The 54,807-nt window shown below is 66.7% G+C and carries 53 protein-coding genes and 1 pseudogene (2 of these 54 only partly in view); 28 read left to right on the forward strand and 26 right to left on the reverse strand.

Features of this window, described 5'->3' with window-relative positions:
* Together ACYVKZ_RS14410 and ACYVKZ_RS14415 are read left to right on the forward strand one after the other, a co-directional pair.
* Positions 1-166: the end of a Pls/PosA family non-ribosomal peptide synthetase gene (locus tag ACYVKZ_RS14410; protein ID WP_460992927.1), read on the forward strand. It extends 3,968 nt beyond the left edge of the window; 166 of the gene's 4,134 nt are visible here — the last part of the coding sequence; the start codon falls outside the window, past its left edge; its stop codon occupies positions 164-166.
* Positions 166-813 (forward strand): 4'-phosphopantetheinyl transferase family protein, encoded by a 648-nt coding sequence (locus ACYVKZ_RS14415; RefSeq protein ID WP_460992928.1) that lies wholly within the window; start codon positions 166-168, stop codon positions 811-813. Before ACYVKZ_RS14410 ends, ACYVKZ_RS14415 begins: the two co-directional genes overlap by 1 nt.
* Positions 814-816: 3 nt before the next feature.
* On the opposite strand, the gene ACYVKZ_RS14420 is transcribed toward ACYVKZ_RS14415, so the two are convergent.
* Positions 817-945: a hypothetical protein gene (locus ACYVKZ_RS14420; protein WP_460992929.1), complete on the reverse strand. Its 129-nt coding sequence runs from the start codon at positions 943-945 to the stop codon at positions 817-819.
* A gap of 113 nt (positions 946-1,058) precedes the next feature.
* Here ACYVKZ_RS14420 and ACYVKZ_RS14425 point away from each other — a divergent pair, with 113 nt between their 5' ends.
* From ACYVKZ_RS14425 to ACYVKZ_RS14435, 3 genes are all read left to right on the forward strand, one after another.
* A complete protein-coding gene (locus tag ACYVKZ_RS14425) occupies positions 1,059-1,694 on the forward strand; it encodes a nucleoside/nucleotide kinase family protein (RefSeq protein ID WP_460992930.1) in 636 nt (211 codons plus the stop codon).
* 228 nt (positions 1,695-1,922) lie between these two features.
* Complete coding sequence (locus tag ACYVKZ_RS14430) at positions 1,923-3,395, forward strand: NCS1 family nucleobase:cation symporter-1 (RefSeq protein ID WP_460993185.1); 1,473 nt, start codon at positions 1,923-1,925, stop codon at positions 3,393-3,395.
* 113 nt (positions 3,396-3,508) lie between these two features.
* Positions 3,509-4,234 (forward strand): aspartate/glutamate racemase family protein, encoded by a 726-nt coding sequence (locus tag ACYVKZ_RS14435; protein WP_460992932.1) that lies wholly within the window; start codon positions 3,509-3,511, stop codon positions 4,232-4,234.
* A gap of 5 nt (positions 4,235-4,239) precedes the next feature.
* On the opposite strand, the gene ACYVKZ_RS14440 is transcribed toward ACYVKZ_RS14435, so the two are convergent.
* A complete protein-coding gene (locus tag ACYVKZ_RS14440) occupies positions 4,240-5,322 on the reverse strand; it encodes a YeiH family protein (protein WP_460992933.1) in 1,083 nt (360 codons plus the stop codon).
* Positions 5,323-5,429: 107 nt separating this feature from the next.
* Positions 5,430-6,368 carry a 5'-3' exonuclease gene (locus ACYVKZ_RS14445; RefSeq protein ID WP_460992934.1) on the reverse strand — a complete coding sequence of 313 codons (939 nt, stop codon included), beginning with the start codon at positions 6,366-6,368 and terminating at the stop codon, positions 5,430-5,432.
* Positions 6,369-6,389: 21 nt separating this feature from the next.
* Between ACYVKZ_RS14445 and ACYVKZ_RS14450 the strand changes: the two are divergent.
* Positions 6,390-7,386 (forward strand): annotated as a pseudogene (locus tag ACYVKZ_RS14450) (type IV secretory system conjugative DNA transfer family protein); the annotation flags it as partial.
* On the forward strand, positions 7,379-7,801 hold the full coding sequence (locus ACYVKZ_RS14455) for a DUF4913 domain-containing protein (protein WP_460992935.1): 423 nt from the start codon (positions 7,379-7,381) through the stop codon (positions 7,799-7,801). The pseudogene ACYVKZ_RS14450 and the gene ACYVKZ_RS14455, both read left to right, overlap by 8 nt.
* Before the next feature lie 204 nt (positions 7,802-8,005).
* Here the strand turns inward: ACYVKZ_RS14455 and ACYVKZ_RS14460 are convergent, their stop codons facing one another.
* Complete coding sequence (locus tag ACYVKZ_RS14460) at positions 8,006-8,875, reverse strand: dioxygenase family protein (RefSeq protein WP_460992936.1); 870 nt, start codon at positions 8,873-8,875, stop codon at positions 8,006-8,008.
* Positions 8,876-9,083: 208 nt separating this feature from the next.
* The gene (locus tag ACYVKZ_RS14465; protein WP_460993186.1) at positions 9,084-10,109 is read right to left on the reverse strand and encodes a ketopantoate reductase family protein; all 1,026 of its coding nucleotides are present in this window, start codon (positions 10,107-10,109) and stop codon (positions 9,084-9,086) included.
* Between the two features lie 153 nt (positions 10,110-10,262).
* Between ACYVKZ_RS14465 and ACYVKZ_RS14470 the strand changes: the two genes are divergently transcribed.
* A complete protein-coding gene (locus tag ACYVKZ_RS14470; protein WP_460992937.1) occupies positions 10,263-10,574 on the forward strand; it encodes a Dabb family protein in 312 nt (103 codons plus the stop codon).
* A gap of 191 nt (positions 10,575-10,765) precedes the next feature.
* Here the strand turns inward: ACYVKZ_RS14470 and ACYVKZ_RS14475 are convergent, their stop codons facing one another.
* From ACYVKZ_RS14475 to ACYVKZ_RS14485, 3 genes are read right to left on the reverse strand one after another with little or no spacing between them, the layout of a single operon-like run.
* Positions 10,766-12,328, reverse strand: coding sequence for a sugar ABC transporter ATP-binding protein (locus ACYVKZ_RS14475; RefSeq protein ID WP_460992938.1), 1,563 nt, complete (start codon positions 12,326-12,328; stop codon positions 10,766-10,768).
* A 2-nt stretch (positions 12,329-12,330) separates the two neighbouring features.
* Entirely contained in the window at positions 12,331-13,341 is a 1,011-nt protein-coding gene (locus ACYVKZ_RS14480) for an ABC transporter permease (protein WP_460992939.1), read from the reverse strand.
* Positions 13,342-13,370: 29 nt separating this feature from the next.
* Positions 13,371-14,630: a sugar ABC transporter substrate-binding protein gene (locus ACYVKZ_RS14485; protein ID WP_460992940.1), complete on the reverse strand. Its 1,260-nt coding sequence runs from the start codon at positions 14,628-14,630 to the stop codon at positions 13,371-13,373.
* Positions 14,631-14,828: 198 nt separating this feature from the next.
* Here ACYVKZ_RS14485 and ACYVKZ_RS14490 point away from each other — a divergent pair, with 198 nt between their 5' ends.
* Positions 14,829-14,996 (forward strand): hypothetical protein, encoded by a 168-nt coding sequence (locus tag ACYVKZ_RS14490; RefSeq protein WP_460992941.1) that lies wholly within the window; start codon positions 14,829-14,831, stop codon positions 14,994-14,996.
* A gap of 164 nt (positions 14,997-15,160) precedes the next feature.
* Here ACYVKZ_RS14490 and ACYVKZ_RS14495 read toward each other — a convergent pair whose 3' ends face one another.
* The 4 genes from ACYVKZ_RS14495 to ACYVKZ_RS14510 all read right to left on the reverse strand — a co-directional run bounded on the left by ACYVKZ_RS14495 (position 15,161) and on the right by ACYVKZ_RS14510 (position 21,173).
* The gene (locus ACYVKZ_RS14495; protein WP_460992942.1) at positions 15,161-17,713 is read right to left on the reverse strand and encodes an ATP-binding cassette domain-containing protein; all 2,553 of its coding nucleotides are present in this window, start codon (positions 17,711-17,713) and stop codon (positions 15,161-15,163) included.
* Between the two features lie 90 nt (positions 17,714-17,803).
* On the reverse strand, positions 17,804-18,913 hold the full coding sequence (locus tag ACYVKZ_RS14500; RefSeq protein WP_460992943.1) for a substrate-binding domain-containing protein: 1,110 nt from the start codon (positions 18,911-18,913) through the stop codon (positions 17,804-17,806).
* A 79-nt stretch (positions 18,914-18,992) separates the two neighbouring features.
* The gene (locus ACYVKZ_RS14505; RefSeq protein WP_460992944.1) at positions 18,993-20,021 is read right to left on the reverse strand and encodes an ABC transporter permease; all 1,029 of its coding nucleotides are present in this window, start codon (positions 20,019-20,021) and stop codon (positions 18,993-18,995) included.
* 267 nt (positions 20,022-20,288) lie between these two features.
* Entirely contained in the window at positions 20,289-21,173 is an 885-nt protein-coding gene (locus ACYVKZ_RS14510) for an NAD(P)-dependent oxidoreductase (RefSeq protein ID WP_460992945.1), read from the reverse strand.
* Positions 21,174-21,532: 359 nt separating this feature from the next.
* Here ACYVKZ_RS14510 and ACYVKZ_RS14515 point away from each other — a divergent pair, with 359 nt between their 5' ends.
* From ACYVKZ_RS14515 to ACYVKZ_RS14535, 5 genes are all read left to right on the forward strand, one after another.
* Positions 21,533-22,312: an SDR family NAD(P)-dependent oxidoreductase gene (locus tag ACYVKZ_RS14515; protein WP_460992946.1), complete on the forward strand. Its 780-nt coding sequence runs from the start codon at positions 21,533-21,535 to the stop codon at positions 22,310-22,312.
* Between the two features lie 64 nt (positions 22,313-22,376).
* Positions 22,377-23,810, forward strand: a complete 1,434-nt coding sequence (locus ACYVKZ_RS14520) for a M24 family metallopeptidase (protein WP_460992947.1) — start codon at positions 22,377-22,379, stop codon at positions 23,808-23,810.
* A gap of 18 nt (positions 23,811-23,828) precedes the next feature.
* Entirely contained in the window at positions 23,829-24,932 is a 1,104-nt protein-coding gene (locus ACYVKZ_RS14525; protein ID WP_460992948.1) for a zinc-dependent alcohol dehydrogenase, read from the forward strand.
* Positions 24,933-24,938: 6 nt separating this feature from the next.
* Positions 24,939-26,003, forward strand: a complete 1,065-nt coding sequence (locus ACYVKZ_RS14530) for a 2,3-butanediol dehydrogenase (protein WP_460992949.1) — start codon at positions 24,939-24,941, stop codon at positions 26,001-26,003.
* Between the two features lie 62 nt (positions 26,004-26,065).
* Positions 26,066-27,046 carry a zinc-dependent alcohol dehydrogenase gene (locus ACYVKZ_RS14535; RefSeq protein WP_460992950.1) on the forward strand — a complete coding sequence of 327 codons (981 nt, stop codon included), beginning with the start codon at positions 26,066-26,068 and terminating at the stop codon, positions 27,044-27,046.
* A gap of 125 nt (positions 27,047-27,171) precedes the next feature.
* Here ACYVKZ_RS14535 and ACYVKZ_RS14540 read toward each other — a convergent pair whose 3' ends face one another.
* Positions 27,172-28,248 carry an SDR family oxidoreductase gene (locus tag ACYVKZ_RS14540; protein WP_460992951.1) on the reverse strand — a complete coding sequence of 359 codons (1,077 nt, stop codon included), beginning with the start codon at positions 28,246-28,248 and terminating at the stop codon, positions 27,172-27,174.
* Between the two features lie 26 nt (positions 28,249-28,274).
* Positions 28,275-28,796: a VOC family protein gene (locus ACYVKZ_RS14545; RefSeq protein WP_460992952.1), complete on the reverse strand. Its 522-nt coding sequence runs from the start codon at positions 28,794-28,796 to the stop codon at positions 28,275-28,277.
* A 278-nt stretch (positions 28,797-29,074) separates the two neighbouring features.
* On the opposite strand from ACYVKZ_RS14545, the gene ACYVKZ_RS14550 reads away from it, so the two are divergent.
* From ACYVKZ_RS14550 to ACYVKZ_RS14560, 3 genes are all read left to right on the forward strand, one after another.
* Positions 29,075-29,692 carry a helix-turn-helix domain-containing protein gene (locus tag ACYVKZ_RS14550; RefSeq protein WP_460992953.1) on the forward strand — a complete coding sequence of 206 codons (618 nt, stop codon included), beginning with the start codon at positions 29,075-29,077 and terminating at the stop codon, positions 29,690-29,692.
* Positions 29,693-29,913: 221 nt separating this feature from the next.
* Positions 29,914-31,119 carry a metabolite traffic protein EboE gene (gene eboE, locus ACYVKZ_RS14555; protein WP_460992954.1) on the forward strand — a complete coding sequence of 402 codons (1,206 nt, stop codon included), beginning with the start codon at positions 29,914-29,916 and terminating at the stop codon, positions 31,117-31,119.
* 11 nt (positions 31,120-31,130) lie between these two features.
* Positions 31,131-32,171, forward strand: coding sequence for a ketopantoate reductase family protein (locus ACYVKZ_RS14560; protein ID WP_460992955.1), 1,041 nt, complete (start codon positions 31,131-31,133; stop codon positions 32,169-32,171).
* Between the two features lie 7 nt (positions 32,172-32,178).
* Here the strand turns inward: ACYVKZ_RS14560 and ACYVKZ_RS14565 are convergent, their stop codons facing one another.
* Both ACYVKZ_RS14565 and ACYVKZ_RS14570 read right to left on the reverse strand, forming a co-directional pair.
* Entirely contained in the window at positions 32,179-32,865 is a 687-nt protein-coding gene (locus tag ACYVKZ_RS14565) for a GntR family transcriptional regulator (protein WP_460992956.1), read from the reverse strand.
* A 38-nt stretch (positions 32,866-32,903) separates the two neighbouring features.
* The gene (locus tag ACYVKZ_RS14570) at positions 32,904-33,443 is read right to left on the reverse strand and encodes a VOC family protein (protein ID WP_460992957.1); all 540 of its coding nucleotides are present in this window, start codon (positions 33,441-33,443) and stop codon (positions 32,904-32,906) included.
* A 164-nt stretch (positions 33,444-33,607) separates the two neighbouring features.
* On the opposite strand from ACYVKZ_RS14570, the gene ACYVKZ_RS14575 reads away from it, so the two are divergent.
* Positions 33,608-35,794 carry an alpha-ketoacid dehydrogenase subunit alpha/beta gene (locus ACYVKZ_RS14575; RefSeq protein ID WP_460992958.1) on the forward strand — a complete coding sequence of 729 codons (2,187 nt, stop codon included), beginning with the start codon at positions 33,608-33,610 and terminating at the stop codon, positions 35,792-35,794.
* Between the two features lie 20 nt (positions 35,795-35,814).
* Complete coding sequence (locus tag ACYVKZ_RS14580) at positions 35,815-37,152, forward strand: dihydrolipoamide acetyltransferase family protein (RefSeq protein ID WP_460992959.1); 1,338 nt, start codon at positions 35,815-35,817, stop codon at positions 37,150-37,152.
* Between the two features lie 249 nt (positions 37,153-37,401).
* Here ACYVKZ_RS14580 and ACYVKZ_RS14585 read toward each other — a convergent pair whose 3' ends face one another.
* The 6 genes from ACYVKZ_RS14585 to ACYVKZ_RS14610 all read right to left on the reverse strand — a co-directional run bounded on the left by ACYVKZ_RS14585 (position 37,402) and on the right by ACYVKZ_RS14610 (position 42,286).
* Positions 37,402-38,106, reverse strand: coding sequence for an SDR family NAD(P)-dependent oxidoreductase (locus ACYVKZ_RS14585; RefSeq protein WP_460992960.1), 705 nt, complete (start codon positions 38,104-38,106; stop codon positions 37,402-37,404).
* 1 nt (position 38,107) lies between these two features.
* Positions 38,108-38,497 (reverse strand): hypothetical protein, encoded by a 390-nt coding sequence (locus tag ACYVKZ_RS14590; protein WP_460992961.1) that lies wholly within the window; start codon positions 38,495-38,497, stop codon positions 38,108-38,110.
* A gap of 44 nt (positions 38,498-38,541) precedes the next feature.
* Positions 38,542-39,753, reverse strand: a complete 1,212-nt coding sequence (locus ACYVKZ_RS14595) for a sugar ABC transporter permease (protein ID WP_460992962.1) — start codon at positions 39,751-39,753, stop codon at positions 38,542-38,544.
* On the reverse strand, positions 39,750-40,532 hold the full coding sequence (locus tag ACYVKZ_RS14600) for an ATP-binding cassette domain-containing protein (protein ID WP_460992963.1): 783 nt from the start codon (positions 40,530-40,532) through the stop codon (positions 39,750-39,752). Before ACYVKZ_RS14600 ends, ACYVKZ_RS14595 begins: the two co-directional genes overlap by 4 nt.
* A gap of 80 nt (positions 40,533-40,612) precedes the next feature.
* On the reverse strand, positions 40,613-41,710 hold the full coding sequence (locus tag ACYVKZ_RS14605) for a substrate-binding domain-containing protein (RefSeq protein ID WP_460992964.1): 1,098 nt from the start codon (positions 41,708-41,710) through the stop codon (positions 40,613-40,615).
* A gap of 414 nt (positions 41,711-42,124) precedes the next feature.
* Positions 42,125-42,286: a hypothetical protein gene (locus tag ACYVKZ_RS14610; protein ID WP_460992965.1), complete on the reverse strand. Its 162-nt coding sequence runs from the start codon at positions 42,284-42,286 to the stop codon at positions 42,125-42,127.
* 468 nt (positions 42,287-42,754) lie between these two features.
* Between ACYVKZ_RS14610 and ACYVKZ_RS14615 the strand changes: the two genes are divergently transcribed.
* Positions 42,755-43,486: a helix-turn-helix domain-containing protein gene (locus ACYVKZ_RS14615; RefSeq protein ID WP_460993187.1), complete on the forward strand. Its 732-nt coding sequence runs from the start codon at positions 42,755-42,757 to the stop codon at positions 43,484-43,486.
* Between the two features lie 54 nt (positions 43,487-43,540).
* Here the strand turns inward: ACYVKZ_RS14615 and lhgO are convergent, their stop codons facing one another.
* Positions 43,541-44,758, reverse strand: coding sequence for an L-2-hydroxyglutarate oxidase (lhgO, locus tag ACYVKZ_RS14620; protein ID WP_460992966.1), 1,218 nt, complete (start codon positions 44,756-44,758; stop codon positions 43,541-43,543).
* A 328-nt stretch (positions 44,759-45,086) separates the two neighbouring features.
* On the opposite strand from lhgO, the gene ACYVKZ_RS14625 reads away from it, so the two are divergent.
* Together ACYVKZ_RS14625 and ACYVKZ_RS14630 are read left to right on the forward strand one after the other, a co-directional pair.
* A complete protein-coding gene (locus tag ACYVKZ_RS14625; RefSeq protein ID WP_460992967.1) occupies positions 45,087-45,872 on the forward strand; it encodes an SDR family NAD(P)-dependent oxidoreductase in 786 nt (261 codons plus the stop codon).
* A gap of 704 nt (positions 45,873-46,576) precedes the next feature.
* Complete coding sequence (locus ACYVKZ_RS14630; RefSeq protein WP_460992968.1) at positions 46,577-46,849, forward strand: PDDEXK nuclease domain-containing protein; 273 nt, start codon at positions 46,577-46,579, stop codon at positions 46,847-46,849.
* Between the two features lie 130 nt (positions 46,850-46,979).
* Here the strand turns inward: ACYVKZ_RS14630 and ACYVKZ_RS14635 are convergent, their stop codons facing one another.
* Positions 46,980-47,120, reverse strand: a complete 141-nt coding sequence (locus ACYVKZ_RS14635; RefSeq protein ID WP_460992969.1) for a hypothetical protein — start codon at positions 47,118-47,120, stop codon at positions 46,980-46,982.
* A 1,170-nt stretch (positions 47,121-48,290) separates the two neighbouring features.
* Here ACYVKZ_RS14635 and ACYVKZ_RS14640 point away from each other — a divergent pair.
* The 4 genes from ACYVKZ_RS14640 to ACYVKZ_RS14655 are packed head-to-tail and all read left to right on the forward strand — an operon-like array spanning position 48,291 to position 51,879.
* A complete protein-coding gene (locus ACYVKZ_RS14640) occupies positions 48,291-49,397 on the forward strand; it encodes a tyrosine-type recombinase/integrase (RefSeq protein ID WP_460993188.1) in 1,107 nt (368 codons plus the stop codon).
* Complete coding sequence (locus ACYVKZ_RS14645; protein WP_460992970.1) at positions 49,394-49,735, forward strand: helix-turn-helix domain-containing protein; 342 nt, start codon at positions 49,394-49,396, stop codon at positions 49,733-49,735. Before ACYVKZ_RS14640 ends, ACYVKZ_RS14645 begins: the two co-directional genes overlap by 4 nt.
* The gene (locus ACYVKZ_RS14650; protein WP_460992971.1) at positions 49,728-51,242 is read left to right on the forward strand and encodes a recombinase XerD; all 1,515 of its coding nucleotides are present in this window, start codon (positions 49,728-49,730) and stop codon (positions 51,240-51,242) included. The genes ACYVKZ_RS14645 and ACYVKZ_RS14650 overlap by 8 nt, the downstream gene beginning before the upstream one ends.
* A 40-nt stretch (positions 51,243-51,282) precedes the next feature.
* Positions 51,283-51,879, forward strand: a complete 597-nt coding sequence (locus ACYVKZ_RS14655; protein WP_460992972.1) for a HEAT repeat domain-containing protein — start codon at positions 51,283-51,285, stop codon at positions 51,877-51,879.
* A gap of 210 nt (positions 51,880-52,089) precedes the next feature.
* On the opposite strand, the gene ACYVKZ_RS14660 is transcribed toward ACYVKZ_RS14655, so the two are convergent.
* Positions 52,090-52,626 (reverse strand): barstar family protein, encoded by a 537-nt coding sequence (locus tag ACYVKZ_RS14660; protein ID WP_460992973.1) that lies wholly within the window; start codon positions 52,624-52,626, stop codon positions 52,090-52,092.
* 263 nt (positions 52,627-52,889) lie between these two features.
* A complete protein-coding gene (locus tag ACYVKZ_RS14665; protein ID WP_460992974.1) occupies positions 52,890-53,576 on the reverse strand; it encodes an HAD family hydrolase in 687 nt (228 codons plus the stop codon).
* 52 nt (positions 53,577-53,628) lie between these two features.
* Here ACYVKZ_RS14665 and ACYVKZ_RS14670 point away from each other — a divergent pair, with 52 nt between their 5' ends.
* On the forward strand, positions 53,629-54,354 hold the full coding sequence (locus ACYVKZ_RS14670; RefSeq protein ID WP_460992975.1) for a DUF72 domain-containing protein: 726 nt from the start codon (positions 53,629-53,631) through the stop codon (positions 54,352-54,354).
* Between the two features lie 102 nt (positions 54,355-54,456).
* Positions 54,457-54,807: the 5' end (the start) of a fasciclin domain-containing protein gene (locus ACYVKZ_RS14675; RefSeq protein ID WP_460992976.1), read on the forward strand. Its footprint extends 360 nt past the window's final position; 351 of the gene's 711 nt are visible here — the first part of the coding sequence; the start codon lies at positions 54,457-54,459; the stop codon falls past the right edge of the window.

Raw genomic sequence — 54,807 nt, forward strand, 5'->3', positions numbered from 1 at the left:
CGGCGTGAGCCTCGGCGATGGGACGGTCGTCGAGCCGGATTCCTTCGTCATGAAGGGCGAGGACGTGCCGCCCGCCGCGAGGTTCGGCGGCAATCCGGCCCAGCTGCTCCCTGCCCAGCTGCTCTCGGGGCTGCAGACCCCCTCGGCGGAGAAGCTGCGGCCCTGATGCTCCGGGCCATCCTGCCACCGGCGGTCCGGGCCCAAGAACGCTTCGGCGACCGGGCCGGCGTCGTGCTCTTCGCCGAGGAGGTCGCGGCGGTGGCCGGCTGCACGGCGGTGCGGAGGGCCGACTTCGCGGCCGTGCGCGCGTGTGCCCGCGAGGCCCTCGCTGAGCTCGGCATGGCCCCGGCGCCCCTCGTCCCGGGAGCCGACGGCGCTCCGGTGTGGCCGGCCGGGATCGTCGGGAGCATGACCCACTGCCCGCGCTACGGGGCCGCGGCGGTGGCCCCGGCCCGGGCGGTTGCGAGCCTCGGCATCGACGCCGAACCGAACGCGCCGCTGCCCGCCGGGGTCCTGGACCTCGTTGCGTGCGCGGGGGAGCGGGCGGCCACGGCCCCGGGTGCCTGGAGGGGCGTGGCGGCAGACAGGCTCCTGTTCAGCGCGAAGGAGGCCGTGTACAAGGCGTGGTATCCCCTGACAGGGAGGTGGCTGGGATTCGAGGAGGTCCTCGTCGAGTTCCGTCCGGGCGGCCGGTTCCGCGCCCGGCTCCTCGTGGCGGGGCCCATCGTCGCAGGAGTCGAGCTGACGGGCTTCGCCGGGCGGTGGACGGCCGCGCACGGGCTGGTCGCCACGTCCGTGGTCGTCCCGGCCTAGCGCTCAGAAGAGGGTGGGCTCGCCCGACTCAGAGTCCGGGTCCGCGTCCGTCGGCGCAGTCCAGGGCTCGCCGAGGTCCGCCAGCGCCTCCTCGATGGACGTCTGGCCCTCGAGTTCCTCATCCGTGGCCACTCCAAGACCGTAGAGGTCTGCGGGCCCGTTTGGGGCGAGGCACGCGGTCGAGGAGGCTAGGGTTGGCGCATGGACCAGTTCGAGTCCGATCCCGTCGCGGCGCCGAACGGCCTGTGAACCTCGACGCGCTCGCCCGCCGCGCCGCCGCCCTCGTCCCGGACGGCGGCGGACGGGCCATCCTCGGCATCTGCGGCGAGCCCGGAGCCGGCAAGACGACGCTCGCCGAGCGGCTCCTCGACAGGCTGCGCTCTTCACACGGCGAAGACTGGGCAGCGCACGTGCCGATGGACGGGTTCCACCTCGCCGACGTCCAGCTGTCCCGGCTCGGACTGCTCGATCGCAAGGGCGCACCCGAGACGTTCGACCCCGACGGCTACGCCGCCCTCCTCGGCAGGATCGCCGTCGGTGCGGGCTCGGTGATCTACGCGCCGGCGTTCGAGCGCCGGCTCGAGCAGCCCCTCGCCGCCGCCATCGAGGTCCCGCCGGAGGCGCGCCTCGTCATCACGGAGGGCAACTACCTCCTCCTCGAGGACGCCTCCTGGGCCGCCGCCCGGGCCTGGCTGCGCGAGGTCTGGTACCTCGAGGCAGACCCCGCCGTGCGCGTGGACCGGCTCATCCGCCGTCACATCGAGTTCGGGAAGGACCCCGACCAGGCCCGGGAGTGGGTGCTCGCCTCGGACGAGGCCAACGCCCGCCTCGTCAGGGCGGCCCGGCACCGCGCGGACGTCGTTGTCCGCGAAGAGGACTGACTCTCCCAGAATTCCGCAATGCGAAAATAAAAAACCCTCTTGTGGAACATCTTCCGGGGATCTATCTTTGGTATACCAAAGAGATCGGGATCACATCCCGTCGAGGACAAGCGATCGCACCCTTCGAGCGCAGACCCCCCATCCCAGACCAGAGAGTTCCCCCCCATGACCAGCATCCCGGACACCGCCGTCCAGCAGCTGAACATCGAAGGCGAAGCGGAGGCACCCATGAGCCACACCACCGCCACCCTTCCGGCGGGCCTCAGCCCGCGGCTCTACAACACCGACCTCGCCCCCACGCAGCGCAGGGGACGCAGCTGGACCGCCTACAGCATCTTCACCCTGTGGGCCAACGACGTCCACAGCCTCGGCAACTATGCCTTCGCGATCGGGCTCTTCGCCCTCGGCCTCGGCGGCTGGCAGGTGCTCGCGGCCCTCGGCGTCGGCGCAGTCCTCCTCTTCGCCCTCCTGAACCTCTCGGGGTTCATGGGCCAGAAGACCGGGGTACCGTTCCCGGTCATGAGCCGGATCGCGTTCGGCATCCACGGAGCCCAGATCGCCGCCCTCACCCGCGGCGGGGTGGCGGTCGCCTGGTTCGGCATCCAGACGTACCTCGCCTCGGTGGTGCTGCGCGTCCTCGTGATCGCCGTCTTCCCCGGCCTCAAGCCGCTCGACGGCGGCTCCATCCTCGGCCTGTCCCCGCTCGGCTGGATGGCCTTCGTGTTCCTGTGGATCGTCCAAGTCGTCATCGTCTCCTACGGCATGGAGATGATCCGCAAGTACGAGGCCTTCGCGGGCCCCATCATCCTCGCGACCATGCTCGCGCTCGCGGTCTGGATGTTCGCCAAGGCCGGCTTCTCCATCGCCTGGAGCACCGGCAAGGACCTCTCGGGCGGCGACATGTGGCTGCACATCCTCGGCGGCGGCGCCCTGTGGGTCTCGATCTACGGCACGTTCGTGCTCAACTTCTGCGACTTCACGCGCTCGGCCCGGACCAAGAAGTCGATCGTCAAGGGCAACTTCTGGGGCATCCCGATCAACATGCTCCTCTTCGGCGCCATCAGCGTGGTCCTCGCCGGCGCCCAGTTCAAGATCGACGGCCACCTCATCGAGAGCCCATCGGACGTGGTCGCCTCGATCCCGAACACCTTCCTCCTCGCCGCGGCCAGCACGGCCCTGCTCGTCCTGACCGTCGCCGTGAACCTCATGGCCAACTTCGTGGCACCCACCTACGCGCTCACCAACCTCTTCCCCCGCCGGCTCAACTTCCGCAGGGCGGCCTTCGTCTCGGCGGTCATCGGCCTGCTGATCCTGCCCTGGAACCTGTACAACAACCCGGTGGTGATCGTGTACTTCCTCGGGGGCCTCGGTGCCCTGCTGGGCCCGCTGTTCGGCGTCATCATGGCCGACTACTGGCTCGTCCGGCGCGGCAAGGTCTCCGTCCCCGCCCTCTACTCCGAGGACGCCGACGGCGTCTACCACTACCGCAGAGGCGTCAACCCCCGGGCCGTGGCCGCCCTCGTGCCCGCCGCCGCGGTGGCCCTCGCGATCGCGTTCATCCCGGCCCTGGGCGCCCTGAGCTCCTTCTCCTGGTTCTTCGGCGCGGGCATCGCGGCCGTGAACTTCTACGCGCTGGCCGACCGGAAGCAGGCCTTCGAGGACGTCGACGGCGAGGCCATCGCCGTCCCCAGCGTCCACTGAGACTCCCCGGTCCGTCCGCCTCCACGAGCACGACGGCGGTGGGCCGGCCCCCAGAGCCTGCCCACCGCCGTCGTGCCCCGCCTCCCCAGCCAGCACCACCCCAAGGACCCCCGATGCGCATCCTCGTCGCCAACGTCAACACGACCCAGTCCATGACCGACTCGATCACCGCGGCAGCCCGCGCCGCCTCCTCGCCCGGCACCGAGATCGTGGGCATCACGCCCCGGTTCGGCGCCGACTCGTGCGAGGGCAACTTCGAGTCCTACCTCGCCGCGGTCGCCGTCATGGACGCCGTGACGCGCTACGAGGGCGAGTTCGATGCGGTGGTCCAGGCCGGGTACGGCGAGCACGGCCGCGAGGGCCTCCAGGAGCTCCTCGACGTGCCGGTCGTGGACATCACCGAGGCGGCCGCCGCGACGGCGATGTACCTCGGCCACAAGTACTCCGTGGTCACCACCCTCGACCGGGCCGTGCCGCTGATCGAGGACCGGCTCAAGCTCGCGGGGCTCGACGCCCGCTGCGCCTCGGTCCGCGCCTCGGGCCTGGGCGTGCTCGAGCTCGAGGAGGACCCCGAGCGTGCGGTCAAGGAGATCGTCGCCCAGGCCGAGGCCGCCGTCCACGACGACAGGGCCGAGGTGATCGTGCTCGGCTGCGGCGGCATGAGCGGCCTCGACGCCCAGATCCGCGAACACTGCGGGGTACCGGTGGTCGACGGCGTCGCGGCGGCGGTGGCGGTCGCGGAGGGCCTGGTCCGGCTCGGGCTGACCACCTCGAAGGTCCGCACCTACGCGGCGCCCCGGCCCAAGTCCGTGACGGGCTGGCCGCTCTCGGCCCGCTGAGGGCCTCAGATGGTCCCTGTCGCCGCCTGCAGGCCCAGGCTCGTCAGCGCCACCGCGGCCCACAGCATCCCCCCGAGCAGGAGCGGGCGCGGGCCCGCCTTGCGCATCTCGGCGAAGCGGAGGCTGAGGCCGATTCCGGCGAGGGCCACCGTGATGAGGAAGGCGGCGAGTCCCGAGAGGACGGGGTGCCAGGCCGCGGGGATGACGCCGAGGGTGTCCAGGCCTGCGGCGAGGACGAAGCCCACGAGGAACGCCGGGACCATGCGCCGCCACGGAATGCGCGCACCGCTGCCCGACCCGTCCGTGCGCTCCCTCCGGGCACGCAGGGCCGCGAGGACCATGACAATGGGGATGATCATGAGCGAGCGCGTCAGCTTGACCACGACAGCGTAGGACTCCGCGCCGCCCCCATAGCTCGCGGCCGCGGCCACCACCGAGGATGTGTCGTTCACCGCCGTCCCGCTCCACAGGCCGAACGAGTGGGGGCTGAGGCCGAGGAGGTGGCCGACCGCCGGGAAGAGGAGGACAGCCGCGATGTTGAAGGTGAAGATGGTGCCGATCGCGTAGGCGACGTCCGCCTGCTTCGGCTTGATCACCGCCGTGGTCGCGGCGATCGCGGAGGCGCCGCAGATCCCCGTGCCCACGCCGATGAGGGTCCGGGTGTCCGCATCGAGCCGGAGCGCGCGGCCCAGGAGCGCCGCGCCCCCGAGCGCGACGGCGAGCGTCCCCAGCATCACCGGCAGCGAGCCCGCCCCCACCTGGGCCACCTGCTGGAGGGACAGCCCCGTGCCGAGGACCACGATCGAGCTCTGCAGGACGAGGGTGCTGGCCGAGCGGTAGCCGGCCGTCCACAGCTGGCCCCGCAGGGGCCGGATGGCCGCCGCCGCGAGCAGCCCCAGGAGGATGCCGAACACCGGGCCCCCGATGACCGGGACGAGCTGGCCCAGCACGCTCGCGACGGCCGCGACCACGACCGCGACGCCGAGTCCGGGGAGGGTCCGCAGGAGTGTGACGCGCCGCGACGGCGGCCTGCCGCCGGAGGCTGCGGTGGCCGTATCGTCGTCAGGGAGTGCGTGCGTCGGCTTCATTCCATCGACTCTCCCGCGCCCGGGGCGAGACCGGTAGCCCGCTTTCGGATATGGGACCCATGCGCCGGTGATATGGGCGGCGGTGTCCCCGCTCTTCTGCAGCCTTCTCACCCGTGCCGGTCGAGCGCCGCGAGCAGGCGCTTGACCGAGCCGCCGAGGTTCCACGCGGAGGCGAGCCCTTCGAGCTCGAGGCGCGGGTCGCCGTCCACCGCTCGGAGCCGCGCCCCGGCGGCGTCGAGCGTGGGGAGCTCGAGGTCGCGGACCACGTTCACCACGGCGGGGGCCACCTCGAGGTAGTCGGCGGCCGCGGCGAGCTTGGCCCGCATCGGGGCCGGGAGCCCGCTGTCGGGGTCCTGGGCAGCCTCGAGGAGTCCCTCGAGCGTGCCGAAGCGGCCCAGCAGGGTCGCGGCGGACTTCTCGCCGATGCCGGCCACACCGGGCAGCCCGTCCGAGGCGTCGCCGCGGAGCACGGCGTAGTCGGCGTACTGCTCGGGCAGCACGCTGTACTTGCCCACCACGACGGCGTCGGTGACGGTCTCGAGGTTCTTCATGCCGCGGGCGGTGTAGACCACCCGGACGCGGCGGGCGTCGTCGACCACCTGGAAGAGGTCGCGGTCGCCGGTCACCACGTCCACAGGCACCCCGGCGCGCGCCGCGTAGGTGCCGATGACGTCGTCCGCCTCGTGCTCCGGGGCGCCGACGACGGCGATGCCGGCGAGGCCCAGCACGTGCCGGATGAGCGGGACCTGCGCCACGAGCCCGGCGGGGACGGTCTCGACGTCGGGGCCGTCCGCGGCGTGCCGCTCGACCCGGTGGGCCTTGTACGAGGGGATGAGGTCGACACGCCAGCGCGGGCGCCAGTCGTCGTCCCAGCAGGCGACGAGGTGGGTCGCGCCGAACTCGGTGGTGAGCCTGGCGATCATGTCCAGCAGGCCGCGGACGGCATTGACCGGCGTCCCGTCCTCCCGCCTGATCGTCTCGGGCACGCCGTGGAAGGCGCGGAAGTACAGCGAGGCGGTGTCGAGGAGCATCAGGCGCTCGGTCATAGCCCATCCTGACACGGCTCCGCCGGCCGGGACGCCTACTTCGACCCGGCCGAGCAGGACCTCCTTGCCGCCGCACTCGACACCCGCCCGATCACCCAGGTCCACAGCTGGCTCACCCGCCCGGCCGACGATACGGCCGTCGACATCCTCCGCGCCCACGGGTACACCCAGACCGCCAACGCCGTCGGGGGTGTTGTCAACGCCCCCCGAGAAGCAGCGCGGCGGCGTGTACGGGACGGCGGTGCAGATGGCCTCCTGCCTCACCAACCGCCAGGTCGCCCAATGGGTCACCCCCCAAGGCAGCGACGACAGCCGGCCGCAGTTCGACCCCGCCCGCTTCGTCCGCTCCAAAGGCACCCTGTACAGCCTCTCCAAGGAGGGCAAGGGCACCGCCGGCCCCCTCGTCACCGCCCTGACCGTCGCCACGGTGGAGGCCGCCGAAGAGCTCGCCGTCCACTCGCCCGGCGGCCGCCTCGCAACCCCCATGGTCGGCGTCCTCGACGAGGCCGCGAACGTCTGCCGCTGGCGAGAGCTGCCGAACCTCTACAGCCACTACGGCTCCCGCGGCATCGTCCTGATGACCATCCTCCAGTCCTGGTCCCAGGGCGTAGAAGGCTGGGGACGCGACGGGATGCGCAAGCTCTGGTCCGCAGCCAACATCAAGGTCTACGGCGGCGGCGTCGCCGAAGCCGAATTCCTGAACGAGCTCGCCCAGCTCATCGGCGAGTACCGCTACACCAACACCACACGGTCCAGCTCCAGACATGGCACCTCCACCAGCCACGACCACGACCGCAAGGAACGCACGCTCGACGTCTCAGACCTCGCCGCCCTCCCCAGAGGAAGAGCAGTCATGTTCGCCTCCGGCGCCCCCGCAGCCCTGCTCGAGACCGTGCCCTGGATGAACGGTCCCCACGCCGACGCCGTCCGGGCATCCATCGCCGCCCATGACCCCGCCAACCGACCCGTGGCCCCCGCAGGCAATCGGTGGACAGCGGCAGGGGCCTCCGATGAGTGAGGGCCTGGGAGAGTGGGACGACGAGCCCGAGCACACGGCCATCGCCGCGGAGCCGGCCGGGGAGGGTACGGACGCGCCCGCGCTGTTCTACCCCAACGTCGCCGAATTCGTCCGCGACAAGCTGGCCGTGACCTACCGCCGCCAGCTCAACACCCAGGGCAGCACCACCTGGTGCCCGCAGTGGTGGAAGCACGCCGAAGCCATCAGCCGCCCCGAAGCCCTCTGGTGCTCCTGGGAGTTCCTGCGTCTGGACGGCAGCACCGGCATGAGCGTCTGGTGGCGCGACCACGCAGACCACCACATGCCCGTCCTCCTCTCCGCAGACGGGCCCTTCAAAGGCTGCACCCCCGACGACGGCCACCGCACCAAACTCACACCCCTGCCCTGCGACGAACCACCGGCAGGACTGGTTTAGGACACTCTCCACCCGGACTACGCATTCCCAGCCCCGCTGTCCTCAGTCCGCCAGAGTGAACTGTCGGGCGGGAAGAAAGCATGCACACGGCGTCCGCCCCAGGTGCTGGGCCTCGTCGGCGGGGTTGGATGGGAAGCCATGGCCGAAGCTGGCACGCATGGGAAGGGCTTCGTAGGTGAAGGACGCGGGCATCGGGTCGTCCTCCTAGGACTCGGGCTTCAGGACGATGTCGAACTGGGCGTGGGGGAATGGGCTCTGCACCCCATAGTGTCCTGCGGCGGCCGGATCGGTGTTATCGGCGAAGTCCTTGACCAGGGATTTCTTGACCGCGAAGACGGCGTCGGAATCGATGTACTCGCTGCCGGCGACGAAGACGTGGGTGGTCAGCTCCCGGTATCCGGGAGCGGAGACGAGGAAGTGGATGTGCGCTGGCCTGAAGGGGTGGCGCCGCGTTGCGGCGAGGAGGTCCCCTACGGGGCCGTCGGTGGGGATCGGGTAGTGGCGTGGGACGACGCTCCTGAAGGCGAATGACCCGTCCGGGCCTGAACTCAGGAGTGCCCGTCCGTTGCCGACCGTCTGGATGCCGGGCTGCTGGACGTCGTAGAAGCCATCGTTGTTGGCCTGCCAGATGTCGATCTGCGCGCCGGGGATGGGCGTGCCGTCGACCGAGACGATTCGGCCGCTGACTACGCAGCGCGGGCCCGGGGTTTCCGGGGAGATGTCAGCGCCGGAGCCGCGCCGGGGCGATTCGACCATGTGGAACGGGCCTAGGACGGTGGAGTCGGTGGCATCAGGAACTTCGGTGTGGTTGATGGTCTCGACGAGCATGGACACTCCGAGGATGTCGGAGAGGAGGATGAACTCCTGCCGGACCTCGGTGCAGGTCTTGCCTGTGCGGGTGAGGAAGTCGATCGCCTGTTCCCATTCTTGGACTGAGGGGGCGACGTCCTGGATGAAGGCGTGCAGGTGCTTGGTCAGGCTGGAAAGGACGCTGCGGAGCCGGGGGTCAGGCGTTGCGGCGAAGCTGCGGATAACTTCTGCGGTCAGGGTTTCGGTGGCGCGCTCATTTGCCATCGCGTTTCTCCTCCGTTGGTCAGGTCATGGTCGGTTGCCCGCTTGGACTAAGTGGTCGGAGTCGTAGGCGGTGCCACCGATCGAAGAGACGCCTTCGCCGCGTAGCCAGGCAGTCCCAAGGCGACATCAACTCCGCGTAAATCGGCGTTTGCTCCTTCGCGAGCACATGGGAGAAGCATTCACGGCTTGGAGGGGACAACCCAAGTATTCAGAAGCGAGTCGATCCGCATCCTTCGGGAGCCACGAGGGTCTGGAGGTTTCCTAGGCCTGGCCGGGCGTCGCCCGCCTCGATGCGGTGGGCCAGCTCCACGATCGCGTAGTTGGCCGGTGCGGCCACGCCGGATCGGCGGAGCACATCGACGACGAGCCCGTTGATGTCGTCTACCTCGCTGTGGCGGCCCTTGCCCCAGTCCTGCAGGACGGTGCTGGTCGACTGCGGCAGCACGAAGCCGGCGGTAAGAGTATCGAGAAGGGTTTCGACCAGATGGTCCCGTGGCTCCAGCGCCTCTGGGGGCAGGCCGAAGATCGGGCACGGCGGGAGGCCGAGACGCGAGGCCGCCTCGAGTGCTTCGCGGCCGCTCCGGAGCATGAGTTCGCGCATCTCCGGCATTGCCGCGGCCTGAGCTATCGGAAGTCCAAGGATGGCAGACGTCACGAGCGTCGTCGCGTTGCTGACAAGCTTCATCCACTTTGCCGCCCGTATGTCGTCCACGATCTCCACGGTCCCGGAGCGGCGAAGGAGAGGGGCCACATCTTCTTCTCGGCCAGCGGTGGACTCGTGGAAGCTCCCGAGGGCAAACCACGACCGGTCGGCTGGGGAGTGCCGTTCGACAACCCCTGGCTTCTTCATCGCCGAGGTGATCTCGATGACGCACCCCAAGGTCCTGTTGTCACCGACGGCTTCTGCGATCACGTCCAACGACATCCCGTTCTGGACGCCGACAAGAAGGCCGTCCTCCGCCAGATGCGGAGCGATGAGACGCGAGGCCCAGTCTGAGTCGTAGGCTTTGACCAGCATGAGGACGACGTCGAACTTGCACGGGAGCGTTGCGAGCTCGCAAAGGTGCATCGTCTCCACAGGCACGCGGAAAGTCTCATTGGGAAGGTCGATAGTGAGCCCGCGCTCTCGAATCGTCTCCACGTTCGCCGGCCACTGGTCGATGAGGACCACATCGTCTCCGGCCATGGTGAGGTCTGCCCCGATGGACGCCCCGTTCGCTCCCGCGCCAAGCACCGCAACCCGCTGTGATGCCAAAACCGCCTCCAATATCGATCCGCCAAGAGCCGCACTTGAATTTGCTTGCAGCCTCGGAATTATTGATTAAACTCAATCTCTGTAATAGCCGCCCTTCCCCGAAAATGGGACGGGGACTTGAAAGGACAGCAGATGATTAAGCACCTTGTAATGTTCCAGCTTGCCGCATCCGATGCTGATCAGCGGCAACAGGATGCCGCCCGGATTACCGAGGTCCTCGAGGGCCTCGCGGACCTAAGTGGGGTCCTGGACCTGGCCGTGCATCAGGACGTCGGGCTGGACAAGCACTGGGATTTGGTGCTCGTTGGCTCCTATTCCTCAGCGGAGGCCTTGGACGCCTACCAAGTGAATCCGCGACACGTCCGAGCGGTGGAGGAGATCGGCCCGTTCGTTTCCGCGCGCGCTATTGTCGATTACGAGGAAACTGCGGGCGCGGCCAGATAGCATAAATAGCCCGGACTTGGCGCCCCTGGGCCAGGCGGCCCGGGGGCATCTTCGTGCCGGGCTTCCGCATCCATGCTTTCGGTTGAGGTCCCCAGGGTATTTTTCATGTGCGCCTCTCGTCGTTAGAGGACGATGTTTTCCGGAAAACTGTTCAGCGTTGAAAAGTGCCTTATCCTCTTCCCGCCCCGGGATCAGACCATGTGTGCGACGAGTTCAGCCTCTGAGGGCTTCTTTGCCGGCGGGGTCTGCAGGATCTGGGCCAGGCGCCCGTCACGCATCACGGCGATGCGGTCGCTGAGGCCGATGAGTTCGGGCAAGTCGTCGCTGATGAGGATGATGCTCACTCCGTCCGCGGAGAGCTTGCGGATGAGTTTGTAGATCTCGGCCTTCGCACCGACGTCGATGCCGTTGGTCGGGTTGTCTAGGATCATCACGCGGGAGCCGACTGCGGTCCAACGGCCGAAGATGACCTTCTGCTGGTTGCCTCCGCTGAGGTCGCCAATGAGGGTCTTTCCGGTGGGGGTCTTGATCCGCAGCTGGCGGATCTGCACTTGGGCCGACGCTCGCTCTGCCTTCAGATCGATGAAGGGGTTGCGGCCCAGGGACCCGACGCGCGGAAGCGAGAGGTTGTGCGAGACCGAGAGCTGCTCGACGATTCCCTCGGCGTGACGTTCCGGGGGAATGTAGCCCATTCGGCTGCGGATGGCTTCGCGGGGCCCTCCACGCCGCATCTGGCGACCGTTCAGGGTCAGGGTCCCCGTTGTCCCCCGCCCGGCTTCGAAGAGGGCACGGCCGAGAGAAGACTTCCCCGATCCAACGACCCCGGCGATCCCGAGCACTTCTCCTTGATGCAGGCTGAAGGACACGTCTGTGAAGTTATCGGCCTGAGTCAGCGAATCCACGGTGAGGACCTCAGGGCCGTCGCTTCCGAGTTGGTCGGTTTCGTTGTACAGCACGTCTTCAGGCACCCGGCCCACCATCAGGGCATGAAGCTGGGTCTTCGACAGGGAATCCACATCGTCCAGCTCTGCTACCGTCACGCCGTCCTTGAGCACGTATACGCGATCACTGAGAGCCAGCAGCTCCTCGAGTCGATGTGACACGAAGACCTGGGCCGCCCGATGCCGGATGCTCCGAACGAAGGCGAAGAAAAAATCGACCTGCTCTCGGGACAGCGCGCTGGTGGGCTCGTCGAGAAGGATTACCGGGTGCTCGATCTCGAGAAGGTCGGCTTGGGCGAGCGAGCGCACGATCTCGATCACCTGCCGTTCAGCGAAGCTGTACTTCCCGAGCGGCGCGGCAGGATCTATGTCTTCGAGACCGAGGCTGTCGAACATGCGGCGCGCCCTGCGGACCATTGCGCGCCGGCTGAGCCAGCTCCCGCCTCGCACGAACTTCCGTTCCTGGCCGAGGAAGATATTCTCGGCCACGCTCAGATTCGATACGAGTGCCTGGTGCTGGTAGATCCTGAAGATCCCGTTGCGGGCGGCGTCGGCGTAGGTGTGCATGGTGAGCCGCTTGCCCGAGAGTTCGACCGTGCCATCATCGGGCACCACCGTTCCGCTCGTGATGCCTAGCAGCGTGGACTTGCCGGCTCCGTTCTCGCCAATGAGTCCGACGACTTCTCCGACTCTGGCCTCGAGGGAGACGTTGTTGAGCGCCTGCACGACCCCGTACCTCTTCGAGGCGCCGCGGACTGCCAGGAGCGGCGGTTTGGCCTCGGGGACGTCCTTGGTCACCGCTTCGTCGAACACCCTCATTTCAGGATCGCCAGCTTGGATCGGTCGAGCGTGAGCGCAACCGCCAGCACTACGACGGCGCCCTGGACGATCTGCTGCATGTACGGCGGCACAACGAGGGCGTTCAGTCCAACCGAGAGCACGGTGATCACCAGAACGCCGAGAACCGTGCGGTGGGCACCGCCGACGCCTCCGGTGAGCGCCGTGCCCCCCATGACGACGGCGGCGATTGCCGTCAGGGTGAGGCTGTCGCCCATCCCTGGCGTTGCCGCGCCGATACGCGCGGTCAGGAGGACCCCGGCAACCCCGGCCAAGGTGCCGGAGAGCACGAGAGCAAGGAACTTGTATCGCCTCACGGGAATGCCGGCGAGCTGGCTGACCGCCTCGCCACCTCCGATCGCATAGGTGTAGCGCCCGAAGCGCGTGTTCAGGCCGACGACGGAGAAGAGCGCCCATAGCAGGAATGACCACAGGGCGATGTTCGGGATGCTGCCGATCCAGGCGTCCTGCGAGATCGCTAGAACGGCCGGATCACTGACCTGGACCGGCCTTCCGCCGACATACCAGAGCGCCAGCCCGTTGATCGCCAGGCTCGTGCCCAGTGTCGTCAGGAAGCTCGGAACCTTAGCAAAGGCGAAGATCAGGCCGTTCACAATGCCGATTACACAGCCGGCGAGGACGCCGGCGAGCATCGCGGTCCCCCACTCGAAGGTCTGCGCGGCTGTCGCGGCCACGAGGCCTGAGAGGGTGACAGTGGCGCCGACCGAGAGGTCGATGCTCCCCATCAGGACGACGAAGGTGATGCCGATGGAGACGACCAGGACCGGGGATGCCTCTCGAAGCACCGTGAAGACCGTGCTCGCGGACAGGAAATTCTGGGCTGTGATGCTGAAGAGGATGATCAGTAGCACGAGGCCGGATATGGGCAGGATCGCGGCGCGCAGATCCTGGCGGATACGCAGCCTCCCCCGGGTATCAGTCTCCGTGGCGGTCTCTTTCGCCGCAGGAGCTTCGGTGTTGGCGGTCATTGCCAAACCTTTCGTTCTTCGTTGGGGCGTTAGATGATGTGGCGCTTCCAGTGGCTCTTGTAGTCGTCGGCGAGCGACTGCGCATGGGGCTTCGCCTGCTCGTACGCTGCAGGGGCCGTCCAGCCCGAAGGCTTGGGCGCGAAGGACCACATCGCCTCGACGTCCAGGGGCCAAACCTGGTTCTGCGGGTCCCAGTCGTTCGGGTGTGCCGCGCGGCTCATGAGTTGCCAGTCGAAGGGGTCGTCTTTGCCGAAGAAGGTGTTCAGATAGGCATCGACGTTGTCTTTGGTGACGAACACGCCGCCGGTGAACATCTGCCGCTCGAGGGGGTCGAACTTCACTCCCAAGGAAGCATCGATGGCCCTGACGGCGCTGAAGCCGGCAGACCAGAACGGAAGTGTGCTGTAGGCGCCGTAGATCGCACCTGACTTGACGAAGTCCATGGTGCCCTTGTTCCCGTCGACACCGGTGATCGGCACCCCCTTGATTCCCTGTTCGTTGAGAGCGTTCATTGCCCCGATCGCGACGTCGTCGTTCTGCCCGAACACCCCGGCAATATCGCTGCCATACTTCGTGATGATGCCGGCCATCGCCTTCCGCGCGTCGTCACGGTTCCACTCGCCGGGCTGCCGCGCAACCAGCTTGATGCCCGGGTACTCCTTGAGAGCCTTGTCCACGCCGAGGGTCCGCTGCGAATCCGGCGTGCTGCCCGGGTGTCCGGTCAGGTGCACCAGGTTGCCCTTGCCGCCCATCTTGTCGAAGAGGGACTTCGCGACCCCGTACGCGAGATTGACGGTGTCGGTCGTGAAGTAGCTGACGTAGCTGTCGCCGTAGTCGAACGGGGTCGCCCACGGGACCTGCTCCCAGGTGTTGGTGAGGAAGACCTTATGCTCGTTGGCCGTCTTCGCGATGGCGGGGACGCTGGACGGGTCCGGCGCGGTCATGAAGAAGATCTTTGCCCCGGCCTGGACCTGCTGCTCGAACTGCGAGATCTGCCGCTCCGCGTCGCCTTCATTGGTGAAGGCCCGGTACTGGCCACCGAACGCCTCGACTGCGCGGCGAGCCCCCATGTCCCAAGACGCGTAGTAGTCGTTGTTGAGACTCGTGAAGAGGGCCACGACCGGGGCACCTTTGAGGTCGATGATCTTCGGCGACTTCGGAGCGAGAGACGGTGCAGAGCTGGCGGCAGAGCCGCTTCCGCTCGTGGCCTTGACGCCGCAAGCTGCCAGCGCCAGCGCAGTGCCGGAGAGACCGGTCATCTTCAAGAAGTCCCTGCGGTCGAATCCCATGAATGTTCTCCTTTGAACCAAGTGGGTGTTCACACATACTGAACTAAGAAACTGCACAGAGTCAATCCCTTGTGAACACTACGAGGTTGCGGGTTAACTGAGGCGCAACGTTGCTGTTGGGAACGGGCCGTCGCGGCGGCCCGTTCCGGGATGAGCAGTGCTCCCGTCGTCGGGAGCGAAGGAGAGGCTAGGGAGCGCATGGGACGCAAACTCATCCAGAACTTGGCACGCCTTGCCGCAGCCGTCCTCGAGGCATCCGTCTCCTCTGGCGAGCTTCTGCATGCTGCCCTCACAAGCGGGGTCGAGCTGACGGAGGCCGATCTCCTCGGTCCGCTCCAGGGCACGACCAATCAGCAGGCAGACTGACCACAGCAGGGCGAGGGCTCGGTCGCTACTCGGAATGCGGGGAAGGCTGTCCGCCCCGGCCGCAGCGAAAGCCGGCCGCGGAGCCAGGTGGTCTGGTTCCGCGGCCGGCTTTCGCTGGCACCCATCGGCCGCTGCCGTCGGGTGCCAGGTGAGTGCAGCCCCGGCTAGTGAGCCGTCTGCTTCCGCTTCCGCCGCACTACCGAGTAGAGCACCGCTGCGGCGACGATCAGGATCCCCTGGAAGACGTACTGGAATGTCTGCGACAGGCCCAGGAACGAGGTTGCATTGAGGACCTGTGTCAGCAGGACGGCACCGAGGAGGGTCCCGATGAAGGTCCCGCGCCCACCAAGAAGGCTGGTGCCCCCCAGGACGACCGCAGTTATGCTCGCGAGCGTGTACGTCACACCCTGAGACGGATCGCCCACGCCGATCTGGGCCATCAGCATGAAGGCGCCGACCGCGGTGAACAGGGACGTCGCGACGTATCCGAGGATAGTCGTGCGGTCAATCTTGATGCCGATCCGGCGGGCAGACTCCTCGTCTGATCCGGTGGCTCGCAGCCGCCAGCCCCAACGGCGCCGTCGGAGGCAGAATTCTGCCGCGACCGCGGCAGCTACGAGCACGAGGAACGCAACGGGGAAGGGTCCGACCGCTCCGGTGATGGCGGCGACGACGCCCTGGTTGATGTACCCGCCAGGTCCGTCGCGGAGGACGAAGCTCAGTCCCTGGATTCCGATGTAGAGGGTGAGCGTGGCCGCGATAGGCGTGAACCTGCCGAATCTGATGAGGCCGCCGTTGATCAAGCCGACGGCGCCGGCGATGACGATCATCAGTGCGAAGCCCAAGGCGATTGTGCCAATCGACTGGTTGTCGTTGATGAAGAATGACCCTGCGACTACGAGGAAGCCTGCCAGCGGGCCAACCGAGAGGTCGATGCCCCCGAGCAGCAGGGCGATGGTCTGGCCCAGCCCAATGAAGCCCAGGGCAGTGGCGAGCAGGAGGATGTTTCCGATGTTGAATGGGGACAGGTACCGGGCGTTCTGGCCGGAGATCAGCACGGTGAGGACGGCGATCACCACCACGAGGAGGGCCGAGGGGGCATAGTCTCCTTGGAGGAAGCGGCGGATGCCGCTGGCGGAGGCCTTCGCGTCTGTCGTCCCCAGATCTTCGGCGTGGACCGCCTTGGTCGTGGCGCTGACCGCTGCGCCGATGATCTTCTCTTCGATGACATCATCGCCGCTGAGGGTGCGGACGACGCGTCCGCGCGACATCACGATCACGTCGTCGCACAGTCCCTCCAGTTCCTTGGCATCGGAGGAGTTGACGATGACGGGGATGCCGCTGGCGGAGACTTCGCGGAGGATCCGGTAGATCTCGGCGCGTGCTCCGACGTCGACTCCCTGGGTGGGCTCGTCGGCGACGAGCATCGACGGCTCTGACAGCAGGGCCCGGGCCATCACGACTTTCTGCTGGTTCCCGCCCGAGAGGGCTGATACGGGGGCGTCAAGAGAGGGAGCCTTGACCGCGAGCTCCTCGAGGCTCGTTCCGACCCTTCCCAGTTCCTGCTTGCGGTTCAGGATCCGTGCGCTGCGGAACTTGTGGAGAGCGGCGAGTGCGGCGTTCTCGCGGACGCTCAGGGTCATCGCCAGGCCCTCCACGTGCCGGTCCCCGGGCATGAAGGCCGCATCCCGGAGGAGGTCCCGTGAACTGAAGGCACGGCCATCGATCGAGACGCCGCCGGTGATGGGCACCAGGCCGGCAAGAGCGTGCATGAGTTCGGCCTGCCCGTTGCCTACGACGCCCGCGACGCCGATGATCCGGCCGCGGCGTCCGACGATGCTGACGTCCTCGAATCCTTCTCCCGATATCGAGTCGAGAACGAGGTTCACTGGTGAGTCGGGCTCATGAGCCTTGGCAGGGAAGGTGGATTCGAGCTTGCGGCCGACGATGAGACCTAGCAGCTGCTCATCGGTGATGTCCGCGACATCGGCGTGGCCTCGGAGCCGGCCGTCCCTCAGGACGGTCACGCGCTTGGCGATCTCGCGCACTTCGGCAAGGCGGTGCGTGATGTAGGCCACGGATGTGCCCTCGGCGACGACCGAGCGCACTTTCTCGAAGAGCATGTCGGTTGCGTCCTGGCTCAGCGGCGCAGTGGGCTCATCCAGGATGAGCAGCTTGGGGCGCGTTGCGAGCGCCTTGGCGATCTCGAGCAGGTGCTTCTGCGCCACGGTGAGGGATTCGACCCGGTCGCGCAGATGCACGTGGAGGTTGACGCTGTCCAGCAGGCGTTCGGCCACCTCGACGTCGGTGCTGCCGGCGAAGACGCTCCGTGGGAGCGAGACCTGCAGGTTCTCGAGTACGGTCATGTCGGGCAGGACGGCAGGGTGCTGGTGCACGATGGCGATCCCGAGCTGCGCCGCGAGGGCAGGAGTCAGCCGTTGGATCAGCTCGGTCTCGAACTCGATTGTTCCCCCGTCCGGTTGCACTGTTCCGGAGGAGACATTCATGAGGGTGGACTTGCCCGCGCCGTTCTCCCCGAGGATGGCATGAACCTCCCCCGGACGGAACTCGACCGAAACGTCCGAGAGCGCTGCGACTCCCGAGTACAGCTTGGAGATCGAGGTGAGCCGGAGGGTCGGGGGAGCGTCGGAGGACGCTTGTGAAACATCCTGCCCCGGCTCGTTCTTGAGGGCGGGGGAGTCGTCCTGAGTTGTCATCACGTTCACAGGCCTTTGCTTTCTTCGGCTGGGGGTCGGCGCCTGGCCCGGGCCCGGTCTTCCGCGCCCGGGCCAGGCACCGAGGCGCCATTACTTCTTGTTGATGACCGATGCCTGGGTGGCCTTCGGCAGCTGCGCCGAGAGATAGATGTCGCCGGGCAGGCTCGAGTCGCATTGCACGGAGTTCGGCTTCCCGGTGACGGAGTCCTCGAACTTGGGGGCTGCGAAGGTGGTCGTATCGGGGGCCTGGCCACCGGTGGCCTTCGCGATAGCCCACTGGACAGCCAGACGCACGTTGTCGTTCCCGGTGGCTACGGTCATCAGCTTGAAGTCCGGGTTGGCTTGGTGGTTCTGCTGCCAGAAGCAGCCCAGGGCGTTCCCGTCCGAGGTCGCGATGGCGGGGATCGATCGGCCGCTCTTCTGGAACACGGGCAGAGCGCCGACGAGCGAGGGCCCGAAGTCGGAGACGATAACATCGATCTTCGGGTTCTTGGCGATCTCAGCTGAGAGCACCTGCTGTGTGAGTGCCGGATCCCAGTTGGTCACGTCGTAGGGCTGGTCCTGATTGACGAACTTGTACTTGTCGTCCAAGACCTGCTTGAGGCCGGTGAGCTCGTCGTTGCCCTGGCTGTTGCCTTTGGGACCGCTGAGGAACAGCACATTGCCGCCGTTCGGCAGGATCGACTTGATCCATTCGCCCCAGCTCTTGCCGTCGTTGGTGAAGGAGGCTCCGACGAACTGGGTGTAGTCCGTGCCAGCCTTCCCCCCGACGTCCACGCGGTAGGGGACCACAGTGACGCCAGCCTTGAACGCACTGCGGATGGCCGGCAGGACCGCGGGTCCCGCGTCTCCGAAGACGACCATGGAGTCAACCCCCTTGGCAACCATGCTGTTGATGTCGGAGATTGCCTTCTGGGTGTTGCCCTGGCCGTCGGCGTAGTCGTAGCTCGTGACGCTTGGGCACTTCTTCACCTCGTCCGCACCGGAGGCGGTCGTAACCTGGCGCCAGCTGTTGCCGCCGAAGCCGTCGAGCTGGGCGAACTTCACCTGCTTGGTGCCGCACCACGAGGGGGCACCTGCGAGGTGGGTTCCGCTGGGCGCCGCGGAGGACGTGGAGCCAAGGCTGCTGCAGCCGGCCATGGCAAGGGTCGAAGCCACGGCCGCCGCGAGCAGGGCCGAGGATTTGGTCGTGCTCTTCATCTCTGGTTGATTCCTCCTGGTTCAGGTGCGACATCCGTGTCGCGGGACGTTCGGACGAAGGATGGGCGTGCCGGCGGGCTCAGGCGCCAGCGGGCTGCGGCGTGGTCTGACGTCTCTGCTGGAGCCAGACCCGCACGTGGCTCCAGTTCACCGCGTACAGGGCCACCCCGACCGCAAGAGCAGCCGCCTGGACGAGGGTCTGTGCGGAATAGGTGACGCCCAAGGCCAGGGCGAACTGGTCGAGCTGGGTCAGGAACAGCGCGGCAACGACGGTGGAGACTGGGAAGCCCCGGCCGCCGAGCAAGGACGTCCCCCCGAGGACGACCACTGCCACGGAGGGCAGCAGCAGGGAGTCCCCTTGGAAGGCGGTGGGCTGGTTGGTGATGCCGGCCAGGAGGATCCCCGCAAGGCTGTAGGCCAGCTGGGCCCACACGTAGGCGAGGAGACGGTGGGAGCGCACATGCAGGCCCACGGCGCGGGCTGCGATGTCATTGGCCCCCACGGCCTCGAAGCGCCGGCCGGCAGCCGTCTTCTTCAGCACTGTCGCGACCACGCCGAGTGCGATGAGGGCGAACAGTGCGGAGTTGGGGACTCCAAGGACGGATCCCCCTGCAATGGATGCCAGGAGCGGCGTCGTGCTACGGGGAGTCCCCCCGGAGATGGCGAAGACGGCCCCGTAGAGCAGCGCGTTCATACCGAGCGTTGTGATGATCGCGTTGAGCTTCAGGAAGCTGACCAGCGCGCCGTTGATCGCCCCGGCGACTGCCGCCAGCAACAGGGCCATGATCACGGCAGGAAGCAGTTTCGAATTGTCGCCGTCTGGCTGATGGGTCACGGTGACGACCGCGAGCGATACCCCGCCCGCGACCGAGAGGTCGACACCTCCCTGCTGCACGACCAGTAGCTGGCCCAGGCCGGCGACCGCGAGCACCGCGGCAAAGGGGATGCTCCCGACCAAGGCGGTCTGGGAAATGCTCGAGGGTGCGAAGATGCCGCAGAGGATGAAGAGAATGAGCGTCGAGGCGGCGATGGTAACGAAGCCTTTGGAGTTGGCGAATCGCGAAGTGGCGAGTCGGGCCGTGCGCCGCATTGGTGCGTCTGTCGTCATGTCTGTCTCACGCCTTTCACTAGAGAAACCGCACTGTTCTCTGGGTGTTTAGTGAGACTGTACATAAATGTGGCCTCGTTCACAAGAGCTTTCGTCCCTTCCCGTGAAGCCGGGAAATTCCACCGTTCCCCGGGCCCGTCGAAGGCTTGGGTACCCCGTGGGCGGCGCAGCGCGTGAAGTGCCGCTGAAGGGCGCGTCCGCCCCGGCTGAGCCCTGCGAGCGGGAGCTCCACCGGGACGCAGTGGCGGCCCCTTCGGCCGCGCTTCCCTAGCCGCCCGATGGACCGGCCATAGCCCTCGTGACTTCCGCGACTGCAGCCCAGTCCAGACCCGCAAGCGAGGGGTCTGCGACGGCTGCCTCGAACATCCGCCGCAGCACAGGCGCGGTGGGCAGGACTACGCCTTCGGCCTGGGCCGCCTGCTCAGCCAGAGACAGGTCCTTGAGACCGAGGGGGAGAGTGAAGCCCGGGGGCGAGTAGCGCTTGTGAGCGATGATCGGCCCGTACCCGGAATACGCCGAACCCGTGTAGGCGGAGTCGGTGAGGATGTCCACGAAGGCCTGGCCGGCGACACCGGCTCGCTCTACGAGGGTGAGGGACTCGGCGAGGGCCTGCAACGTGTGGATCAGGTTGTAGTTGACCGCGATCTTCACCAAGTTGGCCGTCTCCGGGCGGTCGCCCACGACCCAAGTCCGCTTGCCGACCACGTCCAGGAACGGCTGGGCCAGATCGACCAGCTCCCGCGTGCCCGCGGCGACGATATTGAGCTTCCCGAGCTCTGCGACGCTAGACCGGCCGAGCACCGGAGCTGCCACGTAGCCGACACCGGCGTTCTCATGCATCGACGCGAACCGCGCCGCGCCCTCGACGCTCACAGTGGCATGGTTGACGTGGACGGTGCCCGGAGGCGCCGACCGGATAACCTCGTCAGTGAACACGGAGCCGAAGGCGTCGTCGTTGGCTAGCATGGAGAAGACTGTCCCTGTTCCTACAGCCTCCCTTACGTCGCGGGCGAGGACAGCGCCGTCGGCGACCAGCTCCGCGGCGGCGCTCTCGGTGCGGTTCCACACGTGGACGGTGTGCCCCGCGCTGAGAAGGCGGCGGACCATCGGCGTCCCCATCTCACCGAGGCCCACGAAACCGACGACGCTCATGAGCGGACCTCCCGATACCGTCCGAATCCGCCCCACATCTGGGGCGCTGGCGGCTCGTTCACGGGGGTGCAAGGCATGATGCTCCTTTGGATCGCCGGGGTTCCTAAAACGCTGCCCCAGTCTGCTCAGATCTCCGCGCGGTGGGCGCGGATCGTGCGTGATGTGCAGCGTACGTGAACAGTAGCGCGCCCGGCCTTGCTGGCCAACCCTTCCTCGCTGTCCCGTCGACTCCTTGACATCACTGGGATCGCTGGCTTCAATAGCAGAACTGGTGTTTAGTGACAGTGCACACATTGCCAGCAGTTTCTCCAAGGCATGTACGGCTGCCGTACCTCATCTCTACTGCGAAGGAGCAGACCATGGGCGAGCGCGTCAAAGGCCGCACCATCATCGTGACCGGAGGGGCGTCGGGGATCGGCGCGGCGATCGCCAAGGGATGCGCGCGGGAAGGGGCCAGCGTCGTCATCGCCGACCTCAACCTGGAAGCCGGCCAGAAGGCCGCCGAGGAGATCACGTCCTCCGGCGGCAGGGCCATGGCAGTCCGAGTCGACGTCACGGACCGCGAGTCCGTCGCCGCAGGAATCCGGGCCGCCGTCAACGAATTCGGGGCGCTGCACGTCTACTTCAACAACGCGGGGATGAATGCGCCCCTGAAGTTCCTGGACATTACCGAGGACAACTTCGAACGGGTCATGCGAGTCAACGCCCTCGGGGTGCTGGTCGGGACGCAGGAGGCTGTGCGCCAGTTCATGGCGCAGGGGACCGGCGGCAAGGTCATCAACACCGCGAGCATCGCAGGACGGCAGGGATTCCCCAACTTCGCGCCGTACAGCGCAGCGAAGGCTGCGGTCATCTCCCTCACCCAGGCCGCCGCCCGGTCTTTCGCGGACTCGGGCATCACGGTCAATGCCTTCGCCCCCGGTGTGGTCGCCACACCGCTGTGGAAGAAGCTCGACGAGGACCTGGCCAAGATCGGTGCCGCAGACGCAGGCTTCGACTCCATGTCCGAGGACATCCTCTTGGGTCGCCCGGCGCAGCCGGAGGACATCGTTCCCACAGCGCTGTTCCTCGCCGCAGAAGACTCCGACTACATCACCGGGCAGGTCATCCCGATCGAAGGCGGAATGATCCTCGTCTGACCAGTGTCCGCAAACCGTCCGTTGGGGAGGGACCCTCGGCGGTGCCAGAAAGGCAGCAACCAGCATGAGCACAGCAACCTTTGGAACGAATGCCGTCGACTGGGAGGAGCGTATCCGCTTCGACCGGCTCCGCGAAGAGCGCCTCGCACGGCTCAAGGCCGAATTGGAGGCCTCGGACCTCGGCGCCCTCCTTGCCTTTGACTTCGCCAACATCCGATACATGTCGGGCACCCATATCGGGACTTGGGCGATCGACAAGGCGATCCGGTTCGCGCTGATCACTCGCAACACCGACCCCATCGTCTGGGACTTCGGCTCGGCCGCGAAGCACCATGCCCTCTACAACCCGTGGCTGAGCACGACGACAGCGGAACTCGACGCCGATCCGCACGCGCCTCACCACGGGGCAGTCCGTCCTCGTCTGGAGTCGGGGGCCCGCGCGGGCATCTCAACGCTTCGCGGGGCCTTCCACCCCGAGGCCGGCATCGCCGAAGAGGTCGCCCGCAAAGTGAAGCGGGAGCTGGAGAAGTTCGGGGTCGCGAACGAGCCCGTCGGCGTAGACATCATCGAGCTCCCCGTGCTCTTCGCCCTCAAGCAGGCCGGAGTGGATGTCGTGGACGGCCAGCAGGTGTTCCTCCAGGCCCGCGCGATCAAGACGCCCGACGAGATCTCGCTCCTGACCCAGGCGGCCTCCATGGTGGACGCCGCCTATGACGAGCTGTACCGTTTCCTGCGCCCGGGCGTCAGGGAGAACGAGACCGTCGGACTGGTCTCGAAGGTCCTCTACGACCTGGGGTCCGAGTACGTCGAGGGAGTGAACGCCATCTCGGGCGAGCGGTGCTCGCCGCACCCGCATGTCTACTCGGACCGACTCATCCGGCCGGGGGATCCTGCATTCTTCGACATCCTCCACAGCTACAACGGGTACCGGACCTGTTACTACCGCACCTTCGCGGTGGGGTCGGCCAGCCCCGCCCAGAGGGATGCCTACAAGAGGGCACGCGAGTACATGGACCGTGCGATCGCGCTGGTGCGGCCGGGCGCCACGACGGCGGACATCGTGGCACAGTGGCCGAAGGCCCAGGAGTTCGGATTCCCGGACGAGGAAGCCGCCTTCGCCCTCCAGTACGGCCATGGCGTCGGGCTCTCTATCTGGGAGAAGCCGATCTTCTCCCGCTTGGTCTCGTTCGACCACCCGGAGGAGCTCAAGGAGGGGATGGTCTTCGCCCTCGAGACCTACTGGCCTTCTGCCGATGGGATCGGCGCGGCACGCATCGAAGAGGAGATCGTCGTCACGGCGACTGGCTGCGAGGTCATCACGAAGTTCCCGGCCGAGGATCTCCTCGTCGCGGGACAGCGCTACTACTCGGTCAACGGCACCCTGCCGCTCCTGCGCAGCGCGCAGTCCCACCTGAACACCTCAGCCGGACGGGGCCAGCTGGATGGGTCCGGGACATCGGAGCGGACCGCCTCCAGCTCTCAGGTGCTCGCGCAGTAGCCAGAGGAGGACCCGAGAATGAAAGCTGCAGTGATCTACGGTGATCACGACGTCCGGATCGAGGACAGGCCGGTGCCCGAGCGGGCGAAGGGCGAGGTTCTCCTGCGGGTGCTGCGCACCGGCATGTGCGGAACCGACGCTACTGAGTGGAAAGCGGGCCCGCTCGCCTTCCCGCTCTCACGCCCCCACCGGGTCACCGGCCACCAGGGTCCCATGATCTTCGGGCACGAATTCGTCGGTGAAGTCGTCGAAGCAGACCCAAGCAGCCCCTGGGTTCCCGGGGACGTGGTGGCCTGCGGCGCCGGCGTGTCCTGCGGGGAGTGCGACAGGTGCCTGGAAGGACGGACCAATCTGTGCCGTCGCTACTACACCCTCGGCCTCAGCACTCATGGCGGCATGGCCGAATATGTGTCGAGCCCGGAGAGGATCCTGGTGCCCGTACCCGAGGACCTCCCGCTCGATGCGGCCGGCCTAGCCCAGCCTCTCGCGGTCGGGCTCCACGCCGGGCGTCGATCCGGAGTCCGCGACGGGGACCGGGTTATCCTGATCGGAGCAGGCGCAATCGGATCGTTCGTCCTCACGGCGGTCCGTTCGCTCGCAGGCATTGACCTGACCGTCATCGACTTCCCCGGGGAGCGGCTCGAGCGGGCCCGGCGGCTGGGTGCCACCCGCGTGGTGGAAGCCGGCCCCACAGCCGTGGACACAGTCGCCGAGGCCATCGGGGGAGGCGGGGCCGACGTCGTGATCGAGGCGAGCGGGGCCCCTGGGCAGCTGAATACCGCCATCTCCATGGTCCGCGACGGCGGGACGATCCTGCAGGTCGGGCTTCCGGCCAAGCAGCAGGAAGCGGACATCCACTCCCTGGTCATGCGGGAGATCACGGTCCAGACCACCCTCGCCCACGTCTGCGGAGAGGACCTGGCGCCAGCGCTCGAGATTCTCCGCAGCACTAATCTCGCCGAGGAACTGCTGGACTCGGTGCGCCCCCTCGACGAAGTCGCGGAACAGTTGGAGCGGCTGGCCACAGGTCAGCTCGAAGGTAAGGTCCTGTTCGACCCGTCGCTCTCGCCCGCGTCGGAACCGTCGTCGGTCACATCGGAACACAACTCCCACGGAAGGTGAATCTCCATGAAGGCAGCCGTCTTCTACAAGGAACACGACATCAGGGTCGAAGAAGTATCGGACCCCGGCAGCCCGGGCCCCGGCGAGGTCCTGTTGAAGCCGTACTGGTGCGGGATTTGCGGCACCGACCTGCACGAGTACGCCATGGGGCCGATCGTGATTCCCTCCGATCCGCATCCGCTCAACGGCTCCCAGCTCCCGCAGATCCTCGGGCACGAGTTCTCCGGCGAGGTGCTCGAGGTCGGGGAGGGGGTTAGCTCGGTGCGCCCGGGTGATCGCGTGTCGGTGATGCCGATCCTCTACTGCGGCGCCTGCTACTACTGCCGACGTGGGCTCAACCACCTCTGCAGCTCGATGGCGGCGGTGGGGCTCAGCTTCCGCTGGGGCGGCATCGCCGAACAGGCCATTGTTCCTGAAACGCACATCAGCGTCCTTCCCGACGAGGTGAGCGACCTCCAAGGCGCTCTCGTAGAGCCCGCAGCCGTGGCTGCATACGGCGTCGACACCGCTCAGGTCGGCGCCGGGGACACCGTCCTGATCACCGGGGCCGGTCCCATCGGCGCCCTAGCAGCCCTTTACGCCGCTTCAATCGGCGCGCGAGTCATCATCTCCGAAGTCAATCCCTCGCGCGCGGCCCTGGCCGAGAGCCTCGGGATCGCAGAGGTCGTGGACCCATCGGAGATCGACGTAGTCGAGTACGTGAAGGCCAAGACCGAGGGGATCGGCGCAGACGCCGTCATCGAGTGCTCGGGCAATGAGCGTGCCCTGCAGACGGCGATCGCGGCCGTGCGGAAGTCCGGCCGCATCTCGCAGACCGGTCTGCACACCCGCGAGGCCTCGATTGAGCCGATGGTGCTCTCCGAGCACGACATCACGCTCAGCGGCACTTGGTGCTATCCCGTCACCGACTGGCCCAGGATCATCGACCTCATCGCTCGCGGACGCTTCCCCGTCGAAAAGGTCGTGACCGCCCAGATCGCGATGGCCGACGTGGTCGAGAAGGGCTTCGAGTCGCTCCTGTCCCCTACAGGGGACCAGGTGAAGGTCCTGGTCGATGCCCGGGCCCGCTGAGGGCGGCGCGGTCGGACGCACCAGCCCGCGAGAAAGGCAGAGAAGGAAATGAAGGTGACCTTATGAAGGCTCTGCAGTATGCGGAGAAGAACGTGGCGAAGGTGGCCGAGCTGCCGGTTCCTGAGATCGGCGCTGACGAGGTGCTCGTGGCGGCGCGCAGCGTCGGGGTGTGCCACTCGGACATCGATCTGCTCGAGGGCCGGTACATCATTCCGTTCGAGTACCCGCTGATCCCCGGCCACGAGTGGTCCGGCGAGGTGGTACAGGTCGGCGTGGACGTCACCGCCTTCGCTCCCGGAGACCGGGTCGTGGGCGAGTGCGTGATCGGCCTGGACCATTTCGGATTCTCGATCAGCGGCGCGGCTGCGGAGTTCTTCGTGGCCCGCCCCGAGTGGCTCCATCGCCTCCCCGACGAGCTCTCGTACACGATGGGCGCCCTGGTCGAGCCGTTCAGCGTCGCGTACTACGCTCTGGTGCGCGCGGGCAAGGTCGACGCCAGCGACACGGTTGTCGTTCTCGGCGCGGGACCTGTGGGGCTCGCCGTGACGGCTGCCGCCGTGGCCATGGGAGCGGTTGTGGTCGTGGTCGAGCCTGCCGAAGAGCGCCGGCAGGCTGCGGCTGACCTCGGTGCCCATCACACGACCCACCCGGATGACGTCGATGCCCTCCTTGAGAAGGTCACCGGCGGCAGGGGAGCAGACCTCGTCGTCGAAGTTAGCGGGCGGCCCGAGGTCATGGCGCGTGCGCTGGAGCTGGTGGCCTTCCAGGGCCGTGTCTCCTATGTCGGCATCGATGTCGGTCGCGAAGCCCCTGCCAAATTGGGGCTGATCCAGTCCAAGGAGCTTCGGATCACTGGAGCGATCGGCTCGCCCGGGGTCTGGCCGGAGACCCTGCGCTTCCTCGCCCACAGCAAGGTGGACCTGAGTCCGCTCGTCACCCAACGGTTCTCCCTCGACCAGGCGCTGGAGGCCCTCGAGGCCGCCCACGATCCACGGACGACCATCAAGGCCCACATCGAATTCGATGCAACGCTGCCAAGCTGAGAGCCCCGGGGCGCACGCCTTCTGACTCCACACCGCGGCACCACTGCGGCGAACGGCAGGGCCCCGGTCCAATCGGACCGGGGCCCTCCCTTTCGTGCCACCCGGTGGAGGAAGGTCGCTTTCGGCTACGGCAGGATCTTGGCCGCCCTGTACCGGTCCACGTACCGGAAGAAGCTGTCCCGGCTGTCCCGGAAGCCTAGGAAACCCGCCTTGCGCGACTTGTTCATGTCGGTCAGGCACTCGATGTTCCGGCCGAGGTCGCTGTCGCTGTGCCACCACGAGGCGATGCGGTCGACGTCTGGCTCGACCAGGTCATGCTCTGCGGCGATCTCCCGCCAAAGCGGCGCGGCGTCCGCCATCCTTGCGGCGAGCGGGCGCGGCACATCCTGGAATCCCTCCCACTCGACGCCGAAGTGTTCCGCAATCTGCGGCCACAGCCATCGCCAGCGGAATGTGTCCCCGTTGGCGATATTGAAGGCCTGGTTGTGCCCCGCCTCGTTCTCGGCGGCCCACCTGATCTGCTCTGCGAGCAGCTCGGCATCCGTCACATCGGTCACACCGTTCCACTGCGTCTCCGAGCCAGGAAAGACGAACGGGAGTCCCTTCTCACGGCAGATGGTGGCGTACGCCGAGAGGGTGAGGACCATGTTCATGGCGTTTCCCGTGGCGAAGCCGAAGATGGTGTGCGAGCGGTGGACGCTCCATGTCGCGCCCAAGCGCTCGGTCCCGGAGAACAGCTCGTCCTCTTGGGCGTAGTAGAAGTTCGGCTTGTCGAGGCGCGGCTCGTCCTCGTGGAACGGCGTATCGGGCAGGACCCCCGTCGCGTAGTTGTCGAACGGGCCAAGGTAGTGCTTGAGGCCCGTCATGAGTGCCACATGCTTCACCGGCCCCGGGTCCAGGGCGCCGAGGAGGTTTCGGACGGCCCCGCCGTTCACGCGGATGTTCTCTTCCTCGCTGTCCATTCGCGTCCACGCGGTGATCGCGACAAGTTCCGGCTGCACCCCCATGAGGGCGGTCCGTAGCTGCTCGGGCTCCTGGAGGTCCGCCTGGACCGAGACGACCCCCGGGATGTCGAGGGCCCTGCTTCGCGAAAGACCGGTCACCTGCCAGCCTTGCTCCGCCAACTGCGCGCTGAGGGTGTGGCCGACGATTCCGGTGGCGCCCACGACGAGGGCACGGCGGGGCTGGGCTGCTTCGGTCATTGCTCTCCTAAAGGGTTCAGTTCTGCTCAGGCCAGTGAACGGGCCGGCCTGGAGCCGAGGTAATGCTGGTAGGCTGCCTCGCGCTCCGACTTCGGACGCTCGTAGGCGACCTCCACGAGCTCGATCGTGATCCCGTCGGGATCGCGGAGGTAGACCCAGCGCCAGCCGGCCAGCACGCCATCGTCGACCGTGTTCACGTCCGACAGGAACTCCACTCCGGCTGCCTCGAGCCGTGCCTTCTCAGCGGCGATGTCGTCCACGCGCAGGGCCAGGTGCATTGCGCCGAGGTGGTTCTGGTGGACGGCCTCGTTGTGGTCGTCCTCGCGGTTGCCATACTCGATCAGCTCGACCTGGGTCTCGGCGACGCCGAGGCACACCTGGCGCAAGGATGCCCCAGGGACGCCGACACCCTTCGCGAGGCCCTCCCCGCTGAACCAGGGACTCGGTTCGGTCACGAACGGCAGCCCGAGGATGTCGTGGTAGAAGTAAATGGACTCATCCAAGTCCTTGACGATGATGCCCGCGTGGTGGACGCCGATGATGGACACAGCACACTCCTTCATTCTCGTTGCTCGCCAGCCCCGGGCGGCCCGGCGCGACCTGGAATCTACGGGCGCCCCGAGGACGGCTCCGTTGCCGCTGCTTCCCGACGAGTGTACTGTTCATTATCAGTAAACGCTACGGGCAGGGGTGTGTGAGCTCCCCGCCGCGGGCTCTGGGCGAGGAGGCCCGTGTATTCTTGGTCGATAATGTTCTGGACCCATCTACAGATCAACCCTCCGCTGGGGCACGCGGGGCGTGGGCCCACGGCCCCGGGAGGGCGGAGATGACCAATCTCGGCGAACGGCTCAAGCAATATCGCCTGCGCGCCGGGCTCTCGGTGCGGGCGCTTGCGCGCCAGGCGGACCTCTCACCCTCATTCATCTCCCAGATCGAGAATGGGAAGTCCCGGCCCTCGGTCGGGACCCTCTACTCGTTCGCGCAGCTGTTGAATGTGCCCATCGACGAGCTGTTCGAGGAGCACGAGCGGGGCCCTGGGAACTCCTCGGACACCGATGCGGAGTTCCATCCTGCCGAGGTGTGGAAGCTCTCGGAGTACTCCAACCGGGTCTCGGTTGTGCATCCGTCCCATCGCCCGCACCTCGCGATGGCCGAAGGAGTTGATTGGGAACGCCTTGCGGCGACCTCCGAGCGGGGCATCAACTTCATGAAGATCACCTATGCCCCAGGCGCGAGCTCCCAGGCCGACGGCGCTCTGGTCACCCATCACGGCTACGAGTACGGCTACGTGCTCAGGGGTCAGCTGGAGGTGACCGTCGGAGACGAGGTCTTCATCCTCAACGCTGGGGAGTCATTGGGTTTTGACTCGACGATTCCCCATCGGCTCCGCAACTGCGGGACCGACGTCTTCGAAGGCGTCTGGTTCATGCACGCCTCTCATTGAGGTAGGCATTATCTCCTCTCGCAGCAGTCGTCCCCCCCTCCGGCTACGAAGTGCTGCAGCAGCGCCAGGAGCGTTCCCGGGTCGGGCCTCCGTATGGGGCCCTTGACACGGTCGGCAGTCCAGCCCTAGCTTGGCTAGCATGTTCACTGCAGCTTAACGGGCCAGTGAACGCACAATGGCGTGGCTGGCCCGGCGGCCGGCGGAGAGGAAGAACGACACTCATGGACCTCGGCAACCGACTCGGTCATCTCACCTACTCAACTCTTGTCCATGCCGGCGACACTTGGGCTGAGATGAGGGAGAGCCTCCAGACCTTCCTGCCTGCCGTCAAGGAGCGCATCTCACCCGACGCACCGTTCGGGGTGTCGCTTCGCATCTCGGCCGACTCCGCGCAGACCCTCACACAGGAACCGGCCCGGCGCGACGACCTCGTCCGGTTCCTCAAGGAAAACGACCTCTACGTCTACACGGTCAACGCCTTCCCGTACGGGCCGTTCAAGGGCGGCAGCGTGATGGAGCGGGTCTACGAGCCGGACTGGACCACGGACGACCGGGTCGCATACACGAACCAGGTCGCCGACATCCTGGCCGAGATCGCCCCGGCCGACATCAGTCCCAGCATCCAGACTGCCCCGCTGGCCTTCAGGCCGAAGGTCTCCGACGACGGCTACGTCGTGCAGTTCACCACGAACCTCCTCCGCGTCGTCGCTCATCTGGTCGAGGTGGAGCGGGGAACGGGCCGGAGGGTCAAGCTCGCACTCGAGCCCGAGCCCGCCTGCTATCTGGAGACGACTGAGGAGACCATCCGCTACTTCAAGGACCGGCTCTACACCCGGGAGGGCGTGGCTGAGTTCGCACGGCTGGCCTCGGTCCCGATCTCCGAGGCGGAAGGCCTGCTCCGCCGGCACCTCGGGGTGGTCTTCGACATCGGGCACCAGTCTGTCGGGTTCGAGAACATCGCAGATTCGCTCAATGCCCTCGTTGAGGCGGGGATTCCCATCTTCAAGCTGCAGGAGGCCGCAGCGCTCTGGGTCGGGGAGCTCACGCCCGAGCTCGTTCCCCAACTGCGGACCTTCACCGACACGATCTACCTGAGCCAGTCGACGCTTCGCCGGGACGGGACGGACGTCAAGTACCTGAACCTCGGCGAAGCCCTCGACGCGTTCGAGGCAGACCCGCGCCCGGCCGAGCTGCGGACGCATTTCCATGTGCCGGTGTTCCTCGAGGAGCTCGGACCGTTCCGCACGACGAGGTTCGCCGTCCAGGACGCGCTGCGGCTCCACCGCCAGCTGCCGCTTTCGGACCATCTGGAGATCGAGACGTACACCTGGGACGTCCTCCCTGCACACCTGAAGACGGGTGACATCGTGGACTACGTGACCCGTGAGCTCGAGTTCGTCCGGGACACTGTACTTGGTCGGGACTAGGGAGAAGCGCAATGGCTCAGAAGCGGCTTGCGGTCCTCGGGGCCGGGGCAAACGGGGCGGCCATTGGGGCGGACCTGACGCGTGCAGGGCACGACGTCACGCTGATCGAGCAGTGGCCCGAGCATGTGGCCGCCATGCGCGAGAGGGGTGTCCGCGTCAACCTTCCCGCAAAGAGCGTCACCACTAGGGTGCGCGCCATTGACCTGTGCGAGGTTGCCACGCTGCGGGAGGCGTTCGACATGGTCTTCGTGCTCGTGAAGGCCTACGACACGCGCTGGGCCACGGAACTGATCAAGCCGCTTGTCGCTGCCGATGGACTCGTCGTCGGAGTGCAGAATGGTATGACGATCGATACGATAGCCGACGTCGTCGGGCCTGAGCGCACGCTCGGCGCAGTGATCGAGATCTCCTCCAACATGTTCGACGCGGGCGTGGTCAACCGCCAGAGCGACCACGCGCGTTCCTGGTTCGCCGTCGGCGGCATCCACCCATCGGCCCACACCCGGGCCGAAGAGGCTGCAGACCTGCTGCGGAGCGCGGGGAGGGTGGAGGTCTCTGACGACATCCGCGCCTCCAAGTGGATGAAGCTTGTCGTCAATGCCGCCGAACTCGTCCCGTCGGCTATCCTCGGACTGCCGCTGGGTGAGGCCGGCGAGGTCCCGGGGTTCCGCTCCTTCATGCTCGAGGCCGGACGCGAAGCGGTCCGCACTGCGGTGGCGGCCGGAGTCAGGATCCGCCCCATCTTCGGCCTTCAGGGGCTGAACCTGGCTGATCCGGACAGTGTCGCGGATGCCCTCTTCGACGAGGTCATCCGCCACTTCACCCTCTCAGACACCAAGACCACAGTCCTGCAGGACTGGCTGAAGGGCCGACGCAGCGAAGTGAATGAGATCAACGGACTCGTCGTGGACATGCAGCGCAAGCTCGGCGGCGCAGCGCCGGCCAACGACATCACTGTCCGCTTCGCGCGCCGTATCGAGAATGGCGAGCTCGAGGCCGGGCCGGCCAACGCGGAACGGATGCTCAGGGAGCTCGGGTCCTTCGTCGGCTGAGCCCGAGCTACCCGACGTCCGCCGCCGGGGCTTGAGGAAGGAACAGCTCGGGATGCCCGAGAAGCTCAAGCCTCGTGCGGCGGATGTGGCCGAACAGCACACGCTCGGCGTCGTCGGCATCGCCATGGCGAATCGCTGCCACGAGAAGCTGGTGCTCATAGTGCAGCGCCCGATTGTCCTCCGGGCCGATCGAGAGCGTGAAGGCACGCCGGTAGTGCTGGGTCGAGTTCCAAAGCCGCTCGACGGTGTCACCGAGCATCGAGGTCCTGGCCCCGCTGTACGAGAGCAGGTGGAATTCACGGTCCAGTTGCAGGAAGGTCTCGACATCGGTGCCGGCCTGCATCCGATCCGCAAGATCCGCAAGGCGGTCGACGATGCCGGCCTCGAGGCCGGGCATGCTGTATCGCAGGAGCAGCGGCTCGATCCGTTCGCGTATCTGGTAGACCTCTTGGCACTCTTCCATGCTCAGCTCCGCGACCCAGGCGCCGGTGTTGGCTACCAGCGTCACGAGCCCCTCCGATTCGAGGATTCGCAGCGCTTCACGAACGGGGAGGCGGCTCGCCCCGAACTCGTGGGCGATGTCCTCCTGCCGGATACGGGTCCCGGGCGTGTAAACGCCCCGGAGGATCGCGTCCCTGAGGGAGACAGCGATCCGGGCGCCTGCTGCGCCGTCGCGGCTGATGGGTCTGGGCATGCGGGCCTTCTGCGGGAGTCGGGGGGCCGGAGCCGCGCTCACTCGGCGGGCCTGGCAGGATGCCACAGCTTAACAGGCGCGTCCTTCTCGTAGGCCTTCCCATGGGGGAAGCTCACCAGCTCGAACTGCATGCCCCATGGGGCCCGGAAGTAGACCCAGCGCTGCCCGGCACTGTAGCTCGAGCTAGAAGTCGGCTCGCCCATGATCGTCACTCCATGCCGCCGCAAGTGCTCCATGGCCGCATCCAGGTCGTCCACGTAGAACGCAAGGTGATGGCCGCCGATGTCGCTGTTGCGCGGCTGCTGTGCCTGGCCGTCGGCCGCGTCGTACTGGAACACCTCGAAGTTGGGCCCGAACCTGCACCTGTAGAAGCGCAGTTCGCGCATCACTGTTCGAGGATGGACGCCCAGATGCTCCCGCATCCAGTCGTCGCCGGCCTCCCCGTGGGCGAACGGCCCGAGCGAGTACACCCGCTCGCAACCGATGACGTCCACGAAGAACCGCTCGGCCTCATCGAGATCCGGCACCGTGAAGCCAATGTGCTCGGTGCCTCGCAGTCCGGGGAGCCCATCGCCCATTTCGCCACTCCTTCGTAGTAGTTGGATACAAAGCTAGCGCAGATAGTCGCTTTTTGGGACTAAATCCTCTTAATCTGCTTGGATTGGATTCAATTTAGTACTATGATCGACATCACCCAAGAGTCGGTCAGAAGGGACCGGCCCGAGTGATGGAGACGGCGAACATGCCCCAACGACGACGTTTGGAACCGGGATCGGCCTGGATCCAGCTGAGCACCACCGCTCAGGACTGGAAGGATGCAGACCCCAGCCTGCTGGCCACCATGCTGGGCCAGCTCCACCTCATCCGCGCCTTTGAGGAGACTGTGCTCGAGCTGGCCGGGGAGGGCCTCGTGCACGGGCCTGCGCACTCCAGCATCGGCCAGGAGGGAGGTGCGGTCGGCTCCATCGTGGCGCTCAGCTCCTCCGACGCCATCAATGGCTCCCACCGTGGGCACCATCAGTTCCTCGCCAAGGCCATCGGGCACGTGAGCGGAGGGAAGCTCGGCCTCACCACCCTCGTGGACGAAGACCTGCAGAGCGTCCTGCAGCGCACTCTCGCCGAGATCCTCGGGCTCGCCCAGGGCTTCTGCCGAGGTCGCGGCGGTTCTATGCACCTGCAGTGGTTCGAAGCCGGCGCCCTCGGCACCAATGCGATCGTCGGCGGCGGAGTCCCGCTGGCGGCAGGCAACGCCTGGGCGCAGAGGCATGCCGGCACGCAGGACGTGACGGTGTCATATTTCGGCGACGGGGCGACGAATATCGGCTCTGTCCTGGAGTCGATGAACCTCGCCGCCGCATGGAAGCTCCCGCTGGCCTTCTTCATCGAGAACAACCTCTATGCAGTATCCACAGAGGTGTCCGAGGTGACTGCGGAGCCGCGCCTCTCGGCCCGAGGCCTCGGGTTCAACATCCCGGCATGGCGCGTCGATGGGATGGACCCTCTTGCCGTGCACCTGGCCATGCAGGAGGCCGAGGAGATCATGCGCGCAGGCGGTGGCCCCGCCGTCATCGAAGCCGAGGTCTACCGCTACTTCCACCAGAACGGCCCCTACCCGGGCAGCGCCTTCGGGTACCGCTCCAAGGAGGAGGAGGCAGCCTGGCGCGGGCGGGATCCGCTGGACCGCGTCGCCGGGGAGATGGCCAAGCTCGGGCTCATCGACGACGCCGGGGTGGCGGCCGTGCGCGAGCAGGCGCAGGCCGCCATGAAGGCGGCCGTCGTCGAGCTCATTGAGGCGGACCCCGACAATCCGGGCAAGCGTCGCGTGCGCCCCGAGCTCTGGCCTGACCCGGGGTTCGTCGACGTCGGACTCCGCGGCGACGCCAGCGAGCTCGACGGGGTCCGGCTCCTCGACCCGCTGCACTTCTCGGGGCCGCTGGAGAGGAAGAAGTTCGTCGACGCAGTCGCCGGCGTCATGGACCGGCGGATGAGCGAAGACGGGCGCATCGTCCTGATGGGCGAAGACATCCACCGCCTCAACGGGGGCACGAACGGCGCGACCAAGGGCCTCTCGAAGAAGTTCCCCGACCGGACGCTCGGAACCCCCATCTCCGAGAACGCCTTCGCCGGACTGGGCGGGGGCATGGCCTTGGACGGCAGGTACCGGCCGGTCGTCGAATTCATGTATCCCGACTTCATGTGGGTTGCGGCCGACCAGGTCTTCAATCAGATCGGCAAGGCCCGTCACATGTTCGGTGGCGACAACCCCGTCCCCCTGGTCCTCCGGACGAAGGTGGCCATGGGGTCCGGCTACGGCTCCCAGCACCTCATGGATCCCGCCGGCATCTTCGCCACAGCCCCGGGATGGCGGATCGTTGCCCCCTCTTCGGCGGCAGACTACATCGGCCTGATGAACACGGCTCTGGCCCTGCAGGACCCCGTCCTGGTCATCGAGCACGTCGACCTCTACGGACGCAGTGAGGAGGTGCCTGAAGGCGACTACGACTACTTCCTCCCGATCGGCAAGGCCGCGCTGCGTGCCCAGGGCGAGGAGATGACCGTCATCAGCTACCTGTCCATGGTGAACCACTGCCTCGAGGGCATAGAGCAGACCGGCGTCTCCGCCGACCTCATCGACCTCCGATGGCTGGACCGCGCGTCGCTGGACTGGGACACGATCGGCGAGAGCATCCGGAAGACGAACGCCGTGTTGATCGTCGAACAGGGAGCGCGCGGCACCTCCTACGGCGGTTGGCTTGCTGACGAGATCCAGCGGCGCTTCTTCGACTGGCTCGATCAACCGGTCCAGCGGGTGACGGGCGGGGAGGCCAGCCCGAGCATTTCCAAGGTGCTCGAACGGGCGGCCATCGCACGGACCGAAGAGGTCGTCGCCGGGATCGAGACCGTCCGAGCCGGTCGCGGGGGGCGGTAGGCATGGCAACCATTCTCAGAATGCCCGAGGTCCTCGCGGGTGCGGCCGAGGCCGTCGTCGCAGCATGGGCGATCGCCGAGGGGAGCCCGTTCACTGCTGGTGACACCCTCGCGGAGATCGAGACCGAGAAGGCACTGGTCGACCTGCCCGCCGAACAGGACGGTATCCTTGGCCGGATCCTTGCCCAACCGGGGGCGACCACCAGTGTCGGTTCCCCGATTGCGGTCGTGATCGGTGCAGGGGAGACCCAAGCGGACATCGAAGCGGCGCTCGGCGAGGCGATCGCCGAGGCCGGGGCGGCGGGTGAGGCTCCTGCAGATGCCGAAGCGGCGGCTGCTGGCGAGGCCTCCCCTCAGACCACCACCCATGCGGCGGTCCCAGTGACCACAAGCGGCAACGGCGGCTCCCTACCCTCTGACGGAGCTCGCCCGGTGGGCCGCATCTTCGCGAGCCCAGTCTCCCGTCGCCGCGCCAAGGACGCCGGCATTGCGCTGGATTCGATCCAGGGAACGGGTCCGGGCGGCCGGATCGTCCGTGCAGACGTCGAAGCCGCCATCGTAGCGCTCGAAACGGCCCGCACGCCCACGGCTCCTTCCACAGCCGCACCGGCCGCTCCAACCCGTCCTGGGCCCATTCAGGTGCCTGCAGAACCTGTGCAGAAGACGGCCGCGGTTGCAGGCAGCTATACGGAGATCCCGCACACCGGAATGCGGCGCGCCATCGCCCGGCGGCTCACCGAGTCCAAGTCGACGGTGCCCCATTTCTATCTCACGGCGGAATGCAGGGTCGACGCCCTGCTCGCACTGCGGAAGCAGCTCAACGATTTTTCGCCGGTGAAGATCTCGGTCAATGACCTCGTCGTCAAGGCCGTCGCGGCCGCGTACGTCGAGGTCCCCGAGGCCAACGTCACCTGGACCGATACTCACCTGCGGCACTGGGACAACGTCGACATCTCCGTCGCCGTCGCGACGGAAACGGGGCTCCTCACCCCGGTCGTGCGTGAGGCCGACCGGCTCAGCCTGAGCGGTGTGAGCACCCGCATCTCGGAGCTGGCTGGGAGGGCCCGTGAGGGCCGGATCCGCCAGGACGAGCTCGAGGGCGGCACCGTCTCGGTGACCAATCTCGGGATGTTCGGGACTCTGGAGTTCGCCGCGATCCTCAACCCGCCCCAGTCGGCGATCCTGGCCGTCGGAGCGGCGAAGCCCGCACCAGTGGTGATCGACGGCGCGCTCCAAGTGGCGACGACCATGCGGTGCACCCTCTCGGTGGACCACCGGGCGGTGGACGGTGCGCTTGCTGCACGGTGGCTCGCTGCCTTCACCTCCCGCATCGAGAACCCCCTTTCGATCTTGGCCTGAGCTGCACGGCAGAGGGCCCGGTTGCCACAGGCTTCCGGGTCCTCTGCTGCCAGTGCGACTTTCGGTGGACCAAGGCGGCCTTGCTCGGCGCCGCAGCGGACCACACGAAGGCGTTCCTCGCTCCTGGGGGCGGTGACGCGCAATCCCGAGAACCTGGCTCTGACGTGCGGCAAGGCCCGGAGTCCCCCCCCCGGTCTCCGGGCCCTGCCGTACCCAATCCTCGCGGGTCCGCTTACCCGGACCATGAAGTCAGTAGAGCACCTCGCCACCTGTCACTGCCGCAACGAAGACCTTCGGCTCGTGCAGCTCCGCCAGCCACAGGGCGGCGGCCCCGAGATCCGAGGGACGCCCAAGCCGCCCCGCCGGTATTTGAGACGAACGCTGGCTCAGCACATCCTCGTACGCGACTCCTTGACTCACTGCCATGCCCTCGAACGCCTGGCGGAGCAGGGGAGTCTCGGTAGCGCCCGGACACAGAATCCGTAGTCGAGGCCCTGAACCGTGTTCTCGGATGCCACGGGCCCAGCCCACGACTGCGAACTTGGAGGCCGAATAGGCCCCGTTATGTCCTTCCGCATACAGGCCAGCCTGACTGGAGATGGCGACAAAGACGCCCCTGCGAGCGGTGAGCAGCTCAGAGAGCGCGTCGTAGAGGCGGAGCATCGAGATCGTGTTGATCTTCATCACCCGGTCGGAATAGGCCCGGTCAACCTCCGACAAGTCCCGCGCCGCCGCAATCCCGTGCGCGCACACGACACCGTCGACGCCGTCATCCCTGCAGACGTCGCGAACACGGGCGAGGTGATCGACGTCGATGAGATCGCCTTCAAGGTCAACCTGCTGGGCGTCGGTGGAACGAAGATCGTGGCGCAGCACCTCGTGGCCGGCATTTTCGAGTTCCTTCGAAATGGCCGATCCGATCCCGCCGCCTGCTCCCGTCACCAAGAAGCGCATGTCAGCCCCTCCTCACGTCATAGGTGGCGCCCCATGAGAAGCCGCCGCCGTCGCTGGCCAGATACGCGAAGGTTGTCTCACGCGCCTGATGCTGGTCGGCTGTTGAAACCATCAGGTTGCATGCGCCAGCTTCGGGCCCTCCCTCCAGTGTGTGTGCCTGGACAAGGCCGCGGGCAGCTTCAACGAAGGCGCAGGCTCCCGGAAGCGCCGCCGGATGGTCGTCTGCCAGGCGGACATCTACGACCGCCCGATCTCTGGTCTTCGAGCTGGCCACGAGGAACTCGACGATGGCATAGACCCCGTCTGTGAGGAGGGAGTCTCGTTCCCAGGGATCGCTCGAAGAAATCAGCTCGACCGTCAGGACCCTCAGCCCAGGCCGGTCCTCGTGCAAGGAGCAATTGAACGGGACCGTACTGGTGCTGCGTGGTACGGCATTCACTTCTTGCGCCATGAGAATGTCCCTCTGCTGAGTACGACGTCTGCGACTGTGGCCGCGACCAAGATGATGCCGGTGACGATGTCCTTGATCTCCGTGGCCAGCCCGAGCAGATCCATCCCGTTGCTGATGCTGCCGATAAGCAGCGCCCCCAGGAGCGCGGACCACACCGTTCCTTTGCCCCCGAACAGGCTGGTTCCCCCGATCACTGCCGCAGCGATGGCCTGCAGCAGCAGCGTGCCGCTGCCCGATTGGTTCGAGACTCCAAGCAGACGGGATGCCGCGAAGATCCCCCCCAGCGCGGCAAAGAACCCGGATAGAGCAAAGGCCCACAGAATGGTCTTTCCGACGGGTATTCCCGCCCGGCGGGCTGCTTCCCGGTTTCCGCCGACCGAGTACAGCCGTACACCAAACCGGGTCTGAGTTGTGATGTACGCGAAGAACCCGACGACGGCGACCAAGGCAGCGAAGATGACGGGAACACCGCGGTGGGCGTTAAGCGTCAGCACCAGAACAGCCGACAGCACGAGGACCGACAGGATCGGGAGCGCGGCCGTCCTGAAGAACTGCGTCGGAAGGCCTTGGGCCCGTCGTGCGCGATGCCTCGAGAGGTAGAACCAGCCCGAGACGAGCACGGCAACCAGCGCGGCCGCCCATCCGCCGAGTGCCGGCAGGTAGCTGCCGGCGATGAGGCCAAGCGGACTGTTGGCGATCGAGATCTGCCCGCTTCGGGGGAGGGCCAGGAGCAGCACGCCGCCCAGGGCGAGGGACCCGGCCAGGGTCACGATGAAGGACGGTGCGCCGTACAGCACGATGACGGCCTGCACGAGGGACCAGGCGACTCCCAGGCCTAGGCCGAGAGCCGCTGCAGCTACCGGATTCCAGCCGTTGTTGGTCGCGAGCCCTGACGTGACCGCAGCCGCTACACCGCTCAACGCTGCAACCGACAAGTCGATTTCGCCCAGGAGGAGGACGAAGACGAGGCCCAGAGCAATTGTCGCTGTCACCGCGGTCTGCAGTGTCAGGTTGGACAGGTTGACCGGAGCAAGGAAGCGGGGATTCTGGAGGGCGAAGAAGGCCCACACCAGAACGAGTACGACGAGAACCGGTCCCAACCTGAATTGACGGGCCCGACTCCAGAATCGTGTCCATGCTGATTCTCGATCATCGTGGCTGGCCGGTGCCGCGGCGACTTCTTGGGACAGCGTCATGCCACAATCCTTTCCGAGGCACCTGTGATCGCGTCGATCACGTCAGAAGTGGTGTAGTTCCCCCTGCGGAAAGTCGCCACCTTCCTTCCCAGGCGCATGACCTCGATGTAGTCCGCAAGGTACTGGACGTCCTGCATGTCATGGGAGATGACCATCACCGCATGTCCTTGGTCGCGCAGCCGCTCGAGCAGGTTCCGTACCTGTTCCTTCTGCGTCACACCCAGTGCCGCCGTAGGTTCGTCGAGCAGGACGATGTCCGGGTTCGTGAGCACGCTGCGGCAGATGGCGATCCCTTGGCGCTGACCGCCGCTCAGCTGGGAGATCGGAGCGGAGAGATCCTTGATCTTCACCCCGAGATTGGCCAGGGCGCGCATCGATGCCCGCTCCATCTCCTGCCATGAAAGCTGGAACATCGAGGACACCCGGCCCCCGAGCTCACGGCCAAGGAAGAGGTTCTGAACGGTGTCGAGGTTGTCGCAGAGTGCCAAGTCTTGGTAGACCGTCTGGATTCCTGCGCCCGTCGCCTCCTTCGGGCCGTGGAAGGTGACCTTTTCTCCATTGAGGAAGATGTCGCCTTCGTCGGGCTCGTAAATTCCAGAGATCACCTTGGTGAGGGTCGACTTGCCTGCGCCGTTGTCGCCGACGAGAGCTGTGATCTTTCCCCTGTAGAGGGCCAGATCCACCTCTGTCAGCGCGCGTACCCCCCCGAAGTGCTTTGAGATCCCTCTGAGCCTGAGGGCCGGTTCCCCGCTGTGGCCGGATGCCTCGGATGAAGTCATATGAATTCCTTTGGATGGAGAGCATGCAGCTTGAACCGGGGGACCCGCGAGTCACCGTTTCTGCTGCATGAGCCCGTCGGCTACTGGCAGAACGCGGCGCCGCTGAGGCCCTTGCAGATCTGCTCCTTCGTGTAGAGCTTGGCATCGACCACCGTCTGCATATTGCTGGCATCGATGCTCTGCACGTCCAAGTAGGCGGCCGGAACCTGCATCGACTTGTTGTCGTAGGTTCCGTTGATCAGCCCGGACGGCGCCTGCTGGTTGGTGAGGGCGGCAACCATGAGTTCGGCTGCAGCCTTGCCCTCCTTCGCGTAGTCCTTGAAAACCGTGTCCTTCTGCTTGCCCTGGAGGATGAACTGGAGCGCCGTGAGGTTGGCATCCTGTCCGCCGTAGACCGGTGTGGAGAGCTTCTGCCCTTCGACCGCGGCGATAGCGCCTTGAGCGGTGCCGTCATTGGAGGCGACGACGGCATCGAGCTGGTTCGAAGTCTTCGTCAGGCACTGCTCAGTGATCTGCTGGGCGTTCACCGGGTCCCAATTCGCTGCGTTGTCTTCACAGGCCACCTTGACCTTCCCGGAGGCAATCAGGGGCTGGAGGGCCTCGTCCTGCCCCTTTTGCACGCCGATGGTGTAGTTGTCACCCTTGTTCCCGTAGATGCGGGCGATAGTGATCACCCCGTTCTTCGCAGAGGGCAAGTGCGAGGCAAAGTACTTGCCCTGGGCCTCCCCGACCTTTACGGGGTCGAAGATGACTTGGTCCGCTGCCTTGCCGTTGAGCGCCTCGTGTTCGTAGCCGATCACCGGAACCTTGGCGTCGGCGGCCTTCTGAAGCACCGCGCCGGAAAGCGACGGGTCAGCTGCTGCCATCACGATTCCCAGCGTGGACTGGCTGATCGCGGTCTCAGCCTGCGTCAGCTGCCGCGACTGGTCGTTGTTCGCGTCCTGTATGTCGACCTTGACACCCGGGGCGAGGTCCTTCATAGCTGCGACGAACGCCGGCGCGTCATGCTCTGTGAACCGGACTGTCGTCGTATTCGGCAGGAGGAAGGTGACGGTCCCCGTCAGGTCCTTGGCGGACTTCGCGCCGCCGCTTGCAGCCTGATCGGCTCCGGTGGTGCACCCCGTAACCAGCAGGAGACCAGCAAGAGCCGAGCTCGTTGCTGCGAGTATCTTCTTCACGGACGCTCTCCTCGATGAGATCCTGTCGTCAAAATCTGCTTCCCCGGCCAGCAAGTTCGCAGATCAATGCGGTCATGTCGGGCATGCGGGGTTCTGGCTCACGGGCGATGAGGCGCCGCAGCGATTGGTCTGCGGGCCGTGCTGACACTGGCCCGCCTGCAAGTTGTTGTTCAGCTCGCTTGAACAGTGAAGCTATAGTGAACGAAGAATGATGTCAACGGCATTCTTGCCAAGTGACGCCTCCTCCTGAAACGCCTCTCCCTCGTCTTCCGGCGTTTGTTAGCCCACCCACCAGAAGTCGCCACGAATGCTCTGGGCAGCCGCCACAGGCGTCGAACAGGGGCGTGAGCCCCAGCTCAGATGCAAGGGCGCGAACTTGACCTGCCCGGAGCCTTCCGGTTCCGGAGCACCGCCTCAACTCACTGCCGGGCAGATGAGGATCTGCAGCAGACCTCCCGGCTGAACCTCCGTCGCGCCATCACGGTAGAAACGCCATTCCTGCCTCAGGAACAGCTTTCTGTCCCCGAGCGCGTCCCGGATCCAGATCACACCGAGCAGCGGAGCCACCTCGTCCACCAGCCCTGTGTAGTGGGCTGCTGTGTGAATCGAGGTCAGGGCCACACGCTCTCCACGCCGCAGGTGCCCAATGTCGACTGAGATGGAGCTGCCATAATCCACGATGTCTTCCCTTCCGGATGTTCGTGTGCCGCTCTCGGCTTCCGGGCCTCGCCCTCACCCTCGGCTGGGCGCGCCTGATCCCGACGATGGAGGTCGGGACTGGCGGCGTCACCATGTTCAGTAGAAATGAACCGCAGTTCCAGTGAACGATGAGCGTCAACCCGTGGTCAAGGTCCGCTCAGGACGAGCACCGCTGCGCCCAGGGCAGTGTGCATCGCGCCCGATGACCGACATCACGGGTGTCAGAGCGCTTCTCGGTGAGCATAAAAAACTTCCGGGAGGGTGGAGCGAACTCTCCAAGAGGGTGTTTAGTATTAGTCAACGACCAACGCTGGTCGGAATGCGTTCCAACAGATGGGAGAACCCATGCCGCGAAGCGGGGAAGGTTCGAGCAACGGGGTCCACGACGACATCGGCCCCCAGATCCGGGCGGCCCGGCTGGCCAGCGGCCGCAGCCTCCGCCAGTTGGCCACCGAGGTTGGGGTGTCTGCAAGCCTCCTGTCCCAGGTCGAAAACGGCAAAGTGCAGCCCTCTGTGGCAACGCTTTACGCGCTTGTCAGTGCGCTGGGTGCTTCGTTGGACAGCATGCTCGGCGTGGCCGGCAAGCCCCAGGCGGGCGGACCGGCCGTGATAGTCTCGTCCGCCGGTTCAATCAACGACAGCCATACATCCTCCGCCGCGAAGCACGTGGTCCAGCGCGCCGGGGAGAACCCGACCCTTGATATGGACAATGGGGTCCGCTGGGAGAGGCTTTCGGGCAGCAATGAGGGACTGGAGATCCTGCTGGTCACCTATCAGGCCGGCGCTTCAAGCTCGGTCGACGGCCGGCTCATGCGCCACAGCGGGCACGAGTTTGCTTACCTCATCGAGGGCAGGCTGACGGTCCAGGTGGGCTTCGACGTGTTCGAGGTGGAGGCGGGAGATTCATTCAACTTTGACAGCACCGAACCCCACATGTACGTCAATCAGGGGAAATCGGCAGCGAAGGGCATCTGGTACACAGCAGGGCGTCACAGCGAGCAGCCGGCGGCCCTTTTTCAGGGTTCTCTGTCGGGACCCTGGGTGTCAGATGAGTGGCAAGTCCCTCGGGGCGGGTGAGGTTGTGCCAGCACCCACGGGCACCCGCACAGGATAGCGGTGGGCGCCTGCGCCCTAACGAGCCGCTGCCCGGCTCCTGCGCAGACGGGAACTCAGTTCTCGCGCGATCGGTATGGACGCGGTGGCGGCGGGGGAGGGGGCGTTGATGACATGGAGCATCCGCGGCGTCTCGAGTAGCACGAAGTCGTGGATGAGGGCACCCGTTCGTGAGACGGCCTGAGCGCGGATCCCCGCCGCATGCGGGATCAGGTCCTCCCTGCGAATGGAGGGCGCGAAACGCCTGCATTCCTTCAGGTATCCATGGCGGAGCAGGGAGTTCTTCATCTCCTTGAGCCCCACGCCGACGTTCCCTGCTGCCATGGCCCAGAATCCCGGGAAGCCGAAGCACTCGGCCATATCCCTCGTCGAGATCGAGAACTTCGGATAGCCCTCCCGTGACAGGCCCAGAACGGCGTTCGGCCCTACTGTGACCTCCCCGTCGAGCGTCGGTGTGAGATGGACGCCGAGGAAAGGCAGCGAAGGATCTGGAATCGGATATATGAGGTGGTGTACCAGGTCCTTGCGGCTCTCAGAGAGCCGGTAGTACTCACCGCGGAAAGGCACAATGCGGGCATCCGTGGAAAGGCCGGCCATGCGGGCCAAGCGGTCCGACTGGAGGCCGCCGCACACCACGAGCTGCCCGCAGCTGATGCGTCGTCCGTCGACCGTGGTAAGGGAGACCGAGAAGACGCCCTCCTCGATCGCGTTGACTTGTGTCCCGAGCAAGATCTCGCCCCCGAGATGTGCGACGATGGCGGACATCCGCGCACTCACCTGGCGGTAGTCGACGACCGACGTCGTCGGAACGAGAAGCGCCGCAATGCCCTCGACATTCGGTTCGAGGGAGCGGAGACCGTGTGAATCGAGACGCTGCACCCGCACGCCGTGTACGGCTGCGCGTTCTTCTAGCGTGTCCATGCGCGCAAGTTCCGGTGCGCTCGTCGCCACCAGAAGCTTTCCCAGCTCCTTAAAAGCCAAGCCGTTGTCCTGGCAGAACTCCTTCGTCAGGATCGCTCCCTGCTTGCTGAACCGCGCCTTGAGGCTTCCCGGCTGGTAGTAGATCCCGGAATGGATCACGCCGCTGTTGTGTCCCGTCTGATGAACGGCGACAGCCGATTCCTTCTCCATCAGGACTAGAGAGGCCCCTGGGTTCTCCTGCAGCAGCGTCATCGCTGTCGCAAGGCCGACAATTCCGGCACCGACCACACAAAAGTCGTACACCTTGACTCCCATCCGCGCCGCTGCCGCCGCTTCCCGGTTTGATGGACTCCCTTGACAGCGTGCACTGTACAGTTCAGCATCAGTGTACAGATGCTGTGGCCCGGAGCACTTCCCCCTACTCGATGAGGAGTGACATAGGCGTCCCGCACACCGGACATCGCCACGCCGGGCGCCTCCATCTATGCGACGTCCAGCGAGATCGCTGAGGTCGTTGCTGCGGCAGAACATCAGACACCTCACCCGGGTCGCGGTGAACAAGACGACGGGATCATGTCGGCCTGAGCCGGCTGCCCCCAGCGAGCGACCACAAGAAACCAGAAGAAGTTAGGAGTCAACCCTCATGGGAGAGACCAGTTCAGAACACGTGGCCCTAGTGACAGGCGCAGCAGGCGGCATCGGCCGAGCCGTGGCGGGGCGCTTTGCAGAGGGCGGAGCTTCTGTTGCCCTGGTGGATGTCACGGACCAGGTGCACCAGGTCGTGGAAGAGCTGCGGGAGCAGCACCCTGGCCTTGTGCTCCGCGGCTACATCGCTGACGTCACCGACTCGGACAGCGTCGGACAGCTCGCGGATGAGATCGAGCAAGACTTCGGGAGATTGGACTCACTGGCCCTGGTCGCGGGCGTCGTGCAGACCGCGGCGCCCATCGCCAAGCTTGACCGTTCGGAGTGGGACCGCGTCCTCGGCGTCAACCTCACCGGTCCCTATGAGATGGCACACGCGCTGACGCCCCTGCTGTCCCGGGACGGTGGCGGCAGCATCACCGTCGTCTCCTCATGGTGGGGCCGTTCCGGCCATGCATTCTTCGCCGCCTACTGCGCAGCGAAAGCCGGACTCATCGTGTTCGCGCAGGCCCTTGCAGATGAGCTCGCTCCGACCGTTCGCGTCAACACAGTCTGCCCCGGCAACATCAACACGCGCATGCACTTCTCCGCCCTCGAGGCTGAAGCGGCCGAACGGGGGATCACCTTCGAGGAGATGAAGGACATCGAGTGGGCGAAGATGCCCATGCTTCGCCCCGGAGAGCCCGAGGAGATCGCTGACGCAATCCACTTCCTCTCATCGCCAGCAGCTTCCTACATCACGGGCGCCTCGCTCGACGTGAACGGGGGCGTCGTCTTCCATTAAGGGGACGGCAGGCCGGCCGGGCCTTGGTGCTGCCGCAATGCGACCTCCAAGACCCGGCCGACACCCGACGACGCCGGGCTAATTCGCTGAGAGTCGACGGCCGAACGCCTTACATGTCAGGACGGAGCCGAGAACTACTTGGAATGCAGCGGCCAGAGACTCTACGACGGCTATGCGGGCAATGCGTGAACGTCCACCCAAAGGCATTGGCGCCCACCTCGCGCCTGGCATGCTGAGGATCAGCTTTGGCGGCAGAGTCGTGGACGGCTCGGCGAGGCAGTGGGAACCTCCAGGGACGAAGAAGTCCCTTCAGAACCGTCCACGAGGGCAATGGACCTACACCACGGTTGAACACCTCCCGAGGAGGGCATCGTGCATTTTCGGCGGTCGAATAGACGGCCAACCACGCGTTCCGGAAACGAGGGAGAGCCAATTTGGCCCCTCCGCGCGGTCCGGTTGGCCTTCGAGGCCTACAGTGAATTCGCTCAGGCCTACGTCCAGCTCGTTGAGCTTGAAGTTACCTCCTATGGCCAGCCTCGCAACCAGCAGAGGGGAAAGTGAACCGCTGACGTGGGCACCTCTCAGCCGGAAAGCGATGACGAATCATCCATGAGATCAGGTGGGGCCTACCTGACGTAATCTTAATTCTGGGCTCATATGCGTAATCAGAAGCCGCCGCGGACTCCAGCTGTCAGGCGCGGGGGATGGACGTCCTCGACGACTCATCGCTGAACTTCTATGTCGCCGCCGTCGACGGGATGCTACGCCTGCCCCACCACGCTCCGACCGTGGGGATCCTCGTCTGCGGGTCCAAGAACGACCAGACCGTCCGCTACGCCCTGGACGCCAGCGCTGCTCCGGTTGCCGTGGCCGCCTACATGTACGACGCCCTGCCTGCCGAGGAGAAAGCCTCTCTCCCATCGCCCGAGGCGATCACCGCAGCCCTAGAGCAGGGCACCGTGGGATCCGGCGAATAGTCCGGCTGCGGGGGAGGGGCCCCGGCCCGCTGAGTCCCGTTGAAAGGCAGGGGGTCCTTGAACATCACGATACGCGCCGCCTGCGAGAGCGCAGCGGTCGCATGACGGGAGATCCTGCGCAGGGGGAGGGTCAGCCTGTGACGATCTCCTCGCTGTCGAAGAGCCCGTCCTCTTCGTCCCAGGCCGTCTCCTCTGGGCCGAAGTCGAAGTCCTGTGACAGGTCGTGCCTGCTCGGTGCGGGTGTAGCGCTGCTGCGGTCGTCGTTGACCATGGCACTCCTCTGCTGGGTGCGCGGGCAGCTCCGCCCATGTGGCGGAGCCGTGCCGTTCACGACAGCACGGCCTCGGGCCCGGGGTCAATGGCTCCGCCTGCCGCTGCACAGGGCCAGCCACCCGCGCCGCACTGGCACTCCCGGCCCGGAGGGAGGGCCCCGTGGGAAGCCTCTGGCGGTAGACCGGTCTGCCTGCTAACGTCATGTGACAGCCGTCACGCTACGGCCCCGATCGGGGCACCAGCGCGACGTGCGTCCAAGGCGACTGTCGCCGACTGTCCAGAGCGGGCCAGAGCTCAACCGAAGCGGAGCTGGTCCTCCGGTGCGGTCGGCCGGCGCCTTCGGCAGCCGTTTGAGAGAAGGGGGAGATCAATGACGATCATCGCCGATTCCCGTCCTGCCGGCCGGGGTACGTCCGCAAAGGTGCGGCGTCACGACGGCCCCGAGCCCGGGGGCGGGGAGGACCGCGCTCCGTGCCCTGATGGGGGCCGGGCTGAGCGAGCAGACCGCGCGGGAACAGCTGGTGCGCCTCTCGGCCGGAGACATCCGGTCCGGCTGACCCGGGCGCCGGCGCCGGCAGCGTCACCTGTCCTTCGCCCAGCCTGGGCCCAGGGCGCGTTCGGGCGCCGCCCTCCGCCTCGGCAGCAGTGGGCCTTGCCGACCGGCGACCCGCTGCGCCTCCAGCCACGCGCCCAACCGCGCCTCGTAGGCCTCGTCGCCACAGGCGGCGGCCCCGGTTGCTGGGCCGCCCCGCCGGACCAGATATGCCACGGCTGCGGCACATCTTCAGGCCGACAGGGTGAGGGGGAATCGCGCCTCGGCGGACCCCGAGGCGGCAGACTCGCAGCGCCCGGGCCCTTTCAGACCCCTCCCCCGCCGGCTTTTCGAACTGGCCGATAATTGATCTTATGTCGACCAGTAGTCTGCGTATCTCATCTGATGAATCACGGAGCATCCTCCTCAGTGCTGGCGCGGACTGTCCTTCCACGCCCGGGATTGAGCGGATCCAAGCTAGATCTGAGCCCCTTAGTCCACGATCCCACCTCCGCCCCTCGGGGGCGCGTCTGGCTGGTGTTTCCCCTGAGAACCGGCCTCTGATGTGGGGATTTGCTGTGGTGTTGCATTTGATGAATCATTGATTCATTGGTTGAGCGGCGTCAGGAGCAGCTGTTGGGTGTGGACCGGTCGGGTCGGGTACTGGCCGCGGTGGAGTCGGTTCCGCTGCTGCATCCCGAGCAGCAGACCTTCGAGGAGATGCTGGACGGATGGCGCAACCAGCAGCTCTCGCGCAACCTCCAGTTCGACACGATCGCCCAGCGGATCCGCTACGTGCGCCGGTTCGTCGACCACAGCAATGAGTTCCCGTGGAACTGGGCCCCGGCCCACGTCGAGGAATACTTCGGCGACCTCCGCTCGATCAGGCACCTCGCGCACTCCTCGGTTCGGGCCCATCAGTCCGCCCTCCGAGCCTTCGCCTCCTACGTCGCGAACCCCGACTACGGCTGGGACCGGCGCTGCGAGCAGCTCTTCGGCACCCACCCCGCCCAGGTGTTCTTCGAGTGGAACACCGCTGCTCACGTGCAGGAGTTCGAGGGCCGTCCCGCCAAGCGCCCGTTCACGCGCCGGGAGCTGCAGAGGCTCTTCGACCACGCCGATGACGAGGTCGAGCGTGCCGCTGCCTCGGGCAAGAAGGGTTGGCGGGCGGCCTACCGCGACGCGGTGATGCTCAAGGCCGCCTACTCGTACGGGCTGCGGTTCAACGAGCTTCGGCACCTCCAGACGGTCGACTTCGCCACCAACCCGCACGCCCGCCGCTTCGGGAAGTTCGGCGTCTGCAAGGTCCGCTTCGGCAAGTCCCGCCGGGCCTCCCCTCCCAAGCCCCGCAGCGTGCTGACGGTCTTCGACTGGACGCCGGGGATCTTCGAGGACTGGCTCGCCAACGGCCGCGGCACGCTCGAGACGCCGGACCTGTTCCCCAGCGAACGTGGCGGGCTGATCAGCGAGTCGACCCTCCTGCGGCGGCTGCGCCGCTACATCGACGAGCTCGGGATCCCCGGCGAGGGGCTGGACCTGCATTCGCTGCGGCGCTCGTATGCTACCCATCTGCTGGAGGACGGATGGGATCCTAGGTTCGTGCAGTATCAGATGGGCCACGAGCACGCCTCCACCACCGGCATCTACCAGTTCGTCAGCGACGCCTTCCGCGCCCGCACCCTCCGCGCCGGGCTGGACCGCACCTTCGGGGAAGCCCTCGGGCAACCGGGAGGTGCCTGGTGAAGCGACAGGTCGAATACCGCTGGCGGCTCGCAGAGCTGATGGCCGCCCGCGGCCTCCACAACACCACCGACCTCATCCCGCTGCTCGCCGAGCGCGGGATCGTCCTCTCCCGCCCGCAGGTCTACCGGCTCGTGAACCAGAAGCCCGAACGCGTCGCACTCCAGCTCATCTCCGCGATCTGCGACATCTTCTCCTGCGGCCCCGAGGACCTCATCACCGTCACCGCGGCCGACGTGAAGGCCCGCAGGACGGCGACTGCCGGCTCCTCCCCCAACGTCGTCGACCTCAACCGCGCCGCCCGCCCACGCCGGGCGCGGATCATCGACGACAATGAGTGAACCCGCTGGCCTGAACCCCCGGAGCACCACGCGCGGCCGGCCGCGCACCACCGGCACCGATGTCTGTGCCCGCTGCGGCCGCAGCGCCGGCAAGACCCGCGCGAGATGGCCCGAGGGTAAGGTCTGCGGCCCCTGCTTCACCGTCGCGACCCGGACCCGCGGCGCCTGCCCCGACTGCGGCCAGGACCGCCTCCTCCCCGGCCCGCCCACCCTCGAGGGCGGACCCCGGTGCGGTGAATGCGCCGGCATCCCCCACGACTTCCACTGCACCCAGTGCGGGACCGAGGGCGAGTCCTACCGGCGCGGCATCTGCGCGCGCTGCGCCCTCCGCAACGACCTCACCGCCATGCTGCTCGCCGACCCCGCTGACCCGGCGGCGATGGCCCGGCTCGTCGACATCCTCTGCGGGGCCGAACGGCCGGAGAGCATCATCACCTGGAAGCGCTCGCCCAAAGTCCAGACCCTCCTGACCTCGCTCGCCTCAGGGACCACGCCCCTGACCCATGAAGGCCTCGACACCCGCATCGAGAAGGTCGGGCGCGCCGTCAACCACCTCCGTGCTCTCCTCGTCCACCACACTCTTCTCCCCTACCGGGACCCCTACCTGGCCAGCTTCGAGACCTGGATCGAGGACAAGCTCCGCCCCTTGGCGCCCGAGGTCGCCAGGCCCCTCGAGCACTTCGCCAAGTGGCACCACCTCAAGCGCATCCGGTCCACCGCCGCTCCAGAGGTCCCTGCCCGGGCGCCGGTCCAGTCCGCCAAGCAGGAGATCACCGAGACCGCCAAGTTCCTTCAGTGGCTCTGGGACACCCACCGGCGCACCGCCGCGACTTGCACCCAGCAGGATGTGGACGAATGGCGGGCCAACGGCCCCACCACCCGCAAGCAGATCCAGACCTTCTTCGGCTTCGCCCGCACGACCGGGCTCAACACGGTTGTCGACGTCGGCCGCTACACGGCCAGGACCCGCCCGACCCTCGCGCAGGACCAGCGCCTCGCATGGCTTCGGGAGCTCATCACCGGCACCAGCGAATCCCGTCCATACCGCGTCGCAGGCATCCTGCTCCTGCTCTATGCCCAGCCCCTCGTCCGCGTCGCAGCGCTGCGCACCGACGCGATCACCGTCGACTCCGCCACAGGCGAGACCGCCATCGCCTTCACCGACCGCGCCGTCCCTGTCCCGGCGCCCTTCGCCGAGCTGCTCCTCGAACACCTCGACGCCCGGCCGAACCTCCGAACTGGCACCTCCACGAGTCCATGGCTCTTCCCCGGCACCCTCGCTGGCCGCCACCTGCACCCGACCGGCATCATGGACAGGCTCCGCGCCCTCGGCATCCAGCTCAAGAGCGGCCGCAACAGGGCGCTGGACGAACTCGTCACCCAAATGCCACCGCCACTGGTCGCTGACGCCCTCGGCTACAGCTATCAGGCCGTCTTCCAACACGCTGAAGCTGCTGGAGATTCCTGGGCGCGTTACGCCAATCTCAAGCATGGCCCGCGGCAGTAGCGGTTGACCCCGGCACAATCGACTTGCTAGGACGATTGCTATGCCCGTTATCGCTGAGCCGCCTGCCGCTGAAGAGGGGACGATCTTGGCCAGCCTTCAAGAGGTCGGTTACGAGGTCGGTTCGCTTGCCGAACTCCGTCATTCGGGGGTGCGGTATCGAAAGGCGATTCCGATCTTGATCGCTGCGCTTGCTTCCGTCTCGGAGAAGAAGACCCTGATGGAGGTGGTGCGCGCGTTGAGCGTTCCGTGGGCAGGACCGACTGCCACTAGCGCGCTGATCGATTTGTTCAGCCGGGTGCACGACCCCAATGGTCTTGGCCTTCGCTGGGCAGTTGGCAACGCGCTCGACGTGGCCTGGAGCGACGATTACTTCGACGAGCTGGTCGGGCTGGCCAGGGATCGTTCCTACGGTCGTGCTCGGGAGATGCTCGTTATCGGGCTGGGCCGATCGAAGCGTCCCGAAGCGCCTGAGGTGTTAATCGAGCTTCTCGACGATCCGGACGTGAATGGTCATGCTGTGAAGGCGCTCCGGAAAGTGAAGACGCCCCTTGCCCGCGCCAAGCTGGAGCGAATGCTTGGTGACGAGCGAGCATGGGTGCGAAAGGAAGCGCAGCGAGCGTTGGCAGGCTTGGGCTAGCCTTCTGGCGCACCCGCCCGTATCCCAAAGGTCTGTCCTGCGCTATGTGCCGGTGGACAGGCGGGTGCCGGTACGAACACGACCGTTCCCCAGAAGCAAAGGTGCCAGTAGTACTGCGTATCTCCCGAGTCAGCCAGAGAGAACTGGTCCCGGTACGTGGATCTCCGGGTTAGAGGCAAATAGCGCTTCACCCCGGGCCGAATCGTCGAATCATGGTGCGAGTCTCCTCGAATCGAGCCACTCGGCGTCATTCCAGAGGACCGGGGTCGCTCCAACAGGGTCGAAAGTCGTCCGAGGATCATCGCTCTGGACTAGGCACATCATCCTGCTCCCATACAGAGAAGCTTCCCGAGACCTCAAGGCGACGATGTCGAGAAGCGCCTGGGCCTCCCGCGGGCAGGTTGAAGCGAAAACGTCATACCCGATGAGCACGAGGACTAGGCCCGCAGCGCTTGCGTCCCACCCGTACTCGTGAGCTATGACATCACTGAGACAGTCGTTCAGCGCGTCGAGGTTGCGCCCGTAGTAGCTCGGGAAGGCAAGCGCCTCAGAGATCGAGCTGTGCATGCCTGCCTCATCGGACCACAACGACGCTTCGAGCTCCGTGACCTGATAGCCCTGTTCGCCAAGCCAAGCAGTCGTTTCGTCGAGCACACGCCGCCGATGAAACATGGTGACCGACGTGTTCATCAGCAGACGGAAGCCAAGATCCTGCCCGAGATCTGCCTCAGGGTCGAAAGCGTTCACGCAGAGATCCTACGGGGCAACCTCCTCGGCAGGGCATCGGTCTGGAACGGCGGCTTCTGATGAATACGAGGGAACCTGATACGCAGAGGTGCCAGTATGCCCGGACGGCACTTGACACAGTCTGTTCCTGCCACCCTGCGTTTGCCTCGCAGGGGTGCGTGCGGAGTTTCGATTGAAGTGATCAAATCTTTGGCTTGCGAGAACTGAGTGCGGGCCTGAACTTCAGGCGCTAAGACTGCCCCCAGGCGACGGCGCCGTCCGCCCTACTCCGCCCCGGCGAGCCGCCGCCCGATCAGGCAGTCCGCGAACCCGTCCAGGAGGTCGCGCGGCGAGGCGAACACCTCGGCCGCCCCGGCCTCCTCGAGTTCGGCCGCGCTGTAGCCGCCGCACGAGAGCCCGATGGTCGGGATGCCCAGCGCAGCCGAGGCCTGGACGTCCCAGACGGCGTCGCCCACGAACACGACCTCGGACGCCTCCAGGCCCACGGCCCTGAGCGCGGCCTCGAGGATGTCCGGTGCGGGCTTGGGCTCGTCGGCATCGGCCGAGCTGGTCGCCGCATCCACGGAACCCTCGGCGTCCACCACCGAGCGCAGCACGGAGAGGTCCTGCTCGCGGGCCGAGGACGCCAGGACCACGGACAGGCCGGCCTCCTTGCAGCGGCCCAGCAGTTCGCGGGCGCCGTCGAACGGCCGCAGGTGGGGCCAGAACGTGGAGAACACCGCCGCATGGGTGTCCATGATCTCGCTGTCCTGGGACGCGTCCCGGTCGGCCCCGAGCAGGCGCTCCACGATCTTCTGCCCGCCCATCCCCACGAGGCGGTGGATCTCGTTCATCCGCACGTCGTGCCCGAAGCGGCGGAACCCGTGCCACCAGGCGAGGGTATGGAAGTAGGTCGAGTCCACGAGGGTGCCGTCCACATCGAAGAGGACGCCGCGAAGCGAGGTAGCCATGGCCCCTCCCTACCCCCGGCGGCCCTCGGCCAATCTCGCTAGGCTCGACGCCATGGGCTGGCACATCGGCACCTCCGGCTGGAGCTACGACCACTGGGAGCATGCCCTCTATCCGCCGGGCACCCGCCCGTGGGACCGCCTCGGCATCTACTCGGGAGCGTTCTCCACCGTGGAGCTCAACGCGAGCTTCTACCGCTGGCCGCGCCCGACGGCGTTCGCCAGCTGGCGCCGTCGGCTCCCCGAAGGCTTCCTCCTCTCGGTGAAGGCCCCGCGTGGGCTGACCCACGCGAAGCGCCTCTACGCCCCCGAGGCCTGGGCGGGGCGCATCGCGGGGTCCTGGCACGAGCTGGGGCCTCGCCGGGCGGTCCTCCTCGTCCAGCTCTCGCCCCACCACGCGCGGGACGACGCGCGGCTGGACTGGTTCCTCGGCACCCTCCCGCCCTGGATGCGCACGGCGGTCGAGTTCCGCCACCCCAGCTGGCACGACCCGGCCGTCTTCGACATCCTCCGCCGGCACGGGGCCGCGTACTGCGTCATGAGCGGCGCCGGGCTGCCGTGCATCCTCGAGGCGACGGCCCAGCACGTCTACGTGCGCCTGCACGGCCCCGACCACGAGCACCTCTACGCGGGCTCGTACTCGGATGCGGACCTGGCCTGGTGGGCCGGCCGCATCCGGGAGTGGGACGCCGCAGGCCACGAGGTCTTCGCCTACTTCAACAACGACGGCGGCGGGAACGCCGTGCGCAACGCCTTCACGCTGCGTTCGCTGCTGGGCTGAACCCTGCCCGCAGACATCGGTCCAATCCGCCTCCGCACCCGCTCCGAACTAGAGGTGCACGCCACCTTCGACGGCATGCCAACCTCGAACAGGAGTGAAGCCATGAAGACCACCCATCGCACCCCCGCCGTTGTGGGCCTCGCCGCGCTCGCCGCAGTCTCCGCGCTCAGCCTCTCCGCCTGCGGCGGGTCGACGACGGCGGCCGGCGGCTCGTCGTCGTCCGCACCGGCCAGCGCCGCGGCGGGCATGACGACGCCGAGCGCGAGCAGCGGGATGAGCAGCCCGATGGCCTCGGGCAGCATGAGCGCCGATCCGGCCGCGAACCTCGTGGGCGCCGGCTGCGCCGACTACGCGAAGGCCAACCCCTCCGGACCGGGGTCGGTCCAGGGAATGAGCGCCGACCCTGTCGCCGTCGCCGCATCCAACAACCCGCTCCTGACCACCCTCACCTCG

The organism is Sinomonas soli, from assembly GCF_054782415.1.

What these genes read in the sequence shown, in the direction of transcription:
- ACYVKZ_RS14415 (WP_460992928.1), top strand. Translation starts at nt 166, where the DNA reads ATGCTCCGGGCCATCCTGCCACCGGCGGTCCGGGCCCAAGAACGCTTC.
- ACYVKZ_RS14430 (WP_460993185.1), top strand. Translation starts at nt 1,923, where the DNA reads ATGAGCCACACCACCGCCACCCTTCCGGCGGGCCTCAGCCCGCGGCTC.
- ACYVKZ_RS14435 (WP_460992932.1), top strand. Translation starts at nt 3,509, where the DNA reads ATGCGCATCCTCGTCGCCAACGTCAACACGACCCAGTCCATGACCGAC.
- ACYVKZ_RS14440 (WP_460992933.1), bottom strand. Translation starts at nt 5,322, where the DNA reads ATGAAGCCGACGCACGCACTCCCTGACGACGATACGGCCACCGCAGCC.
- ACYVKZ_RS14445 (WP_460992934.1), bottom strand. Translation starts at nt 6,368, where the DNA reads ATGACCGAGCGCCTGATGCTCCTCGACACCGCCTCGCTGTACTTCCGC.
- ACYVKZ_RS14455 (WP_460992935.1), top strand. Translation starts at nt 7,379, where the DNA reads ATGAGTGAGGGCCTGGGAGAGTGGGACGACGAGCCCGAGCACACGGCC.
- ACYVKZ_RS14460 (WP_460992936.1), bottom strand. Translation starts at nt 8,875, where the DNA reads ATGGCAAATGAGCGCGCCACCGAAACCCTGACCGCAGAAGTTATCCGC.
- ACYVKZ_RS14470 (WP_460992937.1), top strand. Translation starts at nt 10,263, where the DNA reads ATGATTAAGCACCTTGTAATGTTCCAGCTTGCCGCATCCGATGCTGAT.
- ACYVKZ_RS14480 (WP_460992939.1), bottom strand. Translation starts at nt 13,341, where the DNA reads ATGACCGCCAACACCGAAGCTCCTGCGGCGAAAGAGACCGCCACGGAG.
- ACYVKZ_RS14485 (WP_460992940.1), bottom strand. Translation starts at nt 14,630, where the DNA reads ATGGGATTCGACCGCAGGGACTTCTTGAAGATGACCGGTCTCTCCGGC.
- ACYVKZ_RS14490 (WP_460992941.1), top strand. Translation starts at nt 14,829, where the DNA reads ATGGGACGCAAACTCATCCAGAACTTGGCACGCCTTGCCGCAGCCGTC.
- ACYVKZ_RS14495 (WP_460992942.1), bottom strand. Translation starts at nt 17,713, where the DNA reads ATGACAACTCAGGACGACTCCCCCGCCCTCAAGAACGAGCCGGGGCAG.
- ACYVKZ_RS14500 (WP_460992943.1), bottom strand. Translation starts at nt 18,913, where the DNA reads ATGAAGAGCACGACCAAATCCTCGGCCCTGCTCGCGGCGGCCGTGGCT.
- ACYVKZ_RS14505 (WP_460992944.1), bottom strand. Translation starts at nt 20,021, where the DNA reads ATGACGACAGACGCACCAATGCGGCGCACGGCCCGACTCGCCACTTCG.
- ACYVKZ_RS14510 (WP_460992945.1), bottom strand. Translation starts at nt 21,173, where the DNA reads ATGAGCGTCGTCGGTTTCGTGGGCCTCGGTGAGATGGGGACGCCGATG.
- ACYVKZ_RS14515 (WP_460992946.1), top strand. Translation starts at nt 21,533, where the DNA reads ATGGGCGAGCGCGTCAAAGGCCGCACCATCATCGTGACCGGAGGGGCG.
- ACYVKZ_RS14520 (WP_460992947.1), top strand. Translation starts at nt 22,377, where the DNA reads ATGAGCACAGCAACCTTTGGAACGAATGCCGTCGACTGGGAGGAGCGT.
- ACYVKZ_RS14525 (WP_460992948.1), top strand. Translation starts at nt 23,829, where the DNA reads ATGAAAGCTGCAGTGATCTACGGTGATCACGACGTCCGGATCGAGGAC.
- ACYVKZ_RS14530 (WP_460992949.1), top strand. Translation starts at nt 24,939, where the DNA reads ATGAAGGCAGCCGTCTTCTACAAGGAACACGACATCAGGGTCGAAGAA.
- ACYVKZ_RS14535 (WP_460992950.1), top strand. Translation starts at nt 26,066, where the DNA reads ATGAAGGCTCTGCAGTATGCGGAGAAGAACGTGGCGAAGGTGGCCGAG.
- ACYVKZ_RS14540 (WP_460992951.1), bottom strand. Translation starts at nt 28,248, where the DNA reads ATGACCGAAGCAGCCCAGCCCCGCCGTGCCCTCGTCGTGGGCGCCACC.
- ACYVKZ_RS14550 (WP_460992953.1), top strand. Translation starts at nt 29,075, where the DNA reads ATGACCAATCTCGGCGAACGGCTCAAGCAATATCGCCTGCGCGCCGGG.
- eboE (WP_460992954.1), top strand. Translation starts at nt 29,914, where the DNA reads ATGGACCTCGGCAACCGACTCGGTCATCTCACCTACTCAACTCTTGTC.
- ACYVKZ_RS14560 (WP_460992955.1), top strand. Translation starts at nt 31,131, where the DNA reads ATGGCTCAGAAGCGGCTTGCGGTCCTCGGGGCCGGGGCAAACGGGGCG.
- ACYVKZ_RS14565 (WP_460992956.1), bottom strand. Translation starts at nt 32,865, where the DNA reads ATGCCCAGACCCATCAGCCGCGACGGCGCAGCAGGCGCCCGGATCGCT.
- ACYVKZ_RS14570 (WP_460992957.1), bottom strand. Translation starts at nt 33,443, where the DNA reads ATGGGCGATGGGCTCCCCGGACTGCGAGGCACCGAGCACATTGGCTTC.
- ACYVKZ_RS14575 (WP_460992958.1), top strand. Translation starts at nt 33,608, where the DNA reads ATGCCCCAACGACGACGTTTGGAACCGGGATCGGCCTGGATCCAGCTG.
- ACYVKZ_RS14580 (WP_460992959.1), top strand. Translation starts at nt 35,815, where the DNA reads ATGCCCGAGGTCCTCGCGGGTGCGGCCGAGGCCGTCGTCGCAGCATGG.
- ACYVKZ_RS14585 (WP_460992960.1), bottom strand. Translation starts at nt 38,106, where the DNA reads ATGCGCTTCTTGGTGACGGGAGCAGGCGGCGGGATCGGATCGGCCATT.
- ACYVKZ_RS14595 (WP_460992962.1), bottom strand. Translation starts at nt 39,753, where the DNA reads ATGACGCTGTCCCAAGAAGTCGCCGCGGCACCGGCCAGCCACGATGAT.
- ACYVKZ_RS14600 (WP_460992963.1), bottom strand. Translation starts at nt 40,532, where the DNA reads ATGACTTCATCCGAGGCATCCGGCCACAGCGGGGAACCGGCCCTCAGG.
- ACYVKZ_RS14615 (WP_460993187.1), top strand. Translation starts at nt 42,755, where the DNA reads ATGCCGCGAAGCGGGGAAGGTTCGAGCAACGGGGTCCACGACGACATC.
- lhgO (WP_460992966.1), bottom strand. Translation starts at nt 44,758, where the DNA reads ATGGGAGTCAAGGTGTACGACTTTTGTGTGGTCGGTGCCGGAATTGTC.
- ACYVKZ_RS14625 (WP_460992967.1), top strand. Translation starts at nt 45,087, where the DNA reads ATGGGAGAGACCAGTTCAGAACACGTGGCCCTAGTGACAGGCGCAGCA.
- ACYVKZ_RS14630 (WP_460992968.1), top strand. Translation starts at nt 46,577, where the DNA reads ATGGACGTCCTCGACGACTCATCGCTGAACTTCTATGTCGCCGCCGTC.
- ACYVKZ_RS14635 (WP_460992969.1), bottom strand. Translation starts at nt 47,120, where the DNA reads ATGGTCAACGACGACCGCAGCAGCGCTACACCCGCACCGAGCAGGCAC.
- ACYVKZ_RS14650 (WP_460992971.1), top strand. Translation starts at nt 49,728, where the DNA reads ATGAGTGAACCCGCTGGCCTGAACCCCCGGAGCACCACGCGCGGCCGG.
- ACYVKZ_RS14655 (WP_460992972.1), top strand. Translation starts at nt 51,283, where the DNA reads ATGCCCGTTATCGCTGAGCCGCCTGCCGCTGAAGAGGGGACGATCTTG.
- ACYVKZ_RS14665 (WP_460992974.1), bottom strand. Translation starts at nt 53,576, where the DNA reads ATGGCTACCTCGCTTCGCGGCGTCCTCTTCGATGTGGACGGCACCCTC.
- ACYVKZ_RS14670 (WP_460992975.1), top strand. Translation starts at nt 53,629, where the DNA reads ATGGGCTGGCACATCGGCACCTCCGGCTGGAGCTACGACCACTGGGAG.